Origin of the sequence: Bacillus bruguierae (assembly GCF_037104725.1) — a bacterium.
Taxonomy (GTDB): Bacteria; Bacillota; Bacilli; order Bacillales; family Bacillaceae_G; genus Bacillus_A; species Bacillus_A bruguierae.
On record NZ_JBAWSX010000026.1, the window covers coordinates 1 to 50,347 of the forward strand.

48 protein-coding genes, 1 rRNA gene and 1 pseudogene are annotated in these 50,347 nt (G+C 36.4%); 29 read left to right on the top strand and 21 right to left on the bottom strand.

What is annotated here, in order from left to right; genetic code table 11:
* Positions 1 to 517: 517 nt before the first annotated feature.
* Positions 518 to 673, top strand: a complete 156-nt coding sequence (locus WAZ07_RS24685; protein WP_090918426.1) for an FbpB family small basic protein — start codon at positions 518 to 520, stop codon at positions 671 to 673.
* A gap of 494 nt (positions 674 to 1,167) precedes the next feature.
* Here WAZ07_RS24685 and WAZ07_RS24690 read toward each other — a convergent pair whose 3' ends face one another.
* The 6 genes from WAZ07_RS24690 to WAZ07_RS24720 all read right to left on the bottom strand — a co-directional run bounded on the left by WAZ07_RS24690 (position 1,168) and on the right by WAZ07_RS24720 (position 6,833).
* Positions 1,168 to 1,980: a hypothetical protein gene (locus WAZ07_RS24690; protein ID WP_336474522.1), complete on the bottom strand. Its 813-nt coding sequence runs from the start codon at positions 1,978 to 1,980 to the stop codon at positions 1,168 to 1,170.
* Between the two features lie 243 nt (positions 1,981 to 2,223).
* Complete coding sequence (locus tag WAZ07_RS24695; protein ID WP_336474523.1) at positions 2,224 to 2,676, bottom strand: 2-thiouracil desulfurase family protein; 453 nt, start codon at positions 2,674 to 2,676, stop codon at positions 2,224 to 2,226.
* Between the two features lie 272 nt (positions 2,677 to 2,948).
* Positions 2,949 to 4,199: an MFS transporter gene (locus WAZ07_RS24705; RefSeq protein ID WP_336474524.1), complete on the bottom strand. Its 1,251-nt coding sequence runs from the start codon at positions 4,197 to 4,199 to the stop codon at positions 2,949 to 2,951.
* A 264-nt stretch (positions 4,200 to 4,463) separates the two neighbouring features.
* Entirely contained in the window at positions 4,464 to 4,781 is a 318-nt protein-coding gene (locus tag WAZ07_RS24710) for a DUF4870 domain-containing protein (RefSeq protein WP_336474525.1), read from the bottom strand.
* Between the two features lie 239 nt (positions 4,782 to 5,020).
* On the bottom strand, positions 5,021 to 5,497 hold the full coding sequence (locus WAZ07_RS24715) for a GyrI-like domain-containing protein (RefSeq protein ID WP_336474526.1): 477 nt from the start codon (positions 5,495 to 5,497) through the stop codon (positions 5,021 to 5,023).
* 346 nt (positions 5,498 to 5,843) lie between these two features.
* Positions 5,844 to 6,833 carry an NAD(P)/FAD-dependent oxidoreductase gene (locus tag WAZ07_RS24720; protein ID WP_336474527.1) on the bottom strand — a complete coding sequence of 330 codons (990 nt, stop codon included), beginning with the start codon at positions 6,831 to 6,833 and terminating at the stop codon, positions 5,844 to 5,846.
* A gap of 576 nt (positions 6,834 to 7,409) precedes the next feature.
* On the opposite strand from WAZ07_RS24720, the gene WAZ07_RS24725 reads away from it, so the two are divergent.
* The 12 genes from WAZ07_RS24725 (at position 7,410) to WAZ07_RS24780 (ending at position 22,771) form a co-directional block, all read left to right on the top strand.
* A complete protein-coding gene (locus WAZ07_RS24725) occupies positions 7,410 to 8,618 on the top strand; it encodes an NAD(P)/FAD-dependent oxidoreductase (protein ID WP_336474528.1) in 1,209 nt (402 codons plus the stop codon).
* Between the two features lie 196 nt (positions 8,619 to 8,814).
* Positions 8,815 to 9,312, top strand: a complete 498-nt coding sequence (locus tag WAZ07_RS24730; protein ID WP_090918441.1) for an NUDIX domain-containing protein — start codon at positions 8,815 to 8,817, stop codon at positions 9,310 to 9,312.
* A gap of 15 nt (positions 9,313 to 9,327) precedes the next feature.
* Complete coding sequence (locus tag WAZ07_RS24735) at positions 9,328 to 9,645, top strand: YuiB family protein (protein ID WP_090918443.1); 318 nt, start codon at positions 9,328 to 9,330, stop codon at positions 9,643 to 9,645.
* Between the two features lie 85 nt (positions 9,646 to 9,730).
* Entirely contained in the window at positions 9,731 to 10,357 is a 627-nt protein-coding gene (locus WAZ07_RS24740) for a 3D domain-containing protein (RefSeq protein WP_090918445.1), read from the top strand.
* 87 nt (positions 10,358 to 10,444) lie between these two features.
* Positions 10,445 to 10,825, top strand: coding sequence for a DUF309 domain-containing protein (locus tag WAZ07_RS24745; RefSeq protein WP_336474529.1), 381 nt, complete (start codon positions 10,445 to 10,447; stop codon positions 10,823 to 10,825).
* 61 nt (positions 10,826 to 10,886) lie between these two features.
* Entirely contained in the window at positions 10,887 to 12,374 is a 1,488-nt protein-coding gene (locus tag WAZ07_RS24750) for a leucyl aminopeptidase (protein WP_336474530.1), read from the top strand.
* Positions 12,375 to 12,534: 160 nt separating this feature from the next.
* Positions 12,535 to 14,262, top strand: coding sequence for a phospho-sugar mutase (locus WAZ07_RS24755; RefSeq protein ID WP_336474531.1), 1,728 nt, complete (start codon positions 12,535 to 12,537; stop codon positions 14,260 to 14,262).
* Between the two features lie 595 nt (positions 14,263 to 14,857).
* Positions 14,858 to 15,742: a UTP--glucose-1-phosphate uridylyltransferase GalU gene (galU, locus tag WAZ07_RS24760; protein ID WP_336474532.1), complete on the top strand. Its 885-nt coding sequence runs from the start codon at positions 14,858 to 14,860 to the stop codon at positions 15,740 to 15,742.
* 140 nt (positions 15,743 to 15,882) lie between these two features.
* Positions 15,883 to 16,887 carry a glycosyltransferase family 2 protein gene (locus WAZ07_RS24765; protein ID WP_336474533.1) on the top strand — a complete coding sequence of 335 codons (1,005 nt, stop codon included), beginning with the start codon at positions 15,883 to 15,885 and terminating at the stop codon, positions 16,885 to 16,887.
* 12 nt (positions 16,888 to 16,899) lie between these two features.
* Entirely contained in the window at positions 16,900 to 17,322 is a 423-nt protein-coding gene (locus WAZ07_RS24770) for a GtrA family protein (RefSeq protein WP_336474534.1), read from the top strand.
* 80 nt (positions 17,323 to 17,402) lie between these two features.
* Entirely contained in the window at positions 17,403 to 20,099 is a 2,697-nt protein-coding gene (locus tag WAZ07_RS24775; RefSeq protein ID WP_336474535.1) for a YfhO family protein, read from the top strand.
* A gap of 125 nt (positions 20,100 to 20,224) precedes the next feature.
* Complete coding sequence (locus WAZ07_RS24780; protein ID WP_336474536.1) at positions 20,225 to 22,771, top strand: YfhO family protein; 2,547 nt, start codon at positions 20,225 to 20,227, stop codon at positions 22,769 to 22,771.
* A 28-nt stretch (positions 22,772 to 22,799) separates the two neighbouring features.
* Here WAZ07_RS24780 and WAZ07_RS24785 read toward each other — a convergent pair whose 3' ends face one another.
* The 5 genes from WAZ07_RS24785 to WAZ07_RS24805 all read right to left on the bottom strand — a co-directional run bounded on the left by WAZ07_RS24785 (position 22,800) and on the right by WAZ07_RS24805 (position 28,606).
* Positions 22,800 to 24,176 carry an O-antigen ligase family protein gene (locus WAZ07_RS24785; RefSeq protein WP_336474537.1) on the bottom strand — a complete coding sequence of 459 codons (1,377 nt, stop codon included), beginning with the start codon at positions 24,174 to 24,176 and terminating at the stop codon, positions 22,800 to 22,802.
* Between the two features lie 12 nt (positions 24,177 to 24,188).
* On the bottom strand, positions 24,189 to 25,268 hold the full coding sequence (locus WAZ07_RS24790) for a glycosyltransferase (RefSeq protein ID WP_336474538.1): 1,080 nt from the start codon (positions 25,266 to 25,268) through the stop codon (positions 24,189 to 24,191).
* The gene (murJ, locus tag WAZ07_RS24795) at positions 25,261 to 26,817 is read right to left on the bottom strand and encodes a murein biosynthesis integral membrane protein MurJ (RefSeq protein ID WP_336474539.1); all 1,557 of its coding nucleotides are present in this window, start codon (positions 26,815 to 26,817) and stop codon (positions 25,261 to 25,263) included. Before murJ ends, WAZ07_RS24790 begins: the two co-directional genes overlap by 8 nt.
* A gap of 404 nt (positions 26,818 to 27,221) precedes the next feature.
* Entirely contained in the window at positions 27,222 to 27,812 is a 591-nt protein-coding gene (locus WAZ07_RS24800; protein WP_336474540.1) for a biotin transporter BioY, read from the bottom strand.
* 50 nt (positions 27,813 to 27,862) lie between these two features.
* Entirely contained in the window at positions 27,863 to 28,606 is a 744-nt protein-coding gene (locus WAZ07_RS24805; protein WP_336474541.1) for a DUF3298 and DUF4163 domain-containing protein, read from the bottom strand.
* A 94-nt stretch (positions 28,607 to 28,700) separates the two neighbouring features.
* On the opposite strand from WAZ07_RS24805, the gene WAZ07_RS24810 reads away from it, so the two are divergent.
* Positions 28,701 to 29,078 (top strand): hotdog fold thioesterase, encoded by a 378-nt coding sequence (locus WAZ07_RS24810; protein WP_090918988.1) that lies wholly within the window; start codon positions 28,701 to 28,703, stop codon positions 29,076 to 29,078.
* A 96-nt stretch (positions 29,079 to 29,174) separates the two neighbouring features.
* On the opposite strand, the gene WAZ07_RS24815 is transcribed toward WAZ07_RS24810, so the two are convergent.
* A complete protein-coding gene (locus WAZ07_RS24815) occupies positions 29,175 to 30,551 on the bottom strand; it encodes a glycine--tRNA ligase (protein WP_336474542.1) in 1,377 nt (458 codons plus the stop codon).
* 527 nt (positions 30,552 to 31,078) lie between these two features.
* Positions 31,079 to 31,762 carry a DNA alkylation repair protein gene (locus WAZ07_RS24820; protein WP_336474543.1) on the bottom strand — a complete coding sequence of 228 codons (684 nt, stop codon included), beginning with the start codon at positions 31,760 to 31,762 and terminating at the stop codon, positions 31,079 to 31,081.
* Positions 31,763 to 31,901: 139 nt separating this feature from the next.
* Between WAZ07_RS24820 and WAZ07_RS24825 the strand changes: the two genes are divergently transcribed.
* Complete coding sequence (locus tag WAZ07_RS24825; RefSeq protein ID WP_336474544.1) at positions 31,902 to 32,390, top strand: hypothetical protein; 489 nt, start codon at positions 31,902 to 31,904, stop codon at positions 32,388 to 32,390.
* A 235-nt stretch (positions 32,391 to 32,625) separates the two neighbouring features.
* Here WAZ07_RS24825 and WAZ07_RS24830 read toward each other — a convergent pair whose 3' ends face one another.
* On the bottom strand, positions 32,626 to 33,951 hold the full coding sequence (locus WAZ07_RS24830) for an ArsB/NhaD family transporter (RefSeq protein WP_336474545.1): 1,326 nt from the start codon (positions 33,949 to 33,951) through the stop codon (positions 32,626 to 32,628).
* Positions 33,952 to 34,545: 594 nt separating this feature from the next.
* Here WAZ07_RS24830 and kapD point away from each other — a divergent pair.
* Entirely contained in the window at positions 34,546 to 35,169 is a 624-nt protein-coding gene (kapD, locus tag WAZ07_RS24835) for a 3'-5' exonuclease KapD (protein WP_336474546.1), read from the top strand.
* Between the two features lie 45 nt (positions 35,170 to 35,214).
* Here kapD and kapB read toward each other — a convergent pair whose 3' ends face one another.
* Positions 35,215 to 35,598 carry a kinase-associated lipoprotein KapB gene (gene kapB / locus WAZ07_RS24840; protein ID WP_336474547.1) on the bottom strand — a complete coding sequence of 128 codons (384 nt, stop codon included), beginning with the start codon at positions 35,596 to 35,598 and terminating at the stop codon, positions 35,215 to 35,217.
* A 127-nt stretch (positions 35,599 to 35,725) separates the two neighbouring features.
* Here kapB and WAZ07_RS24845 point away from each other — a divergent pair, with 127 nt between their 5' ends.
* The 4 genes from WAZ07_RS24845 (at position 35,726) to WAZ07_RS24860 (ending at position 37,926) form a co-directional block, all read left to right on the top strand.
* A complete protein-coding gene (locus tag WAZ07_RS24845) occupies positions 35,726 to 35,896 on the top strand; it encodes a hypothetical protein (RefSeq protein WP_170857753.1) in 171 nt (56 codons plus the stop codon).
* A 133-nt stretch (positions 35,897 to 36,029) separates the two neighbouring features.
* Positions 36,030 to 36,584 carry a superoxide dismutase family protein gene (locus tag WAZ07_RS24850; protein ID WP_336474548.1) on the top strand — a complete coding sequence of 185 codons (555 nt, stop codon included), beginning with the start codon at positions 36,030 to 36,032 and terminating at the stop codon, positions 36,582 to 36,584.
* 254 nt (positions 36,585 to 36,838) lie between these two features.
* Positions 36,839 to 37,225: a hypothetical protein gene (locus tag WAZ07_RS24855; RefSeq protein WP_336474549.1), complete on the top strand. Its 387-nt coding sequence runs from the start codon at positions 36,839 to 36,841 to the stop codon at positions 37,223 to 37,225.
* A 206-nt stretch (positions 37,226 to 37,431) separates the two neighbouring features.
* On the top strand, positions 37,432 to 37,926 hold the full coding sequence (locus tag WAZ07_RS24860; protein ID WP_336474550.1) for a GyrI-like domain-containing protein: 495 nt from the start codon (positions 37,432 to 37,434) through the stop codon (positions 37,924 to 37,926).
* A 52-nt stretch (positions 37,927 to 37,978) separates the two neighbouring features.
* Here WAZ07_RS24860 and WAZ07_RS24865 read toward each other — a convergent pair whose 3' ends face one another.
* On the bottom strand, positions 37,979 to 39,157 hold the full coding sequence (locus WAZ07_RS24865) for a MalY/PatB family protein (RefSeq protein ID WP_336474551.1): 1,179 nt from the start codon (positions 39,155 to 39,157) through the stop codon (positions 37,979 to 37,981).
* Between the two features lie 116 nt (positions 39,158 to 39,273).
* Between WAZ07_RS24865 and WAZ07_RS24870 the strand changes: the two genes are divergently transcribed.
* Positions 39,274 to 39,525 (top strand): DUF1871 family protein, encoded by a 252-nt coding sequence (locus tag WAZ07_RS24870; protein ID WP_090919015.1) that lies wholly within the window; start codon positions 39,274 to 39,276, stop codon positions 39,523 to 39,525.
* An 87-nt stretch (positions 39,526 to 39,612) separates the two neighbouring features.
* Here the strand turns inward: WAZ07_RS24870 and WAZ07_RS24875 are convergent, their stop codons facing one another.
* Positions 39,613 to 40,452: an alpha/beta fold hydrolase gene (locus WAZ07_RS24875; protein WP_336474552.1), complete on the bottom strand. Its 840-nt coding sequence runs from the start codon at positions 40,450 to 40,452 to the stop codon at positions 39,613 to 39,615.
* A gap of 310 nt (positions 40,453 to 40,762) precedes the next feature.
* Between WAZ07_RS24875 and WAZ07_RS24880 the strand changes: the two are divergent.
* Positions 40,763 to 41,047: pseudogene (locus tag WAZ07_RS24880) on the top strand (helix-turn-helix transcriptional regulator); the annotation flags it as partial.
* 129 nt (positions 41,048 to 41,176) lie between these two features.
* Positions 41,177 to 41,668, top strand: coding sequence for an AraC family transcriptional regulator (locus WAZ07_RS24885; protein ID WP_336474561.1), 492 nt, complete (start codon positions 41,177 to 41,179; stop codon positions 41,666 to 41,668).
* A 300-nt stretch (positions 41,669 to 41,968) separates the two neighbouring features.
* Here WAZ07_RS24885 and WAZ07_RS24890 read toward each other — a convergent pair whose 3' ends face one another.
* Positions 41,969 to 42,937 carry a 2-hydroxyacid dehydrogenase gene (locus WAZ07_RS24890; RefSeq protein WP_336474553.1) on the bottom strand — a complete coding sequence of 323 codons (969 nt, stop codon included), beginning with the start codon at positions 42,935 to 42,937 and terminating at the stop codon, positions 41,969 to 41,971.
* Between the two features lie 113 nt (positions 42,938 to 43,050).
* Between WAZ07_RS24890 and WAZ07_RS24895 the strand changes: the two genes are divergently transcribed.
* The 3 genes from WAZ07_RS24895 (at position 43,051) to yugI (ending at position 45,236) form a co-directional block, all read left to right on the top strand.
* Entirely contained in the window at positions 43,051 to 43,548 is a 498-nt protein-coding gene (locus WAZ07_RS24895; protein WP_336474554.1) for an Lrp/AsnC family transcriptional regulator, read from the top strand.
* Complete coding sequence (locus WAZ07_RS24900; protein ID WP_336474555.1) at positions 43,545 to 44,735, top strand: aminotransferase; 1,191 nt, start codon at positions 43,545 to 43,547, stop codon at positions 44,733 to 44,735. Before WAZ07_RS24895 ends, WAZ07_RS24900 begins: the two co-directional genes overlap by 4 nt.
* A 156-nt stretch (positions 44,736 to 44,891) precedes the next feature.
* On the top strand, positions 44,892 to 45,236 hold the full coding sequence (gene yugI / locus WAZ07_RS24905) for a S1 domain-containing post-transcriptional regulator GSP13 (RefSeq protein ID WP_336474556.1): 345 nt from the start codon (positions 44,892 to 44,894) through the stop codon (positions 45,234 to 45,236).
* A gap of 187 nt (positions 45,237 to 45,423) precedes the next feature.
* On the opposite strand, the gene WAZ07_RS24910 is transcribed toward yugI, so the two are convergent.
* Complete coding sequence (locus WAZ07_RS24910; protein ID WP_035433268.1) at positions 45,424 to 45,657, bottom strand: DUF378 domain-containing protein; 234 nt, start codon at positions 45,655 to 45,657, stop codon at positions 45,424 to 45,426.
* A 276-nt stretch (positions 45,658 to 45,933) separates the two neighbouring features.
* Here WAZ07_RS24910 and WAZ07_RS24915 point away from each other — a divergent pair, with 276 nt between their 5' ends.
* Both WAZ07_RS24915 and WAZ07_RS24920 read left to right on the top strand, forming a co-directional pair.
* The gene (locus WAZ07_RS24915) at positions 45,934 to 47,286 is read left to right on the top strand and encodes a glucose-6-phosphate isomerase (protein ID WP_336474557.1); all 1,353 of its coding nucleotides are present in this window, start codon (positions 45,934 to 45,936) and stop codon (positions 47,284 to 47,286) included.
* 395 nt (positions 47,287 to 47,681) lie between these two features.
* A complete protein-coding gene (locus tag WAZ07_RS24920; RefSeq protein WP_336474558.1) occupies positions 47,682 to 48,092 on the top strand; it encodes a YugN-like family protein in 411 nt (136 codons plus the stop codon).
* Here WAZ07_RS24920 and WAZ07_RS24925 read toward each other — a convergent pair.
* Positions 48,082 to 49,077, bottom strand: a complete 996-nt coding sequence (locus WAZ07_RS24925) for an ion channel (RefSeq protein ID WP_336474559.1) — start codon at positions 49,075 to 49,077, stop codon at positions 48,082 to 48,084. The two genes, WAZ07_RS24920 and WAZ07_RS24925, sit on opposite strands and share 11 nt — an antisense overlap.
* Before the next feature lie 133 nt (positions 49,078 to 49,210).
* Complete coding sequence (locus WAZ07_RS24930) at positions 49,211 to 49,897, bottom strand: MgtC/SapB family protein (protein WP_336474560.1); 687 nt, start codon at positions 49,895 to 49,897, stop codon at positions 49,211 to 49,213.
* 326 nt (positions 49,898 to 50,223) lie between these two features.
* Between WAZ07_RS24930 and WAZ07_RS24935 the strand changes: the two genes are divergently transcribed.
* Positions 50,224 to 50,347: ribosomal RNA gene (locus WAZ07_RS24935) — 16S ribosomal RNA — on the top strand; the annotation flags it as partial.

The window sequence follows — 50,347 nt, forward strand, 5'->3', positions numbered from 1 at the left end:
CCATGTATCATCACGATTGGTATACCATCCCCTATATCTTCATAATAGATATTAGCTTGACGAACTTTGCAATATGCCATATTCACTCCTGCTTTCTTAATTAATTTAAATTAATTTTATTTTAACATATAGAGGCAATGACACATTGCCATCAACTTAAGAAATTAAATGTTCCCCAAAACGAAAAAAATGAACTAAATTCTCATGGACACCTATGAAAAGATGAAATTTTCGTTTTGGGGGCACTTCAAAATGTTAGCTTGATGGGCATGGGGTACCGCCAGCATTTCGGAAAACCCCCACGCTAACAGTATTATTATAGAAAATACAATCCCTATTACCATAGTTCGTTAACTTCACGAAATGTTCAAAAAATTACCTTTTGAAAAAGAAAAAGGTATAGTATTATTTAATTAAGTAGAATTTTTCGACAAATAAAGACAAATTTTTTACAAGAAGCGAAAAGTTTTATGTGTTTTTTCATTCTACATCTTGGTTTCATAGAAAATAAGGAGGAATGATTATTGTGAAAAAGCATTGTAAATTACTCAATAAATCCTTTAAAGAATTAGTACAGGAAAATAAACAAAAGATCCTAAATGATAAACGAGAGTTGGAAAGAATTGAACAACGCATTGAACAACGTTATGTAATTAACAAACCAGCCTCATAATAAGGCTATATACAAGTAAAAACCGACATAAAGTGAAACTTCCCGTCAGTGGGGGTTTCCCCCCACTGACGGGAAGTTGAACCAATCAGGCTTTTACGGGCAGTTATCCCCCACCTATCTTCTTTGTTTCTCTCTGAATCTTGAGGTGGGGGTCTTACTGCCCGTTAATGCGGGATAAAAACGGGGGGACGAGAGCATCTGACCGTGCATAGAAGCGGTCAGTTCCTTTTCCTGCCACAAGCGAGTACAGGTCATGTTGTATTCTGCATAGTAGTAACTTATATGTCAAAAAATTAAAATGGATTTATATGGTTTGCGTAAGGGATGAAAATCTTATTTATATATAGAAAAGAAAAAGAAGACAACCCTCTATATATAGTAAGTGGTTATCTTCTTTTTCTTTTTAAATGGACTTTTGTGGCATTAACTGTCACGGTAAATGAGTATATAGATGGATTATCAGATTTCGTCGCCATTTTCGAAGTTATCGGGTTCTAAAAACTCGAATTTGGTTCCATTGCTTTAAATTTCCCTGATTTATCTACGATGAACATGACATTACTATTTCTACTATCCATCCCTTGTTGTATAGACTCAGGACTAGAATATATGGTGTTAACTGCTACGTTATAAACACCTTCTGTTAACACGTGACTTTTTTCAAAATCATCCACAATGCTTTGGGCTTTAGGTACACTTCCGTTATTTTTATAGGTGTTGTAATAGTAAATAAAATTGATGACTCCTATATGATCGGCATTATCTCTAGGTTTACTAACTTTTAATGTTTTTATTATGTTGTCAGTGTTTAATTTTTGTTCTTTTTTGAAGTCTGTAATTAATTCTTTTTCTTGTTGTTCATCTATATTTATATGTAAATAGTAATAGAAATTTTGTTTCCCATTGTCATAGTCATTAGGAGATTCACTTAATAAGTTATATTTTTTTATAATCTTATCAGATTGTTTCAAAACATCACGATGTTGTTTAACATACGCTCCTTTGAATATTTCTAAGAAAACATCATCGCCGCTATTTTTATCTATTTCATGTGAATTTCTATCTACAATTAAATAAGCAAAAGTGTGGTAGGGTTTTTTTATTTCTACATAAGTTTGATGATCAATACCTTCAAACCAATTATTATCAGCAGAAAGAATTTTAAAATCTTCATCCTTTATTCCATAGCTTTCTGACAAATAATCTCCTATTGGTTTTTTAAGTTTTGTTTCTGTAAAACAACCACTTAATAGAAATAGTGGTATGCTACACACTAAAATGAAAACAGCCCATTTTATTCTCTTCACTCCCAGTTCACCTGCTTCTTAATAATATATTTTATATTAATGATAATGAATATGGCTTACCTTTGTATTTCTTGTTATATAGATATTTATTGTGTAAATGAATGGAAAACTACGGGAAAATAAAGTGAAACTCCCATCAGTGGAGGTTTTCGTCATCCACCACTGATGGTTAGTTGAACCAATCGGGCTCTTACTGCCCTAAAGTAGCGGGATAAATAAGGAGAGGAATAAAAGGACATCGCCTTATTTTTCGGTAAATGCTTCTTCTGAAATAACCGTAAAACCATGTCGTTTAAATAATGCAGTGGTAACGCCGTAACCATCTTGTTTTTGTCCATTAAATTCACCCGTGTAAATGACAGAACTTCCGCATGACGGACTGCGTTCTTTTAGGATAATATACTCAGGGTTTAAATCTTTGATTTGATCTAATGCTTTGTAAGCACCTGCAATAAAGATTTCTGTCACGTCATTTCCGCTGCGATCGATAACCTTCGCATTTCCATCTAGCACATCATCCCCGTTGCCTCCGATAATTTCAGCGGGCATACGAGGCGTCGGCAATCCGCCTAACACTTCCGGACAAATAAGAATTGTTTCTTCTTTTTCGAGTAGTTCTTGGATTTTTGTAACGAAATTATCGTTTCCATCATAGCGACAAGCAATTCCAGCTAAACATGCACTGATTACAATCATTTTTCCACCTCAGTTTGATGAATTTATTTTTATCATACAATAAAATCTTTCTCCACCTTTATGTTTTTTTTCTTATTTATAAATGGGAGTGATGAATATGAGTAAAATGTATTCATTAATGAAGCAACATAGTGAATTTCAAAATAAAGAAGAGTTTAATACATAGCAGCAGCAAATTTTGACGCAGTATCAAACTCAGATTAACAAAACGGATTTCCATTGGAAAGTGAAAAAAGAAAAGAGTCATGCTTATGAAGCATAACTCCTTTCTTTTAATCAAATTTTCGTACAGTTGGAACGCGAATCGCGATAAAGAGTACAAAGACAATGACAGCAATTGCACCGCTTTTCATAACTATAACAATAGGTATTCCAGCTGCTAAGGCAAGTGATGTAATTGCATAAGAAATAGGGATAAAGCCCATCGATGATAGCATAAGTAAGCTCATGACACGTCCCATCATTTCTTCTTTCACAGTCGATTGAATCATGGCCATTAACGGCACAATTGCCATTGCGATTGTAATGCCGTAAAAGCAGCCTGAAAGAAGTGCTTGCCAAAGTGTTGTACTGAAATTAATAGACAAGAAGAAAACACCTGACAACAGCATCATAATAATGCAAAATAACCCGCGGCGGCGAGTAATATTTCGCAGTCCAACGATAACAGCGCCAATGGCCATCCCACCGCCAACAGCTGCCTCTAAATAACTAAATTGTAGAGAATCACCGTGCAGTACATTTTTAACAAATAGCGGAAACCCAACTTGCATCGGTCCGATTAAAAATAAATTCAAAAAGGCGCTGCAAATAAGGAACGTGGATAAAAATGAAGATTCTTTCACATAAAGAATGCCTTCTTTAATAGAGGTGAACATGCCTTTATTTTCATGTTTATCTTCTTGACCTGTACTAGAGTGAACTTTTTGAATCAGTATGGCAGCGATAATTAATAATAAAATCGTTATTGTAAAGATTGTCTCATAATTACTGAATTTGATGAGTATCCCGCCAAGGACAGGGCCGAAAATAACTGATGCTTGGTTCGTCATTTGTGTAAGTGAATTTGCTTGTGTAAGACGATGCTTCGCTACGAGCTCAGGTAAGATAGAACCATCAGCTGACCAGAAAAAGGCATCGGCTAAGCCAAAGAAAAGTGCAAATAAAGCAAATGTGTATAGTGTGACGTGACCAATAATAAACCAAATAAGAATGATAGTGACAAGAAGCGCCCGAACAATATTAGAATAAAACATGATATTCTTTTTTGGGAATTTGTCTGCAACAGCTCCACCAATAATCATGAAGATGAGGCGCGGAACACTAAGAGCCACAAAGACAACACCGAGTGATGCTTCTAAATTTAATGTTTTTGCTATGTACCATGTTTGTGAAAACGTAAAAAATGCTAAGGCAAAGCTTGAAAATAGAGTGGCTGCCCAAAGAAATAGGAAGTTTGTATTTTTTAATAAAGGCATTTCCATTTCTTCTAGAGCAAGTTTACTTTTCTGTAATTCCTCCATATGAATCCCTTTCTGTCATATGTCTTTTTATCTTTGTTAACAGTTTCTAATCTTTCTATACAGATACTTTTTTATTGTATTCAAAAAAGTAGAATTTGCCCAGCAGATTTTTCATGTTGAAAAAGGAAAAACCACCAAACGTCTCTTATGTGAGATATTGAGTGGTTGCGTTTTTAACTTGGGGAATCCTTTTTTATCATATCTAGTGAGAAGACCGCCACCTCAAGCACGAAACGGTAGGTGTGGGTAGTTCAATGGAAGAAGTTATCCTTTAAGGACTGTAATTCCTTTTACCATATTCCAAATAAAGTAGTATAGGCTAACTAGGGCACAAATGCATACTACAATCACTGCACTAAGAGCAAGTGTCTCAGCTGGCTGATTAAAACCAGCATCCATAACTCCTAATACTGCAAGTCCTATAAAGATAGCGATGCTCGGAAGAATATGTGTCCATAGAGCGCGTTTAGCATGAGTTCTTGTTTCGTAATCGCCTACAATCCAAACGATTAGCGGGAACAAGATAGGTGCAAAGAGAACACTAAAGTACGAAAGAGCAGATAATATTTTATTTCCATTCATATGTATCACCTCATGAAATCTTTTCTTGTTGTTATACGCTTATTATGCAGGAGAACGTATGGACTTACTATCGCCGAATCTTACAGAAACATAACAGTTTTGTAAGATTCGGCGATATGTAATGTAAGGCTTTTTTTAAGTTTTATATTATATTCATATATTGATTAAAATATATATAAAGATATAACGAGAAGTGGATATAAAAAAAGACACAGCAGCTGCTTGCGTCTTTTTGTGTATTAAGCAAGTGCAATATAAATGTCAACTTGAGCATCATTTGGATCGAAAGCTCGTTCATCATACAGCTCGAAGTCCGTTGTGAACGTACGTTTATTTTCTTTTGACCAGTTCCAAATATCTTGCCATGCTTCTGCGATGATTTCGGATAGCGGCCCTTTGCGCGTTGTAAATACGGCGTATGTAGCAGCTGGGATCGTGAATGATGTCATGTTTTCTGGTGTATCAATGACAGTAGAAACAGGAACACCAATTGTATACGTATAGCGACCTGTTTCATCGGATTCATAGTTGGAATACAATGCGAGCGTTTCTGTTTGTGTAGTTTTGTTAGGAATTTGGTTGGTAATTTGCTCTTGGAAGTATTGATTCCATAGATGAGGGATTTTTCCGGCGCTAGACATTTCCAGTTCGTTGTTTGTAGTAATAGAAATCCCGATGGCTTGAAAAGCTTCTTTTTTTATAATTGTAGGTTGCATTATTGTGTCATCCTCTCTTTTTAATAAGAACAAACGTTCTTGTTAATTGTACCATAATTATACAGGTGGAGGATAGGGGGATTACGTGTCGAACATCGTCGAAGGGTCTTTATCCCGCATTAACGGGCAGTACAGGTTGTGGAAGCATGGAGAAGACGACTGGCCGTAAAAGCCCGATTGGGCGGGCTTTCCATCAGTGAAAAAGTCGTCACTGATGGAAGTTTCACTTTATATTGTGTCGAATCGCTGATATATCGTAAAAAACGCCGATATATATTGCTGGGCACGTAAAAAAGAGACTGATTCGCAAAGGCGCTTAAGTGCCTTTGGAATCAGTCTCTTTTTATTAAAACATACTAGAACTATGCATTGGTTGCAGCTTCGCATTTGGATCGAAGTATGCTTTTGCGTTGTTTACTGCTGTTGGGGCTTCGCCAAAGCCACATGCGATTAGTTTTACTTTTCCTTCATATGTACAAATATCACCAGCTGCGTAAATGCCAGGGATGTTTGTTTCCATTTTAGAATTTACAACGATGCTGTTCTTTTGGATATCTAGGCCCCAATCTTTAATTGGACCAAGGGAAGAGACGAATCCGTAGTTTACGATGACATCATCAACATCAATGACAACTGTCTCTTCTGTTTTCACATGTTGAAGTACAACTTGTTCAATTTTTTCTTCACCTATAAGTTCAACTGGAACGTATGGTGTTTTTACTAGTGCGCGCGAGTTCATTAACGTTTCGACGCTATGCTCATGTGCGCGGAATTTATCACGGCGGTGAACGATTGTTACTTCTTCTGCGATTGGCTCTAACATCATTGTCCAGTCTACAGCAGAATCTCCACCGCCAAAGACGACAACGCGTTTGCCAGCAAATTTATTCATATCATCAACGAAATAATGTAAGTTTGTTTTTTCGAATTTCTCTGTGCCTTCTAATTCTAAAGGACGCGGCTTAAACGCGCCGTTTCCAGCTGTAATGATGACGGACTTAGAATAGTGTGTTTCTTTATTTGTTACAAGTTTGAACACACCATCTTCTTGTTTTTCTATCGTTTGTACAGCTTCTTCTAGGCAAATGGTTGGTTCGAACTTGCTCATTTGTTCTTTTAAGTTGTTAATAAGTTCTTGTGCACGAATTTTTGGAAAACCTGCGATATCATATATGTACTTTTCAGGATATAATGCGGATAATTGACCGCCGAGTTGTGGCAAGCTTTCGATAATTTTTACGCTTGCTTGTCTCATACCGCCATAAAAAGCTGTGAATAATCCAGTTGGGCCTCCACCAATAATAGTGATGTCGTATACCTTTTGATTTTCTGTCACTGTTTACTCCCCCTATAATTAGGAAATTTTTCGTGCTTATCCTATATACACTCGTATGTATGTTATACGAAACTTCCATGAGCGGAGTGCAAGCGCACCCAAGACAAATAATATCATATTTTATAAAAAAAAGCCGTAGAAAGCGACTGAATTGTATATGCACTTTGTATAGATTTGTTATACAAAGAAGAAACTAGCCAGTAAGTAAAGGATGCAATGTTTGGTAATTATATGTATTTTTTCGTAATTTTAATATATATACGGCATAACAGAAAGCAAAAAAAATGGGTGAAAAGCTTTATACACTTAGTGAATAAGCAAATGTCGAAAAACTTAAAAAGACTACGTTATTTTAAAATATTGATAATTCTACAAGTGCTTGAAAAGTAAAAAGAAAACGACTAATATAGGAAGGTAAATGTATTAATTTTTTATGACAAATTTCGTAACATTTTTCAAACTTGTTTTTGGTTTTGTTAAGAATGTGAGAACTTTTACATTCTTAGCATTTCATTTGTTTTAGCACTATTTTTATTATTTTTAACTATCTATATAAAGAAGAGGGTTGTGATTAGGGTGAAGAAGCCAAAAATCGTAGTTCTAGGCGCAGGTTATGGCGGAATGATTACTACTGTTCGTCTGCAAAAAACATTATCTGTAAGTGAAGCTGAAATCACATTAGTAAATAACAACAGCTATCATTATCAAGCAACTTGGTTACATGAAAGTGCAGCTGGTACGTTGCATCACGACAAAGTTCGTTTAGACATTAAAGATGTAATCGACACAAACAAAGTAAACTTCGTACAAGACACAGTTGTAGAAATTAAAGCAGCTGAAAAGCGCGTTATCTTAAAGAATGGCGAGCTAGAGTATGATTACTTAGTAATCGGTCTTGGTTTCGAGTCTGAAACGTTTGGAATTAAAGGATTAAAAGAGCATGCATTCTCTATCGCTAACATTAATGCAACTCGTCAAATTCGTGATCATATGGAGTACATGTTCTCTCTATATGCTTCAGAAAAACGCGATGAGTTAGTTACAATCGTTGTCGGCGGTGCTGGATTTACAGGTATCGAGTATGTAGGTGAGCTTGCAAACCGTATTCCTGAGCTTTGCGAAGAGTATGATGTTCCTCGTGAAAAAGCGCGTATTATTTGTGTTGAAGCTGCTCCAACAGCACTTCCTGGTTTCGATCCAGAGCTAGTTGAGTACGCTGTAAAACAATTAGAGAAAAAAGGTGTAGAATTCCGCATCGGTACAGCTATTAAAGAAGCAACTGAAGAAGGTATTCTTGTTGCAAACGGCGACGATGTAGAATTATTGAAATCTGCAACTGTAGTTTGGGCTGCAGGTGTTCGCGGTAACGGTATTGTAGAAGAGTCTGGCTTTGAAGCAATGCGCGGTCGTGTAAAAGTGGACGAGTACATGCACGCTCCAGGTCATGAAGAAGTATTCATGGTTGGTGATGCAGCGTTAATCATTAACGAAGAAATTAACCGTCCATACCCACCAACAGCACAAATTGCGATTCAACAAGGTTACAGCATTGCACATAACTTAGCTGTTCTTGTTCGTGGTAAAGGCGAAATGCAGAAGTTTGTATTCGATAACAAAGGTTCTGTATGTTCATTAGGACATGACGATGCAATGGGCGTTGTAATGGGCAAAAAATTAACTGGCTGGAAAGCTTCATTCATGAAGAAAGTAATCGACAACCGTTACCTATTCATACTTGGCGGACCTTTATTAGTTCTTAAAAAAGGTAAGTTAAAATTATTTTAATTTGTAATTCAAAACAGAAACGGCTATCGGCTGTTTCTGTTTTTTGTTGTTTTAATTTTACTGAATATTACAAAATAAATAAAGTTCTTTTTACATAAAGAGCGCGTTTCACCTCGTTCTCCTTTTGAAATCTTTATAGTATAATGGAAGAAAAGAGTGAATATTCTGTTCGTTTGACTGGAAGGGGTTTCTAATAATGAGTAAACGTGGAAAGGTATGGTTAGCGGTAAGTGGTCTTGTCATAACGTCAGATGGAAGATGGCTTGTCGTTAAGAAAAAATATGGCGGATTAAAAGGAAAATGGTCATTGCCTGCTGGTTTTGTCAATGAAGGAGAAACAATCGATCAAGCAGTGCAGCGTGAAGTGTTAGAGGAGACAGGAATTGCTACGAGTGTGAAAGGAATAATGAGTGTTCGATCAGGTGTCATACAGGGTGAGATTAGTGACAATATGATTATTTTTCTTTTAGAACCAAAAGGAGAACATATTATCATTCAGGAGCGGGAATTGTCTGAAGGAGCATTCTTATTTCCAACAGATATTGCACATGATGAACATGCTTCCGTGTTAATACAGTATTTATTAGAAGCAATGCCGGCTCCGCTATTACAAATGGACGGGACGTTAAATCCAGGAGAACAATTTGGTTATACAGTATATAACATTTTTGTAGGAAATACAGAAAATAAATAAGAAGGGATGGAAATAATGAGCATACCCGTTTTATTAATTTCTATGATGTTATTCTTAGTTTTATTTTTTGGAATTGGTTTTTTATTAAATATGATTTTACGAGCAACATGGGTCATGGTTGTCGTATATCCGCTTATTTGTGTGTTTATTATTGATAAAGTTGATTTTTTAGATTACTTTGTACAGCCAAAAGAAGCGTTCACTTCATTAGGAACAAGCTTTCTTCACCTTGGACAAGCTGATATTATGATCTTATCAACTGGCTTAGTCGGTGCCGCTTTATCTGGCATTGTGATCAAATCATTACGACAACGTGGATATCAAATGTTTTGAAGCTCCTTTTTTTAGGAGCTTTTTTCATGAATATTTCCTTCATCAGTTGGGGCACAATAACGATGAAGGAGTGTGGAAAACGAAAATGATAAAACGATATAGCATTCGCATGATAATGATTTGCTTATTTATAGCTGCATTATGTGTAACTTGGCAAGCTATGTCAGGAATCTCTCTTTCTGAAATGATTCATATGTATAAGAAAAATGAAGTGAAAGTAGTGCACGCAGCTGAACAAAATAAGCAGGCGATTCCAAGTGCCGAAGTTATTCGTGCTTTAGAGAATGCAAAAGATTGGTCAAAGTATCACCAGATGGAAGTTACTGCCACAGGATATACAGCTGGTATGGAGTCAACAGGAAAAACAAAAGGACATCCTGAGTACGGGATTACATATTCCGGGGTGAAAGTAAAGCGGGATATATATTCAACAATCGCAGCTGATCTTCGCGTATTTCCGATTGGGACGATTCTGTTCGTTCCTGGATATGGCTACGGTGTTGTGGCGGATAAAGGCGGTGCAATTCAAGGGAATCGCCTTGATTTATATTATGAAACCGTGCGAGATGTATATAATCAATGGGGAAAGAAAAAAGTGAATGTTTACGTTGTGAAAATGGGAAATGGCAAACTTACAGAACAAGATTTAACGCTTTTAAATGAAGATGAAACAATGCAAGTGTTTCGCTCACAATATTTAAAACAGCAATAGTCTAGACGCTTGTGGCGCTAGACTTTTTTTTATTTGTTATCATAAAGTGAAATGGAGAAGAAAAAACGCAGTAAAGGGAGAGAAGTGATGGAAGATTATCCTTTAGCGTATTATGAGTTTTTTATAAAGTATAATGAAGGTGATTATTATACGTGCCATGACTTATTAGAAGAAATGTGGCTCGAAGATCGAGAGAATTTGTTTTTAAAAGGTTTATTGCAAATGACAGTCGCACAGTATCATTATAGCTACGGAAATATAAAGGGGGCACGGATAATGATGGGAGTAGCTGAAGCGTATTTAACTCCGTATTGCCCGATTTATTGGGATTTGAATGTTGAAAAAGTTGTACACTTCATTCAAACGTGTCGTGAAATGTTACCGAAAGAGATAAATCGAATTTCATATGAGGAAATTCAGAAATTGCCGCAGCTCCCGCAATTTATTTTATACATGGAAGAAGTTTGAATTGTCGCATTTTCCCGAAAATAAGGATATAATAGAAACACAAAAAACAGGGGGTGCTAGCATGTTTCAAGTGCAAAAAGAATTAGTAAGTCATGAAGCGGTAGTTGTTGCTTTATTTGAAGATGAGGTAATGAGCAGTTTTGTGAAAGAATTAAACCAAGCGTTTGATGGTCATTTACAAGTGTTACTAGATGAAAAGGAAATTTCTCCAAAGAAAAAAGTCATTTCTAAATTACATAGTTTAGGAAAAACAGATACAAAGCGTTATTATTTTGTTGGCCTTGGCAAAAAAGAAAGATATACGACAGAAACACTGCGAGGTACGCTCGGAAAGTTAGCGAAAACATTGCAAAGTGCTAAAGTGAAAAATGTTGCATTTATGTTAGATTCGTTTGTTACAGATAAAATGGACGCTATTGATGTTGCGCATATTGCGGCAGAAACATATTTCCTTGGCACATATGAGTTGTTAACATATAAAACAGATAAAAAAGAAGCGCATCAATTAGAAAGCTTTGTTGTAATTACAAAGGAAGACCCGCAAGAAATTGAAGCTGTATTAACAGTTGGCTATGTACACGGGCGTGCTACAAACTCTGCGCGTACGCTTGTGAATATGCCGCCAAATATGTTAACGGCAACAGCTTTAGCGGATTATGCGGTTGAACTAGCGGAAAAGTATGATATGGATTATAAGGTTCTTGAGAAAGAAGAAATGGAAGAGCTTGGAATGGGCGCCCTGCTTGCGGTAAATCAAGGTTCTACAGAGCCGCCAAAAATGATTGCTCTTTTATATAAAGGTAAAGAAGAATGGACAGATGTAATTGGTTTAGTTGGTAAAGGAATTACATACGATACAGGTGGTTATTCTCTAAAACCGCGCGAAAGCATGGTTGGTATGAAAGGCGATATGGGCGGTGCGGCAGCTGTTCTTGGTGCAATGGAAATTATCGGTGAACTTCGCCCAGAGCAAAACGTAGTGGCTGTTATTCCTTCTACAGATAATATGGTGAGCGGTACCGCATTTAAACCAGATGATGTGATTACATCGATGAGTGGTAAAACGATTGAAGTATTAAATACAGATGCAGAAGGTCGTTTAGCGTTAGCTGATGGTATTACGTATGCGAAGAAGCTTGGAGCAAATTATCTTGTTGATGTTGCGACATTAACAGGTGGTGTTATTGTTGCACTTGGAAATCATACAACAGGTGCTATGACAAATAACGAAGCATTTTATGAGCAAGTGCTAGAGGCATCGATGGAAACAGATGAGCCAATGTGGCAATTACCGATTTTCGAACGCGATAAAGAGCGTGTTCGAAATAGTAAGTTAGCAGATTTGAATAACTCGCCAGGGCGTGATGGCCATGCGATTATGGCAGGTGTATTCCTTGGAGAATTTGCAGAAAAAACACCTTGGGTGCATTTAGACATCGCAGGAACATCTGATACAAAGAGCGCACATGACTTAGGTCCAAGCGGAGGAACAGGAGCAATGGTGCGTACATTGGCAACACTTGTTGAAAGCTTTGGAAATGAAGAGTAAGTAAGGAGGGGATTGGCATTTGCCAATCCTTTTTTAGATGTGTGCCAGTGCTTTCACTCGATAAATAGGGAATTAAATGTTGTAAAAAAATAAAAAATATTGAGGGAAGCATAATTTTTTTCATATAATGAAACTATGCTGATTGAGAGGAGAAAACAACATGGAATGGAAAAAAGAGTATGAACGCTGGATTTCCTTTGCAGATTTAGATGCAGAGCTAAAGCAGCAATTAGAAGCAATGCAAAGTGATGAAAAGAAAATTGAAGATAGTTTTTATAAAAACTTAGAATTTGGTACAGGTGGTATGCGCGGAGAGTTAGGTGCCGGCACAAATCGTTTAAATGTGTACACTGTTCGTAAGGCGACGGAAGGTTTAGCTCGTTTTATTGAAAATCAAGGTGAAGAAGCAAAAGCACGCGGCGTTGTTGTTGCATATGATTCCCGTCATAAGTCTCCAGAGTTTGCAATGGAAGTAGCAGCAACATTAGGTGCTCACGGTATTAAAACATATGTATTTGAAAGTCTACGCCCAACACCAGAATTGTCATTTGCAGTACGTTATTTGCATACGTACAGTGGAATTGTTCTTACAGCAAGCCATAACCCGCCGGAATATAACGGTTATAAAGTGTACGGAGATGATGGTGGACAATTGCCTCCAAAAGAAGCAGATGAGTTAATTCAGTATGTAAATAATGTAAGTGATGAATTGACAGTAGCGGTTGCTGATGTAGAGCAATTGAAACAAAATGGTCTCTTACAGATCATCGGTCAAGAAGTTGACGATGCATATTTAGAACAATTAAAAACAGTTATTCTTAATAAAGAGCTTGTGAAGGAAGTTGGACAAGATTTAAAAATTGTCTTCTCACCTTTGCATGGAACATCTAATATTCCGGCTCGCCGCGGATTAGAGGCAGTTGGATTTAAAAATGTAACTGTTGTAAAAGAACAAGAACAGCCAGATCCAGACTTTTCAACAGTAAAATCACCAAATCCAGAAGAACATGCTGCGTTTGAATTGGCAATTCGATACGGTGAAGAAATTGATGCAGATGTATTAATTGCAACAGATCCAGATGCTGATCGTCTTGGTGTAGCAGTTCGCAATCATGATGGTGAGTATCAAGTATTAACAGGAAACCAAACAGGTGCGTTAATGCTGGATTACTTATTATCACAAAAGAAAGAACAAGGTATGTTACAGGCAAACGGTGTTGTATTAAAAACAATCGTTACATCTGAATTAGGACGTACAATCGCAAAATCTTATGGACTTGATACAATCGATACGTTAACTGGCTTTAAATTTATCGGTGAGAAGATTAAGCAATATGAAGCGAGCGGAGAATATGAGTTCCAGTTCGGTTATGAAGAAAGCTACGGTTATTTAATTCGCCCGTTCTGCCGTGATAAAGATGCAGTACAATCTGTATTATTTGCATGTGAAGTTGCCGCATATTATAAAGCGCAAGGCAAAACATTATATGATGGTTTACTTGAAGTATTTGAAAAGTACGGATATTTCCGTGAAGGACTTGTTTCCTTAACGTTAAAAGGAAAAGACGGAGCAGAGCAAATTCAAAATATGATGACATCGTTCCGTGAAAATAGACCGACAGAAGTGGCAGATTTAGAAGTAACGATTGCAGAAGATTATAAAGCAAGCGTTAGAACAAAAGTAAAAGAAAATGTGACAGAAGAAATTGAATTACCAAAATCAAATGTATTAAAGTATTATTTGGCAGATGGATCTTGGTTCTGCCTACGTCCATCTGGAACAGAGCCAAAGATTAAGTTTTACTTTGGTGTACAAGGAGATTCCTTGCAGCGTAGTGAAGAGAAGCTTGAAGCGATTAAAGAAGATATTATGAATCGAGTAAAATAAAAAAAGGGAGAAATCCCTTTTTTTATTTTGTAAAGGAGATGTATCAGGCAAATCTATTTTATGGACATTCATATAAGTAAAAACAACGTGAAACCCCTTTCTTTTTAGGGGGACATCTGGCCACGCATAGAAACGGTCAGGGCGTTTTCCTGTCACATGCAAGGTTTAAAACAAAAGGAGAAAGCAAGTAGAGGTCATGGTGTATTCTGCGTAGCAGCGACTTATATGTCGGAAAGTTAAAATGGATTTATACAGTAGAGCTTGATATGACATTTTATTCATAAAAGAGGAGTATTATTAAGTTATAAATTTATGACAAGTTTGAGGAAACCTTGACTAATGAAGAGACAATCATGTAAAATTTGTAGGGAATGTCACTTTGTCATAAAAAAAAGGGAATATTACAAAGGAAAAAAGTTGTAAGATTCCTAGAGAGAGAGACAATATGAGAATTAATATGATGAGGTTCTTCATATTATTTTCTCTATAACTAAGTGTGCTTTGTACAATAAATTTATCTTGTGTAGGATAAATTAACTGATAGGAAATAAAAAATGTTCGCCATGTAAAACCAATAAAGAAAGAGGTTGTAAACATGAAAAAAGTAAGAAAAGCTATTATTCCTGCTGCTGGTCTTGGAACACGTTTTTTACCAGCAACGAAGGCAATGCCAAAGGAAATGTTACCGATTGTTGATAAACCAACAATTCAATATATCGTTGAAGAAGCAGTTGCTGCAGGTATTGAAGATATTATTATCGTTACAGGCAAAACAAAACGTGCAATTGAAGATCATTTCGATAATGCTTTTGAATTAGAGCAAAATTTATTAGAAAAGAAAAAGTATGAGCTACTTGAAAAGGTACAAGCTTCTTCTAAAATGGTTGATATTCACTATATCCGTCAAAAAGAACCAAAAGGTTTAGGTCATGCAGTATGGTGTGCGCGTAAATTCATTGGTGATGAGCCGTTTGCTGTATTACTTGGAGACGATATTGTGCAAGCAGAAACACCTTGCTTAAAACAATTGATCGATGAGTATGAAAAAACATTATCATCTGTAATTGGTGTGCAAACAGTTCCTGAAGATGAAACACATCGCTACGGTATTATTGATCCATTAGAAAAAGACGACCGTCGTTATCAAGTAAAACAATTTGTTGAAAAACCAGCACAAGGTACAGCGCCTTCAAATTTAGCGATTATGGGTCGTTATGTCTTAACACCTGAAATCTTCCGTTTCTTAGAAGAACAACATATCGGTGCTGGCGGTGAGATTCAATTAACGGATGCAATTCAAAATCTAAACGAAATTCAACGCGTATTCGCTTACGATTTTGAAGGAACACGTTATGATGTTGGTGAGAAGCTTGGCTTTATTCAAACAACAATTGAAATGGCACTGCAACATGACGAATTAAAAGAAGATTTACTACAAATTATGCAAAAACTTGTACAAGAACAAGCGGTTAAAAATTAATTATTGATAGATGTGTAAGATTAGACATAGTGAATTGGAGAATGAGGTATTCTAAGGGAAACATCCAATTTACTATGTCTAATCTGTGCTTATAAATTGTTCTTTACTGAGAAAATTTGAAAAAGAAAGGGGTACCTTCTTTGAAGACCATTACAATTTTAGTACCGGCATATAATGAAGAAGAAGTGTTAGATCAGCTGTATAGCCGGTTGACGGACGTAATTGAGTCGGTGCCAAACTACAACTTTGAGATTTTATTTGTGAATGATGGAAGTAAAGATAATACATTAAATATGATCAAAGAGTTTCGAGTACGCGATAAACGCATTTCTTATGTAGACTTATCTCGTAACTTTGGAAAAGAGACAGCGATGATCGCAGGACTTGATCATGCGATGGGTGATGCAGTTATCATTATTGATGCTGATTTACAAGACCCGCCAGAATTAATCCCAGACATGATTCAATATTGGGAGCAAGGCTATGATGATGTTTATGCAAAAAGACGTTCTCGTGCAGGAGAATCTTGGGCGAAGAAATGGACAGCTGGAAAATTCTATAGCCTATTAAAGAAAACAACAAGAATCCCAATTCAAGAAAATACAGGAGATTTTCGTTTATTGGATAGACGCTGCGTGGAAGCATTAAAGCAAATTCGTGAAACACAGCGTTATACAAAAGGAATGTTCAGTTGGATTGGATACAATAAGAAAGAAATTTTATTCGACCGCGATCCACGCGCAGCTGGTGAAACGAAATGGAACTACTTTAAGCTAATGGATTTAGCAATTGAAGGAATCACATCCTTTACAACGTTTCCATTACGTCTTGCATCCTTCTTAGGATTCACCGTATCATTTGGTGCATTTTGCTACATGCTTTGGATTATTATTAAGACGCTTATTCATGGGGAATCTGTGAGCGGATATCCATCAATGATGACAGCGATTTTATTCCTTGGCGGTGTACAATTAATTGCAGTTGGAATTATCGGTGAATATTTAGGCCGTATTTTTAACGAAACGAAAAATCGTCCACTATACTTTGTAGATGAGTATAACGATGATAAAGTAACAAATTTGGATGAAAAGCCGACAGCAAAGTTATATCGCGTAGAAGACCATAAAGTAAAATCAAATCGTTAGGGGATTAAAAACGTGAATAACAGAGTGAAGGAAATCTTTAACTATTTGCTTTTTGGCGGTTTAACGACGTTAGTTAATATAGTTACGTATTATGTTTGTGCAACTTTAGTTGGAATGGATTACAAAGTTGCTACGACAATCGCATGGATTGTATCTGTGTTGTTTGCGTATGTTACAAATAAAAAGTATGTATTTAAAAGTCAACCAACAAGCTTTGCCCATGCGATGAAAGAATTTTTCTATTTTATGGGATTTCGCGTTTTATCGTACTTCATCGATATTTTCTCCATGATTGTATTAATCGAATGGTTAGGTATCAATGATTTAGTATCTAAAATTATCGCGAATGTTATTGTTGTAATTGTTAACTATTTTGCAAGTAAATATATAATTTTTAAAAAGAAGGTCGAAGTGAAACAAGGCCAAAATGCATAAAAAACAAATAGCTTGGCTTTATGCCGGCTATTGTTTTTTATACATATATTTTCGAACTAGGAATGATATGGAGGAGTATAATGCAACAACTGTTGGATTTATTTAAGAAAAAGAAATTTTTATATGCATTAGCTTTTTTCCTTCCGTTTTCTATTTATGGTGTAATGTTTATACTGATTGGTATTGCTCCATTTGGACAAAAATCAATTCTTATTACTGATTTGCACACACAGTATGTACAGTTTTACACATATTTATATGATGTTATGAAAAATGGAAAAAGCATTTTTTATAGTTGGGAAGGCGGAATGGGACTAAATTTTCTTGGTGTATTTGCCTACTATTTAGCAAGCCCGTTTTCTATTTTAATTTTCTTTTTTGATCGTGCTCATATTCCGGAAGCAATTATGGTTATGACATTATTGAAAGTTGGATTAGCTGGTGTGACAATGACGCATTATTTAAGTTATATGATGAAGCGTCGTGAGATTACAATCGCATTATTCTCAACTTTTTATGCATTAATGTCATTTGTAACAGTCTATTCCTTCTGCGTTATGTGGTTGGATGCAATTTATTTGCTTCCGCTCATTATGCTTGGAATTGAGAAGTTGTTGACAACTAAAAAATGCGGATTGTTTATTTTTAGTTTAGCTCTTACGTTTATTACAAACTTCTATATTTCTTATATGGTAGGGATCTTTACATTTATTTACTTTGTGGTGCGTTTCTGTGTCCTTTATGACGTTCGTAATGTAAAGCAATTTATGCAAAAGTTTGTATGGTTCTGCATTGGAACAGGTTTAGCAGCTGGAATGGCGGCATTTATTATACTGCCGACGTATATGGACTTAAAGAGTAACTTTGCAGAACGTACGAAACTTCCATTTTCTACAGCGTTTAATTTCGATCCATTTGATTTTTATAGTCGCTTCTTTAATGGAATTACCGATACAACGGTTAATGGGATGCCAAACGTGTATGCTGGTGTATTGACACTGTTACTTGTTCCATTGTTCTTTGTAACAAAGAAAATTGCATTAAAAGAAAAAATTGTATACGGGGCAGTGATGCTCTTTATCGTTCTTTCTTTTGAAATACCGTTTTTAAATATTGCTTGGCATGGCTTTGAGCCGCCAACAAATTTCCCATATCGTTATTCGTTTGTATTGTCATTCTCACTTATTTATGTGGCTGTTCGAACGTTTATGGTATTCGGAGAAGAATTATTACCTGCATTGAAAAAGGTCGTTTTCTTTAACCTATTTATGATTGTTTTACTTGGAAAAGTAGCACCTTCTTATATGCAATCGAATAAAATGATGGCAAACATCTTTTTCGTTGTTGTATATGCGCTGTTACTATACGCAAAAGTTCGAGTGAAAAAGAACAAAGCATTGGTATCTTTCGCATTAGTAGCTGTAGCTTTGCTAGATGTTGCACTTAACACAGTATATATGATTAAGTTAATGGGCTATGAGTATGGCTACATTAATCGTCAAGAATATGCATCTCCATATCCGGGATATGAAGAAACAATTCAAAAAGTAGCTGAAAAAGACAAAGGGCTATATCGCATGGAAACAACAATGGGAAGAACTTGGAATGATGCGATGCGCTTTGGATATAAAGGACTTACTCATTTCAACTCTGTTGCAAATGGGCATTTGAATTTATATATGCAAGATTTAGGTTACGGTTATTTGGACGCATTAATTTTGCAAAACGGCAAAGGAATTGTTTCAACTGATGCCTTATTTGGTATGAAGTATATGATTTCAGATCGTCCGTTAAATAAATATGGTTTTGAAAAAGTCGATAATATCGGCGATATTTCCGTATATGAGAATAAAAATGCCCTTCCGTTTGGATATATGGTCAATAAAGATGAGTTTGATACAAAAGGAAAAGAGAAATTAAAGGTTGAAAAAACCAACTATACAAACTCATTTGAAGAGCAAAATAAACTAATTGGCAAGTTAAATGGACAACCTGTAAGCTATTATAAACCGCTTGAACCAATTTCTGTTCAATATAATAACTTGGCAGTAGCAGATGAAGAAAAAAGTAAAAAGCAACTTGCTGCTGAGAAGAAAAAAGCGGCTCTTACAAATCAAAAACCAATCCAGTTAGTCAAAGAGCAAGATGATAAGACAGCAAGCATTAAATACGTGTTTGATGTTAAAGGAAAACAACAGTTATATACAAAATTACGTGTGGAACCAACTGGTGTAACAAAGGTTTACGTAAATGGAAAAACATTAGGTAAAACAATCGGTGAGGGACCAGACAGCGACGTGTCTGATTATCCATCTTATTATTGGAACAATGGTATTCTTGATTTAGGCTATTTTGAAAATGAAAAAGTAGAAGTAGAAGTGACGGTAAAACGTCATTCCGTTGAATTAGATCAGCAGTTGTTCTATGGACTTGACATAGATACATTTGAAAAACGTGTGAATGAATTAAAACAACAACCATTGAACGTCACAAACTATACGGGTCGTAGTGTTCAAGGGAAGATTGATGTAAAACAAGATAATCTCCTTTTCTTATCTATCCCATATGATAAAGGATGGAAAGTAAAAATTGATGGAAAAGATGGTAAAGTACTGAAATTAAATGATGCATTTCTTGGAGTAGAACTACCAAAAGGAACACATACAATTGAATTGAAGTATACATCCCCTGGATTTGTAGTAGGGGTCATCGTTTCTGTTATTAGCTTATTGGCAGCGATTGTTCTTTGTTTTATCGTGTCAAAGAAGAGGAAGTAATGTGAAAGAGAATCCTTTCTAAGCAGGGGTAACAGAACCTGTTTAGAAAGGTTTTTTTTTACAAATATTCATTAATATGAGAAAATAGCAAGTATGCAAAAAAAATAAAACAGGAGCATAAAATAATGAAACAATTAAGAGGGTTATATGGCGTACTGTTCTTTTTCATTCCGTTTGGGATATTGCTTTTAAGTTATGCTATATTTGGTATGTATCCGTTTGGGAATTATTCAGTATTAATTAGTGATTTAAGCACACAATATGTTCAATTTTATTCTTATTTACATAGCGTATTTACAGAAGGAAAGAGTTTACAATATACAATGGAGTTAGGCGGGGGACTTAACTTTATTGGAACATTTGCTTATTATTTATCAAGTCCGTTTTCTCTTCTTCTTTTCTTCTTTAATAAAGCAAACCTTCCAGAATTTATTTTTCTTATTACGCTTTTAAAAGTAGGGTTTGCAGGAGTAACATGCGGCTTGTTTTTACGTTATGTGATAGGAAAGCAGCATAAAGGGTTGTTATTATTTTCAACAGCTTATGCATTATCAGGCTTTGTTATGGCCTATTCGTTTCATGTAATGTGGCTAGATGGTATTGTATTTCTACCTGTCGTTTTAATGGGAGTTGAAAAACTTTTACGAGATAAAAAGATTATTTTCTTTACGTTTTCGTTAGCAATTATGTTTATCGCAAATTTCTACATTTCCTTTATGTTTGGGATTTTTACATTCCTTTATTTTATGATTCGACTTTTTACACAATATGAGTTTCGGGCCATAAAAACGTGGGGAAAATATTTTCTTCTTTTCTGCCTCGGAACGGGATTAGCTGCTGGCATAGGAGCGGTGATTATTCTTCCAACTCTTGAAGCGTTAAAGAGTAACCCATATAGTATCGGTTCAACGGAGTTCAAATTAGAATGGAAGCTAGATTTACTTCTTTTCTATTGGAAGTTATTATCTGGTGGGTATGATTCAAGTTTATTTGGTATTCCAAACGTATATGCATCTATATTAGTACTCGTATTATTACCTTTATACTTTGTTAATAAAGGAATTAATAAACGAGAAAAATTCTTATCTATAGCTGTATTTTTGTTCTTAATTTGTAGTTTTGCAATTCCATTTTTAAATTTAGCGTGGCATGGAAATAAGTGGCCGAATGCATATCCATATCGTTTTGCGTTTGTCTTTGTAATGTTAGCTGTTTTTATGGCAGCGAGAGTATTTCAACATATCAGTCGAAAAGATGTATTGCCGTTATGGATTGGTTATATTATCCATTTGATTTTATTGTATGCATTGTCAGTAAAACATTATGAAGTAGTTCATAGTAAGACACTGCTTATAAACGCTATCCTTATTACTTTTATCGTGGTCGTATTGCATATTCGCATGATGAAACCATCATTAACAAAAATAACGACAGGATTATTGCTTCTATGTTTAGTATGTGACATAGGGTTTAATACAAGAAAATATATTTATGGATTGCATAAAGAAATGGCTTATACAAAGCGTGATGAGTACGAATTGAACAAAGATGCGAAACAAGCTATTCAATATGTAAATGAAATCAATGCAGAGCATTATCGTGTAAGTACTAAATATTATCGAACGCTAAATGATTCATTACAATATGATTATCCTTCTTTCCAAACATTTAACTCGATGGCAAACGGATCATTTCATCGCTTTTTAAAGCTAACGGGCTATTCAACGTCTCCAGACTTTTTAGTAGCCAATAACCATGGTGACACGTTGCTCATGGATGCGATTTTAAAAATTGGATATAAAATTGAAGAAGGCATCGTACCGAAATATGGACATGAAAAAATAAATCAATTTGGCTCTGCTAATGTATTTAAGAATAACAATATGATTCCATTTGGTTATCCAATCGAACATATACCTTCTAAAAAAGAAGAAAATCCTTTTGTTTTCCAGGAAAAATTGATTAATATAAAAAAAGGAACGCTGTTTAAAAAGCTAGAAGATCCAAAAATTTTATTGGAAAATATGGCTGCTATTTCAGGACAAGAAGGAAAATATGAACGAGTTAATAAGGAAAAACCGGGATATATTACGATTCAAGTAAATATACCAAAAGAGGTTCAATTATACGGATTAGCTACAGGGATTGAAAATTGGAAAGAAATTATGGTGAATGAAAAGTATCCATCTTATTTACCGCCAGATATTGAAAAAACTTTAATTGATTTTGGGTATTTCCCAACAAATGGGATTACAACGATGAAGATCAAGGTTGAAAATGAAGATATCTTTTCGTTAAAAGGATTACAGTTCTATGGATTAGACATAGACAAATTTAATGAGACAATAAAAGCATTACAAAAAAGCAGTATGAAGGTTACTGAAAACCAAGGAAAAATGGTTAAAGGAAAAATTGCATTAAAGAATGATGCTACATTTGTATTCCCGATTCCTTATGATGCCGGTTGGTCAGTTACAATCGACGGGAAAGAGCAGCCTACAACAGCGGTCATGGATGGGTTGTTAGGAGTGAAGGCGGAAGCTGGTAATCATGAAGTTATGCTTACTTACCATTCTCCAGGATTAAAACTTGGTATGATGATTTCTGGTGTAAGCATCATCCTTACTATATTATTTACTTTTGTACAGGTAAGAAGGTTACGACAAAAATAGAATAAGAAAGAAAAAAGCTACTGAATTCTCAGTAGCTTTTTTTCGTGGCATGCTGTATATACCCGGCTGTTAAAAAGAAATACATCATAAATGAAGCATTTTCTAATATGTTATAAAATGCACTGCCAATAATCGCTCCAACTATTAAATATAGAGTAAGAGGAGCAAATGGTGCTTTTCGTCTATATTTCCAAAGAAGAGAAAGGAATCCAAAGGTAAATCCCGCACATAAGAGCACGCCAATGATACCTGTTTCAGCGAGTATTTGAATGTATTGATTGTCAGAATAAAAATTCCATGTAATCCCATATTGCTTATAAATAGGTGATGAAAAAGTTTGCGTAGCAGCATCCCCGAATGTCCCTAATCCATAGCCAGTAATCGGTTTATCTTGAAAGATTTCAACTGCTTTTTTTACATAGTAAATGCGCCCGTCTTGTTTACTAAGTTCAACTGTGTCTTCTGACAATGCTTCTGTAAATCGTTTTACGCCTACTTGATCTCCTTCTAAGTAGTTTGTCATTTTTGAGATGCATGTTGCACATAGGAATGACAAAAGGGAGATGACTAGCAATGCTCTCCAGATTGGCATCTTTCGGTGGATACATAGATAGACAAGTCCAAAGACGATAACTGTTAGAAAGGCACCTCGTGAATACGTGAGCCATAGTGTCGTGGCAATAAGCATGAGCCCTGTATATGTGACATATTTCATTTTCCCTGATACGTGTTGAAGAACGTATAGTGAAATGAGAAAAGCTAACGTCAAATATAATGCCAATTCATTTGGACCGCCGGCCATTCCGTATATCCGAATTTTATTTGTCGGAGCAAGCACAAGATCTTTCCAAGCTTCTGGCAATAACATGGTGCGCAATGATAGTTTTTCAATTAAACCTTGTACAGACATAATGACAGAAGCAATAAAGGTAATCTTCGCAAAAAATACGATATCATCATGCTGAACAGTGATACGAGAAACAATATAGTATACAAAATAAAATAGAAGCAGCGTGTGTAATTGCATAGCAATTGCAATAAATGAAACGCCGTTTAATAGACCAATTCCAGCGCCAAACAAGCAGAAAAGAAAATATAATATTTCAAAGTAACGGAATGAAAAAAGCTTTGGAATATTATTTCGATATTGCAATAATAGACGCACTAAGAGTGCAATGATGATAAATAGACCGATAAACTTTAGCCCAGGATTAAAAGCAACGAGAAAAGGGCGCATCGGAATAAATAGTAATAAATAAGCAATACCGAGCTTTTCATCCCGAAAAGCAGCATATGCTAGTCCGAAAGAAATGAAAAGCCCGGTATAAATTGATGGAAACAGTAATCCCAATAGAATGAAGAAGATACTTGCCCATATATAGTAGAATCGAGTTGAATGTGTCATATATATTCTCCTTTAACATGATGATGGTATGCGATAAAGTGTTGTAACTTCGTTCACCATTTTTGAGAAAGTAAAGTGTTGTAGGTAATGTTCGCGTCCGCATTCTGCTAAGGAATGATATAACTTTTCATCTTGTAATAATTGTGCTAAGGAAGCAGCTAAAGCTTCTTCCGATCCGTACGGTATTAATAGCCCTGACTGATTATGAACAATTACTTCTGGCAAGCCGCCGACATTTGTTGCAATCACAGGTTTTTTCATAGCAATTGCTTCAATAGCGACATAGGATAATCCTTCATTTTCTGATGGGATCACAATAATATCATGTTCTGTATACTCTTTTATAACATCATCTTGAAATCCTTTTAATGATACATGCTCACCTAGTGATAATTCTTGAATCATAGTTATTAACTCTGTTTTTAATGGCCCTTCACCGATAATATCGCAATGCCACCCTAAAGATGGGTGCAGAGCTTTCAGTTTTTGCAAGCTAGTTAATAAGAACGGTTGTCCTTTTTCTTTGCTTAGCCTCCCGATAACAGCAATTTTTTTCGGCCCACGCTGAGAAAGAGGGACATCTGTATATGGATATGGATATGGATCTGCAACGCCGTTATAAATAACATGTATTTTTTTTTCTGGTACACCCTTTTGACATAGTTGCTGCTTCATAAATTGAGAGATGCAAATGATTGCATCATTATAGCGAGTAAAAAAGGAATTGCTACACTTTAGGTGAAATGGCATCAGCACATTTACGTGATATGTCCAAATGACCCGAACAGGAGCACCTAATAGTTTGGCTAAAATCGCAATATAGTTTTCACGTAAAAATTGTGCATGGACAATATCGATTTTTTCCTTTTTTATAATCTTCTTTAATTGTATGGCAGCTTGTATATCAAAAGGATGACGCATGTTAATGCGGTACATCGGTACGTTTAGTTGTTCAAACTTTTTTAAGAAAGGACCAGGGATAGAGTATACAAGGATACAGTGCTCTGGACCAATAGATTCCATTAAATCTAGAACGTATTTTTCTGATCCTCCATCCCCGATATAATTTAAAAGGTACATAATTTTATTCATTTATATCCTTCCTTTTACCTAAAAATAGCGATAGCAATTGTTGTAGCTCCTTTATCTTTAATGTGTAAGTGACGAGTAAGTAAACGATGGCACCAATTGCTATTGCTAATAAGATAAGCAACTTTGTATCATGTAAGAAATGAAGCAGCAGTTTGGAAGTATACAAACTTACAAAAGATGCAACAATACATTTGAATAAAAAGCCACCGTAGCGCAAGTTCACCTGTTCTTTCTCTTTCATGAATTTTTGTAGCATCCATAATAGCATAAGTACAGTGCTCGCTGATGCTATTGAAGTGGAAAGAGCTGCACCAGCTAAACCAATCTGGTTAACAAGTATAATACATAATATAACATTTATAATCATGGAAATAATCGATGCATACATAATGTATCGATTCAGCTTCAAAGAAAAAAGCAAGCGATCAAGTAAGTCTTTTAATGGCTGCATGAGGGCAGCTAACGCATAAAATTGCAACGCGGTTGCTGTCATCATAATAGAATCTTTCCCAAATGCACCATAGTTATAAATAACTTTGACAATTTCCTCTGTAAAAAAGGTGAAATAAATAAAGACAGGAATAAATAAATATAACAGCACCTTTATATTTGTTTCCATTAATTTTGCAAAGTCTTTCCAGTTTGACTGATTTACGTATTCAACAAATTTAGGATACATAACTGTTAAGACAGGAGCAGCAATTAACCCAAGCGGAATAAAGTATAGCTTTTGGGAATAATTAAGAGCCGCAATAGATCCTTCCTTTAATTCAGAGACTAATGTACGATCTACAAGTAGATTAATTTGAACAGATGTACTTGTAATAAAAGCAGGAATGCTCAAAGAAATCATTGTTTTTAAAGAAGGATCTTTCCAATCGATTATAAATTGATAGCGATATCCTTCCCTCTTAGAAGCGAAATAGACGAGTGTATTTTGTACGATGTTTCCGACAATAACACCGAGTGCAAGTGCATAAATTCCAATCCATTTTACAAGCAAGACGAAAATAATAAGTGTAATCCCGTTTAATATAACCCATTGCATACTCGTAATACGAAATTTATGTAAACTGTTCAAATAAGCATTAAAAATATCAATCATGAATGTACAAAATACAGTCGGAAAAATAATTTGTAATAGGTAAGCCGATAATAAAGCTGTTTGCTCAGGAAGCCCGTGCGCAAATATTGAAATGAAGAAGCGGGGCTGCAATTCAATGAGCAAAAGCGGAATGAAAAAAATAAGTAGAACAATGTTTAAAAAATTATTCATAAATCGATATGCTTTAACCGGATCTTTTCCCTTTAATTCCATAAAGATAGGAATAAAAGAAAAGGCGAAAGCTCCTGTAATACCAGTGAAAACAATAGTAGGTATATTTAAAGCGACAACGTATGCATCAACAGCATAGTTTGTACCGAAATAAGCTCCAAGTGTTACTTCTTTTGCAAATCCAAGTAGTTTTCCTAAAGCTGTCCCAAGGGTGAAAAATAGTGTTACAATGAGAAATCTTTTTGTCTTGTCTTGAGAGGCTTCTCTACTCATTTCTAATCAAATCCTTACTTTAATTTAATTCTTTTTCAAGCATAATTTATTTGTATGTAAAAATCAAATATATATAGAAAATGTTTCCCATGAAAAAGAGGATATCATCCAATAGGAGAATATCCTCTTTAGCTCGTAATAAAGTGAAACTTTAATCAGTGGGGGTTTTCTTCATCCCCCACTGATTATTAGCCCTCACCAATCGGGCTTTTACGGGCAGTTTACATCCCGCCTAACTTCTTTGTTTTCGCTGAATTTTAAGGTGGGAGTATTACTGCCCGTTAATGCGGGATAAAAGACAATAACGATTCCCGTCTTTTATAGAAAAACAATAGTATAAAATAATGTGTTCAATTTATCACGCTATTCGTGGGCAATAAGCATCTGCTGATGGATATTTCACTTTATGATGCCAAGCGGTTATTTTGATACGCAGAACGGCGAACAGCATAGTATATACGAGGTGCAATGATTGCGCCAATCACTGTAAAGATAATATCTTTTACTGCAAACCACATCATAACTTTCCAAGCAGCTACATAGCTAATATGACCGTTCATCCAGCTATTGATAGCTAAGTACATATAAGTTGTTCCAATGACATAGATAAGAATGATTCCGACAGTAGAAGCTGCAATGAATGTACCGAATTTTGGTTTTTTCACTTGCTCAACGATTTTACCTGTTATATAAGCAACAAGAATGAAAGCAATAATAAATCCACCAGTTGGACTTAATAGTTGACTAAATCCAGTTTTAAAGCCGGCGAATACAGGTGCTCCAGCAATTCCAACTAATGTATAAACAATCATAGATAAGGCCCCAAGGCGGCTTCCAAGAAGAAGACCAGCTAAAATAGCAAAGAATGGCTGCATAGAAAGCGGAACACCTGCAATTTGTAGAAATGGTGCCCAAGATGTAATATTGGCACCGATCGCCATAAGTGCGACAAACATCGCGGCTAAAGCTAAGTCTAATACACGAAGTTTATTCATAATGTCAACCCCTTGTCGTTATTTGGTTAACATTATAGTACTGAATCTGTTTAGGCATTGTCAATTAAAATATTTTGATACTTCGGCTCTAACACTTCACGAAGTAGCGTATAAGGAATACGGAATTGTGGAATGCCACTGACGTATGGTGCAATTTCGTATAACGGGAAATAAATCACCAAATTTTCTTGTTCTAAAACGTATTTGAGTTTTTTTTCATTCATTACTTTCTCGGCAGCATCTGGAAAGAAATTCTCCTTATTTTGCTCGATTTGTCTAACGATTTCGGTCTTAATGATGTTTTCATATTGACTATTTTTTTGAAATAAATCTGCTAAGCGAAGCGGTTTGTTCTGCTGAACATCAAACGTATTTGCTTTCCATTCATAAATGCCGTGAGCACCGCCTGTATATTGATAATAGTTTACATATAGACTGAGTAATGGAAATGCATTGAATGGAAATTTGTAGTCAACATTCGCAACATATGGATGAAACGGAGCATCGGTTTCTTTTGATTGTTCATAATATGTTTTTGCATCTTTTTCTAATTTCTTTTTGAACCTATTTACGCTTTTCTCATAATACGTATTTAATTTCTTTTGAAATTGTCCATCTGAAATGTTATGAAATTGTGGATAATTGAGTTGATATTCCAAATAAGGTTTTTTACCTTTTTGTGTTGCAGTATGAACTTCAATTGTAATGTTAGATGCTTGGGCTGCTATTGTTTCTTTTGGTACAATAGCAGTAGAGAGGAAAAAAAGTAACATGATATATAATAGTTTCTTCATATAATATACCTCCATGTATTATAGATTTACTAATAGTTTGAAAAGAAATAGATTTTATTATGCATTTTTTGGTAATTTGAAAGGGGACAACCAGATGTCTAAAACATTAATGGAAGCATTAGGTATTGAATTATTAGAAATGACAGAGGAAAAGGTTGTGGCGACGATGCCAGTGCATGGAAGTACGCATCAACCATTTGGTTTTTTACACGGAGGAGCATCTGTTGCTTTAGCAGAAACAGTTGCTAGTGTCGGTACATATAATTTAATTGATCAAGATAAATATATTTGTTTTGGTCTTGAAATTAATGCAAATCACTTGCAGTCTAAACGAGACGGCATAGTCACTGCGATTGGAACACCGCTTCATAAAGGGAAGACGACTATGGTTTGGGACATTCGAATTATTGATGAAGAAAATAATTTAATTTGTATTTCAAGATGTACAGTTGCGGTAAAAGAAAAAAGATAAAAACGATTCATATTGAGAAGAGATGGACTATTTCTACTTCCGCTGATATATCGATGAGCACGTAAAAAAGGACTGCTTTAAGCAGTCCTTTTTTCATTAGAATTGAATTTTCTTCTCTAAGAAGCCTTTTAGTTCGGTAATTGGCATACGTACTTGTTCCATTGTGTCACGGTCACGTACTGTAACTGCTTTGTCTTCAACAGAGTCGAAGTCATAAGTGATACAGAACGGTGTACCGATTTCGTCTTGGCGGCGGTAACGTTTACCGATAGAGCCTGTTTCGTCGAAGTCTACCATAAAGTCTTTCGCAAGCTCTGCGAACACTTCCGCGGCACCTTCAGATAGCTTTTTAGAAAGCGGCAGGATAGCTGCTTTAAATGGTGCTAATGCTGGGTGGAAACGAAGAACTGTACGAGAATCGTTTTCTAATTGTTCTTCTTCATATGCATCGCATAAAAATGCTAATGTTACGCGATCTGCGCCAAGAGATGGCTCGATGCAGTATGGTACGTAACGCTCATTCGTTTGTGGATCTACATAATTAAAGTCTTCAGTAGAATGTTCCATATGACGGTTTAAGTCAAAGTCTGTACGAGACGCGATGCCCCATAGTTCGCCCCAGCCAAATGGGAATTTAAATTCGATATCAGTTGTTGCGTTACTATAGTGAGACAATTCTTCCTCACCATGGTCACGAAGACGCATACTTTCTTCGTTCATACCAAGTGAAAGAAGAAAGTTTTTACAAGTATTGCGCCAGAACGTGAACCACTCTAAATCGTCGCCAGGTTTGCAGAAGAATTCAAGTTCCATTTGTTCGAACTCACGCGTACGGAATGTAAAGTTACCAGGCGTAATTTCGTTACGGAAGCTTTTACCGATTTGACCGATACCAAATGGAAGCTTTTTACGCATAGAGCGCTGTACGTTTTTGAAGTTTACGAAAATACCTTGTGCTGTTTCTGGGCGAAGGAAAATTTCGTTTGTGCTAGATTCTGTAACGCCTTGGAATGTTTTGAACATTAAGTTGAACTGGCGAATTTCAGTGAAGTCTTCGCTGCCGCAATCTGGGCATTTTACTTCATGTTCTTTCATTAATCCAGCCATTTGATCAAAAGTAAGACCATCTACGATCATTTCGATGCCTTTTGCCTCTAAAGCATCTTCAATTAATTTATCAGCACGGTGGCGTGCTTTACATTTTTTACAGTCGATCATTGGATCATTGAAGTTTCCAACGTGTCCAGATGCTATCCAAGTTTTTGGATTCATTAAAATTGCTGCATCTAAACCTACGTTATACGGAGATTCTTGAATGAATTTTTTCCACCAAGCTTTTTTCACGTTGTTTTTTAATTCGATACCAAGTGGACCGTAGTCCCAAGTATTTGCAAGACCGCCGTAAATTTCAGAACCAGGGAAAACAAAACCACGATGCTTTGCTAAGTTTACGATTTGCTCCATTGAAGCCATTTCCAATTCCTCCTTAAAAGATAACGTATTGGCGATGAAAGGTGGTGTAGTACTTGGAGAAGCGATTAGATGAGCGAGCCGCTTTCGCTTTTCAATAGATCCAGCTCCAGCGGCTAGAATATTCGGTGGCTTCGCGTCTTCCGCCGAGGCAAAGAACGCCTCTATGTCAGAAGCTCCATCCCCCTCATATTCTGAGCGAGCCGCTTTCGCTTTTCAAATAAAAAAACGCTCATCCCAAGGCTTATTTGCCTAGGGACGAGCGTTTGCCCGCGGTTCCACCCTAGTTGACACACAACTGTGTATGTCCACTTTATACTGTATTGCTCGGGACTGCCTGTTTCCTTGCAGTTTCAGGCTTGCACCATCCCTGAATCGCTTCTTTTTTGCAAGTACTTATTTATCCTTCATCGCTACCATATTTAAAAAATAGATGACCATATTCTATCATGTTCTTTTCTAATTCACAATAGAGATACGTGTGTTTTGCTTAGTCCATGCAGTGTCTGTTATGTAGTATAGCCCAAAACTTATTGCACAAATACAGCTTTAATATGTTTAATTGCTTCACGCTTACTAAGCGGTGCGAGGTCATGCGTTTGTACGAATTCCCAAACAGCTTGAGGATTTGTTTTTGCGTATTCACGAAGTACCCAGCCGATTGCTTTCTGGATGAAAAATTCTTTAGAGTAACTGAGCTGTTCGATTAACGAGAAGAGAAGTTTCGTATCTGTTTTTTCTTTATACTTGAGTTGAAATAAAAGGCATGTTCTTTGCAGCCACATATTGTGAGATGCCATCCATTTTTGCACATACACTTCGACTAAGTGTGGATGCGCTGCTAAGATAAGGCCGATAAAATGGCTTGCGAGCATATCTACAGAATCCCACCATGATTTTGTTGTAATGAGCTCTTCTAAAAGTGGGATATGCGTTTCATCTAAGTGCTTTCGATATTTATCTAGTAGAGTTAAAGCGAGCATTTGAAATTCTCGTTCTGGCAGTGCCCAAAGTTCGCGGATAATAACGGGAAGGTCTGCTACTTTCGGTGCTTCAGCGCTTTGCAGTACTTCACGAAACAATTGCTTTCGCTCTGGTGTTTGAATGCCGAGAAAGGGAAATTGTTTTTTCATATAACGTTCCATTGGTTCTGCTTTTTCACGGTTTCGATGTGCTTCAAAGTGTTTTTGTAAGCTTTCAGTGAAAGGGTGCATATTTTCACTCCTTATTCGTGTTTTTTATTTAAGTGTACCGCTTTTTGGTAAAGATAAAAATTTTTTTATCCACTTCTTAATACTTTTCGTGACGAATATATAAAAAAAGAATGGAACTAAGACAGAAGGGGGTATTAAGATGGGGGATCAAGTTGTAATAAGTGGGACGGCGGATGATGGGATTATAGCCGGCTTTTTGGCGTTAGGACTTATTTTTATTATTATTGCGTTAATATGGTTTGTAGTCGCTTATTTGTTGACAGCATTTGCTTTGTATAACATGGCAAAAGCGGATGAGCGGGAAGATGCTTTCTTTGCATTTATTCCACTTTTAAATTGTAAAACATGGGGAGATTTAATTGGAAATAAATTTCCACAATTTATGCAGCCACAATCAGGTTGGAAGTTAGTTGGTATATATGTTGCTTGCTTTATTATCGGATGGATTCCGTTTTTAAATGTTGTATCGTCAATTTTGTTATTTGTATTAGGAATTTATGTTATCTATTTATTATTTGAAAGATACACAACAAATGCAGTACTATATACGGTTCTACATGTTATTACATGTTCTATTTTTCTTCCGATTCACTTATTCGTAATCCGAAATAATGAACCGAGATATTGAGAGAAAGAAAAAACGGAAGGGCTCTCCTTCCGTTTTTTCTTATTTATAAATCCATTTTGATTTTTCGGCAGATAAGTCGCTGCCATGCAAAACAAAAAGTGCTCTTCACTCATTTTCTCTCTTTGTTTTAACGACGCATGGGGCAGGATGAGGATCTGACCGCTTCTATGCATGGCCAGAAGCTCTTGTCCACCTAAAAAGAAAGGGTTTATGTCGGTTTTTAATTTGCATTTATTTACATTAAGTAACGTAAATAAATATAAATGTTCGAAATGATTAATGAAACAATTGTAATTGGGAAGCCGACTTTTAAGAATTCCATATAGCTAAAGCCATGCCCTTCGCGGTTTGCGATACCTGCAACAATTACGTTTGCAGATGCCCCGATTAATGTTCCGTTTCCTCCTAAACAAGCACCAAGTGCTAATGCCCACCAAAGTACATCAACTTGTGCATCAGCTGGTGTTAAGCCAAGTCCGACTGTCATATCGTTAATAAGTGGAATCATTGTTGCAACGAATGGGATGTTGTCAATCGTTGCGGAAGCGATACCTGATACCCATAAAATAAGTACAGAAGCGAAGGAAATGTCACCGCCAGTTACATTTAATACTTGCTGTGCTAACGATTTAATTAAACCGATATCAATCAGGCCGCCAACAAGGACGAATAAACCAGCAAAGAAGAAAATAGTAACCCATTCTACATGCGCAAATACATCTTCAATTTCATGTTCTTTCACCCCGATTAACATTAATACAGTTGCTCCTGTTAAGGCGATAACTGCTGCATCAATGTGAAAAATAGAGTGTGTCATAAAGCCGACGATTGTAAGGCCAAGTACCGTTAATGATTTTTTCATGAGCACTGGATCTTTAATATATTGCTTTTCATTTAAACTCATTAGTTTTTTAATTTGAATCGGGTCAGCCACCAATTGTTTCCTGTATATGAAGTACAACATAACCGCTGTTACAGCGATAATAATGATTACAATTGGAGCTAAGTTCACTAAAAAGGCATTAAAATCTAAATGCTTATTTGATGAGCCAATCATAATGTTTGGCGGGTCACCGATAAGTGTAGCTGTTCCACCGATATTTGAAAAAATAATTTCTGATAGTAAATACGGAACAGGATTAACTTGTAAAATACGTGTGATAGATAGTGTAACTGGTACAACGAGAAGAACAGTTGTCACGTTGTCTAAAAAAGCAGAACCAACTGCAGTTAGTAAGGAAAGAACAATTAAAATGCGAATTGGATTTCCTTTTGCTTTTTTAGCGGATTTAATCGCAACGTACTGAAAGACTCCCGACTTACTTGTAATGTTAACTAAAATCATCATACCAATAAGTAAGGTAATCGTTCCCCATTCAATATGCTTTGTAAAAGCGTTATGTAAATCAACAACGCCTACAATGACCATTAAGGCTGCACCGAGCAGCGCGATGACAGCACGATTAATTTTTTCAGAAATGATAATGGCATATGTAACCAAAAAGACAACAATTGCAAAATAGTATTGCCAGTTTGCAATTTCTTGTGTTGTTTCGTGCAAAAATCTCATCTCCTCTCAGTAGTTTTTTCTTATTATTTGATACAATTGCGAAATAAACACAATTAAAGTCATTATAAAGTAGAAAAATGTATGCTGTAAATGAAAGCCCCAGTTTTGTCATATTTTCTGCAAAAATGAATTAAGCTATTTTCTTGTTTTTGCAAATATTTGCTGCTATTTGACATATATATAAGATACATCTCATGGAATGTATGAAGAGAAATTTTCATTTGGGTTACGTCGTTACATTAAAATTCGTAAGTTGAAAAGTGTTCGTAGTTATTTGTTGTAGTATGCTGGATGAATATGGAAGAGTTTATCCGGCTACTTGCGGGCAGTAAGACCCCCACCTCAAGATTTGGAGAGAAAAGTTGTCCAGCTCTAGCGGCTAGAATCTCCGGTCGTTTCGCCCCCCTTGGACGAGGCAAAAAGCGCTTCTTTGTCAGGGGCGTGGGCGTCCTGCGATTCTGAACGAGCCGCTTCCGCTTTTTTAAAGAAGATAGGTGGGGGATAAGTGCCCGTTAATACTAACCATCAGTGGGGGATGAAGGAGATCCCACTGATGGAAGTTTCACTTTATAAGGAAGGGATCGTATGGATGAACAACAACTTTTATTTTTAGATTTTGAGTTCACGATGCCTCAAAATCGGAAAAAACCAAAAGGGTTTTTTCCGGAAATTATTGAAGTCGGAATTGTTTCGGTTGTGAATCATGTTGTAGTTGATACGTATTCTTCTTATGTAAAACCAGCAACTTTTTCGGTATTAACAGAACGGTGCAAAACATTTTTAGGAATTCAGCAAGAAGCGGTGGACAGTGGGATTTCATTTGCAATGCTTGTTGAACGACTAGCAAGCTATGAAAAACGTTGCAATACAACAGTTGTGACGTGGGGAAATATGGATATGAAAGTGCTGAAGAATAATTGCGAAGTAGCTAATATTCCTTATCCATTTGCAGGAAAATGTCGTGACTTATCATTAGAGTATAAGCGTTTTTTTGGAGAGCGCAACCAAACTGGATTATGGAAAGCAATTGAGGCATACGGAAAGGTCGGGACAGGTAAGCATCACTGTGCGTTAGACGATGCGATGACGACATATAATATTTTTAAACTTGTTGAGAAAGATAAGCAATACTTAGTAAAACCAGCTCCCCCGACACTTGGTGAGCTTGTAGACTTTTCAAAAGTATTAAAAAGAGTGAGTGCACAATAACGACCAAATTACAATTTTAATTGTAATTTGGTCGTTTTGTTGTTTTTACAATTGATAATCATGCTTTAACTGCTCTAGTATTTGTAAGCTGCGCTGCGCGAATGGCGTGTCGTCTTCTTGTAATTGCCTTATTTGCTCTGTTAATGCTTTTTGCAGTGATTCCTTATAATCTGGCACATCGCCTTCATAGCGTTTCACCATTGGTTGCGGGATATTCGTTTGTTCACGAAATGCTAAGGCGCGGCGTTCATGGAAAAAAGGCACATCAGCTTGTTTTACATTATGCAGGTCGCCTTGCATAGGATGTTTCACAACAGCGAGTACTTTTACAAGATAATGCTGCGGACGAACGTTTGTGACTTCCCCAATGTATTTACCTGTTTTATAAATACCTGTTACAACATCGCCAATTTGGAATGTTTCATTCATATTTTTCACCCCTTTTTCATAGTAAGCAATGGAAGAGAATGAGTCAAAGAAGAAAGGAAGTTTTATTTAGACTGAAATTTCTGTATAATCAATTGTAGCAAGGAAATGAACAAAGGAGTGAACAGTTATGATGCCTTTATACTTTCCGGAAGATAAGACAGAATATATTATACCTGCCATTGTATGTGTACTATTTATAATCGGAGCAATTGCTACGTGGCGTATGTTTATTAAATCATCAGAAAGAGAAGCGGAAAATTTGAAAGAGATGGAAAAACGGATTATGGAAAAACGGTAAAGGTTAGCTAGACAAACTTGGCGATTAGAGACGTCTTTTCTTCGAGAATTGTCGCCTTTCGTGCAGGAGTTTTTGTATGTTTCCTTCTAGGCTCGGACAATATAAAAACAGAATGAGTTTGGAGGGAACATGGATGAAAAAGCAACTCGTATTGGGATGTTTTGCAGCTATCCTCTTTGCTGGATGTGCGAAAGAGAACCCGAAAGAAATAGAAGTGAAGCTGTATAATGCTTCTGGAGATCAAGTAGGAACGGCGAAGGTTGCCCAGCAATCAAGCGGAGTAAAGATTTCGATTAAAGCAGAGGGGCTTACACCTGGTGTACACGGAGTACATATTCATGAAGTAGGGCAATGTCAAGCACCGGACTTTATTTCTGCTGGGGATCATTTTAATCCAAATAAAAAGAAGCATGGGTTATTACATCCAAAAGGATTTGAAAATGGTGATTTGCCGAATGTGATTGCGGATGGCGAAGGGAAAATTAAGGCAGATATTATGGCACCGCAAGTGGCTTTAAAAGAAGGGAAAACAACGATGAATAGAAAAGACGGTGCATCGCTTATTATTACGGAAAATGCAGACGATGGGATGACACAACCAGCTGGAAATTCTGGAAAACGAATTGTATGCGGTGTAATTGTGAAAAAAGCTTCGGATCTAAAAAAAGAGAAGGAAAAAGGAAAATAAAGAAAACCGCGCATTTTAAAGGCTGCCAGGAAAGTCTCGGTGGCCTTTATATATTTTGATGGTATAAGTAGAAAAGGCAATATGTAATAAGTGTACATAGTCTTTCAGTTTGTCTTTGTTTAATTTATACTAAAATATATTTTCTAAAGGATGCCTGTTTTTTTCAATTGATATATGATTAGGATTATCGTTGGGGAAATTACCTAGAAAAACCTTTATAATAGAATATGCACATACATAAAAGGGGGGATTCTATGAAATTACTACGTTCACTGCTTATTCTTACGCTTGTTGTATTGTTAAGCGCATGTAATGGCAATATAGCAACAAAAATCACAAAGGTTCAAAACAACGGAGAAACTACTTTAAAAATTGGCTCTCTGCAAGGTTCTCACGAAGTGCAAACGATTAAAGTTGAAAATGGAAATGTGGAGATTCCTTATGAAGCATCCGTTGAAGAAGGTACAATTTTATTGCAAGTCATAAAAGGCGATCAGGTTATTCATGAAGAAGAAATCACTTCCGAAAAAGAGGGTCTGCTTTCTTTTGAAGCACCGAAACCTGGCTCATATGAATTGAGTGTAAGTGTGAAGGGTGAAAAAGAGAAAGCAAAAGGAATTAGGATACATACGAAGCTATGAAAAAATGGCAAGCGAATGGTACTCGCTTGCTCTCTTTGTTTTAAACCTCGCATGTGGCAGGGAAAGAGGTTTTTATGTCGTTTTTTTAACTCGGGTATATAGAGAACACGTACATATATAAGAAGGATAAATTTTAATCAAACTCCTAATATAGCTAGACTACTACATATTTATGTTAAATAGTAATAATGAGAGGAAAGAAAAGAATGGAGCCTAAAATAATAAGTATCCCAGCAAAAAACATTGTTGGAATTAGGAAAGAAACAACTTTTGTAAAAGATTCTGAAGTCACAATGGGAATATGGAAAACATTTATGCCATTAAGAAATCGTATCCCTTACAGAAGTAACTCTTGTTTTCTTTCTGTAAAGGTATTAAGCACCCCTTTAAATTTGAATGATATGAACTATACTTATGAAAAATGGGCTGCTGTTGAGGTGGAACATTTCGAAAATGATACTTCTTCAGAACTATCAACGCATACGTTAGCAGGAGGCTTATATGCTGTTTTTATCCATCAAGGAACAGCGTCTGATTTGAGCACATTTCAGTATATTTTTCAAGAGTGGTTACCGAATTCAAATTATAGCTTAGATGTAAGGGAGCATTTTGAAATTATGGATGATAATTATCATCCAGATGATTTAAACGCAAAAGAAGAAGTGTGGATACCAATAAAAGCTAACATAGCGGATAAATAAAAGAGCTGGAGAGAAAATTTCCAGCTCTTTTATTATAATAACCAGGTTCAAATCACATAGGTAGCTGTTCTTTAGAAGTACACGCAAATGTATATTGTAAGCGGCGGAGCGCATCTTCTAATACAGGGCGTGGACAGCCGATATTTAAACGAATGTGATGCTCACCGCCGGCACCAAATTTTTCTCCAGGCTCTACAATGATTTTTCCTTTTGTCTCTAATAATTCCATTCGTTTACTTTGTGTGAGTCCAAGTTTGGAACAGTCAATCCAAAGTAAGAACGTACCATCAGGCTGAATGACGGATAGTTTCGGAATATGCTGTTTAATAAAGTCACATGCAAATCGTGCATTCTCTTCTATATAAGCTAACAAATCTGCTAGCCATTCATTGCATTCTGTGTACGCACTTTGCATTGCTGCGTAAGCAAATGTGTTTAAACCATGAAAGCCTTGGCGATGCTGCACAGCGGTAAAGGCATCTCTCAGCTTTGCATTTGGAATAATAATAACCGATGCTTGCAGCCCAGCAATATTAAATGTTTTACTTGGAGCGATACATGTAACAGTTCGCTTCGCTAAGTTTGGTGATAAAGAGGCAAGTGGAATATGTTTACGTCCATTAAAGATAATGTCAGCATGAATTTCGTCTGCAATGACGGTTACATCATACAATTCGCAGAGCGCACCGAGTTTTGTTAACTCTTCCGCTGTCCATACACGTCCAATTGGATTGTGAGGACTACACAGAAACATCAGTTTTATATCTTGCTGAAATTGTTTCTCTAACTGTTCAAAATCCATTTTGTAAACACCGTTTTCTAAGCGCAGCGGATTAGTCAGCACTTGGCGCTCATTCGTTGCTACCATTTCGAAAAATGGGGGATATACAGGCGGTTGTACAAGCACTGAATCTTGCTTTTCAGTAAAAGCTTGTACAGAAACACTAAGTGCAGGAACGATGCCGGCGCTAAAGACAAGCCATTCTTTTTCAATAACCCAATTGTATTGTGTTTTTACCCAATGACAAATTGCTTCTTTTATTTGTTCACTTGAAGTGTTATAACCGAAAATAGGGTGTTGTAAACGTTTTGTTAAAGCATCTTGAATTGGTGAGGGAACAGGGAAGTCCATGTCTGCAATCCAGGCATGAAGAAGTTCCTCGTTTTTATGTGTATCCCATTTAACGGAGTTTGTTCCGCGGCGATTTATCATTTCGTTAAAGTTCCCCATATTTATTGCTCCTTTCGATTCTGGGATGAATATACTGAAAGTTCTATCATTTCTTCTAGCATAGCTGATATGATACGATAAAGGGAAGTGGAATTTAAGAAAAAGGCGGGAAGTGTATGGGGACATATGAAAAGATGATAGACTTTGTGAAGAAGTGGGATCCGTTTCAAATGGGGCCGGAATTTTATGAAACGGAAGCAAGCGACATCGTCTACATTGTAAGTACATTTGATGATGCAAAATATATCGCAAAGAAAATACAGCATATTTATTTAATATCATTTGATAGAACATTGCCGATTGAAAAATGTCAATGGTTAGCAGAACAATTGTTATTATTAAAAGACGGCGGAAGTTGTAGTCTATAAGTTCTTATTGAATAGCCAGGGTATAAGAAGCGGGTATCGAAAAGTTTACGGGAGGTGGGCTTTTCGATATCCGCTTCTTGTTTTAGGTTAATTAGCTAAGAAAGTTATAATTTCTTCGCATACGTGCTCTGGTTTTTCTTCAGGCAATAAATGTCCTGTGTTTTCATAGGAGATAAAGTGTGAATGCGGCAGGTCATTGTGCAGGCGGTGGCCAACTTCAATAGGAACAACACGATCTTTTTCTCCCCAAATGAGCAAGGTAGGTGTTGTGATTGTTTGTAGCTCTTTTGACGTTAAATCTCCTTCGCGATCTCGAATCATGCGGGTTAGTGCCGGAAAGATGCGATTATCATAAAAAGGCGCTGCATAGCCTTGCATCATTTCGTCATCGATTAAAGAATGATCGTGAACAACATTCATCAAATTATGGATGATACCTCGCCTTACAATCCAATTCTTTACGTATAAATGAAAGAACGGTAAATAGGAAGTATAAATAAGCGGCAGTTTCGCCCGTGATAAATAACTGGAGCTGCATAAAAGAACCGTCTTTTGAATGAAGTTAGGCCGCAATTTGTTTACATATAACGCAATTTGTCCTCCCATCGAATGTCCAACTAAAATAACGTTTTTTGTTTGTAAATGTTCCATAAGCTCAATGACAATCGTTGCGAGGTTCTCATAAGAGTATGTGAAATGATAGGATTTATCGCTTTTTCCAAATGGCGGTAGGTCCAGGGCAATCACGTTCCCTTGCTGAGCTAATAGCGGAATGAGACGCCGATAGCTAAAGGTTGAAGAGAGAAACCCGTGAATTAAAACAAATGTTGGTTTTTCTTCGGCACTGAAAGACTGATAGAGCTCATAATGAATCGTCATCCCTCTTGTAGAAAAGGTGAAGTGAGGGAGTTGAACTTCGTTTTCCATCTTCATCACTCCGTTGTTTTTTTGTTCATATCATCTCCTTTTTGAGTGGGAATTATCCTATATGAAAAGAGAAGGGAAAGTAGTAGTAAGTCTGGAATTTTTTAAGGGGAATGAAAAGTTTTTGGTTCATCAGCGTAACATGGGGTTGATTTGTTGAAAAAGAATCACTTTTAATACATGGAACGGAAAGCGTCCACTTGGAGTGGAGTGTACAGCTTATATGTCACTCCCCTGTCTTTTGGTGATGAACCAATTTTTTAGTAAATGAAGGAATAGGAGAGTTTATATGAACAGCGATTATCAAACACGAATGGAAACTGTTATAAGATATATTGAAGAGAACTACGCTGAGAAAATTGATCTCGATTCATTAGCTCAAGTATCACACTTTTCTAAGTATCATTTTAGTAGGATTTTTAAAGCGATAATTGGTGAAACTCCGATGTCTTTTGTGAATAAAAAACGTCTTCAAAAATCGATATACTACTTAACAGAAACGAACAAATCAATATTAGAGATAAGCAGTCTCTGTGGTTTTGAATCAGCTTCAACATTTCATGCATTGTTTAAAAAACACTTTCATGTCGTTCCCACTGATGTTAGAAAAAATCATTTTCATAATAGCAATTTTTCGTTATATATAAGCAAGAATCAAGAAGAGATGTCTACCTCCGTTTGCTACGCTAATGATAGCAATAATAACCTGTTAAGGAGGATATGGATAATGAACATTACGATTAAGGAATTACCTGATTATGAAGTAGCGTATGTGAGACACGTTGGGAGCTATTTAGAAACGTTTCGGGCATGGAGTAAATTGGGAGAATGGGCACATAAACATGGGATTGACCAAACACAATATTCGATTGGAATTTCATTGGATGATCCGAATTTTGTTGATGAATATGCTTGTCGCTATGATGCATGTGTAACAATCCCGAAAGGTTTTAATAAAGAAAATAATGATGACATACAATATAAAACTTTGAAAGGCGGTACTTACGCTTTGTATCAGTTTCATGATACTCTCGATAAATTTGCCCTTGCTTATCAAAGCATATTTGGACAATGGTTACCTAATAGTGGGTACGATGCAGATGATAAACCGTGCCTTGAATTTTGTATGAATAACCCAGCAACTGATCCAGAAGGGAAGGCAAAGGTTGACTTATACATTCCTATTAAAAAAGGGGATAACTACTCAGTTACTTTATGAAAAACCGACAGAAAAGCATCTTTTTAAATGGGCGAGAGGGACTGGCGATGCATAGGAGCGGTCAGGGCCTTTTCCTGCCACGTGCAAGGTTTGAAAACAAAAATAGACAATAGTGCAGGCTCCTGCCCTGTTTGCATGACAACAGTTTATATGTCAAAAAATGAATTTATAAGTAATAGAGAGACACACTTTCACTAAAATCATCCCCTTTTCTAAATTTCTAAAAGGTATAGCTGAGTAGTTACAAAAAGGGTATGAATAATGAAAACGCGCCTGCTTGTCAAAACAGGCGCGTTTTCATTATTTTAGTTCATTCACAACGTTCGGCGGTGTATGTCCTTGCAATCCAGCTACTAAATTTTTTGCTGCTGTCATTGCCATAGTTCGGCGTGTTTTTAACGTCGCAGAACCAATGTGAGGAAGCGTCACGACATTTTGCAGAGATAACAACGGGTTATCTTTTCCGATTGGTTCTTGCGTAAATGTATCAATGCCTGCTGCAAAAATTTTCTTTTGTTGCAGCGCTTCAATTAATGCTCTTTCATTTACTGTTTTCCCGCGGGATGCATTAATAAAAATGGCTGTTTCTTTCATTATATTAAATTCTTTTTCCCCGATTAAATGATACGTTTCTTCTGTTAATGGTGTTAGAAGGACAATAAAATCTGCTTTTTGCAGTAACGTTTCTAATTCGCAATATGTTGCGCCGAGCTCGCGTTCTGTTTTTTCTTTACGGCTTCGATTGTAGTATAAAACGTCCATATCGAAGCCGAATTTTGCGCGTTTTGCAACAACTTCACCGATGCGTCCCATGCCGATGATTCCGATTGTTTGATGATGAACATCTAAGCCGAAATGCTCTTTTCCAATTTCCGCATTCCATTGTCCTGACTTTACGTAACGATCGAGTTCACAAACGCGGCGCGATGCAGATAACATTAACGCAAAGACAAGATCAGCGACAGTATCATCTAACACGTATGGTGTGTTCGTTCCAATTATGTTTCTTTGCTTCATGGCTGTGATATCGAAGTTATCATAGCCGACTGAAATATTACTCACTACCTTCAATTGCGGAGCTGCTTCGAGTAGTTCATCATCAATAATAGCCCCGAAATTTAATAGTCCGTGTTTATCTTTTACTTTCTCTAATAGTACATGGCGCGGGATTTTTTCATTACTATCCCACTTTTCGTATTCATAATGCTCGGCAATATATTTTTCAACAAATGCAGGCACTTTTTCTGCAATGTAGATTTTTTGTTTCACAGTGTCAGCCCCTTTCTATTTTATTGTCACATAATTCCTTAAAAAAATCTTCTTTTCAAATAGGAAAAGCAGTCTGTATAATTTAGAAAATATCCAAAAAGGAAAGGGAGATTGTGATGACAGAAAAAGAGTTAGAATTGTTAGCTTGTCTTGAGAAAAGTAGCCGATTATCTGAAGAAACATTAGCCAAAATGTTAAACATAGATATAGAAGAAGTAATAGCAATTCTTGAGAAATTAGAAAAAGAAAGAGTGGTTGTCGATTATGTAACACTGATTGATTGGACAAAGGTAAAAGAACATACAGGTTTAACAGCAATGATTGATGTGAAAGTTACACCGAAGCATGGCGTTGGATTTGATGCGGTAGCAGAACAAATTTACCGATATCCAGAAGTAAAGTCGGTGTATTTAATGTCAGGGACATATGACCTTTCCATTACGATAGAAGGAAAAGGGATGGCTGAAGTTGCAACATTTGTAGCAGAGAAGTTAGCGACAATTGAATCTGTCGTATCAACGACAACGCATTTTATTTTGAAAAAGTACAAACATGAGGGAATTATATATGAAAATAAAGATGATGATAAACGAATTGTGGTGGCACCATGAGTAAATTTGAATTATCAAAAGTAGCACAATCTTTACAACCATCCGGTATTCGCAAGTTCTTTGATTTGGCTGCCGGTATGAAAGGGGTTATTTCATTAGGAGTTGGAGAGCCTGATTTTGTGACGCCTTGGAATGTAAGACAAGCATGTATTCGTTCGTTAGAAGAAGGGTATACAGCCTATACTGCGAATGCTGGATTGTTAGAGCTGCGTGAAGAAATATCAAAATATTTACACAAACAATTTTCAGTCGATTATGATCCGAAAGAAGAGATCATTGTAACAGTTGGGGCGAGCCAAGCGTTAGATGTGGCAATGCGTACCATTGTTAATCCTGGTGACGAAGTAATTATTGTTGAACCAAGCTTTGTATCATATGCGCCGCTTGTTACGTTAGCTGGCGGTGTACCAGTACCTGTGTCTACATCTCCAGAGAATGAATTTAAAGTGCAGCCGCATCAAATTGAATCGGTCATTACATCGAATACGAAAGCGATTTTACTATGTTCTCCAAACAATCCGACAGGAACGCTCTTAAATAAAGAAGAATTGGAGAAGCTTGCTGTTATTGTGGAGAAATACAGTTTAATTGTATTATCTGATGAGATTTATGCCGAGCTTGTTTACGATGAAACATATACAAGTTTTGCAAGTGTGAAACATATGCGTGATCATACGATTTTAATCTCTGGCTTTTCAAAAGGCTTTGCGATGACAGGCTGGCGCCTTGGATTAATTGCAGCTCCTAAACATTTTACAGAACTAATGTTAAAAATTCATCAATATTCGATGATGTGCGCGCCGACGATGTCTCAATTTGCGGCGTTAGAAGCGCTGCGTTCAGGAGAACAAGAGGTTATTCGTATGCGTGAGAGCTATAAACAACGCCGAAACTTTATGACAACTTCGTTTAATGAAATGGGATTAGACTGTCATATGCCTGGCGGAGCATTTTACGTATTTCCCTCGATTCGTTCGACTGGATTATCTTCGGCGGAATTTGCTGAACGTTTATTGTTAGCGGAAAAAGTTGCTGTTGTACCTGGAAGTGTATTTGGCGAGAGTGGAGAAGGGTTTATTCGCTGTTCGTATGCCACGTCACTTGAACAGCTTATGGAAGCAATGAAACGTATGGGACGATTTGTAGAGAATGAAAAAAGGACAAAACGTAATACGTTTTGTCCATAAAAGGGGGGGAATACTAGAAAGCCATGTGTTAGTATTTTATCCCCATATTTGAAGATTTATACATGTTAAAGGAATTTTTTTTATGAATTTTGAATCAAATCCAACTAGGTGGTATAATTTACTAATACAAAAGGTAAACATATGGGAGTGTTTCTTATGTTAAATAAATATCCAACTGGAGTGGTTGTAAAGGGGAAAGTAACAGGGATTCAAGATTATGGGGCATTCGTTGCATTAGATGAAGAAACACAAGGGCTTGTACACATATCTGAAATTACAAATGGATATGTGAAAGATATTCATGATTTTTTAAAAGTCGGAGATGAAGTGGAAGTAAAGGTACTTTCAGTTGATAAGAAGAACGGAAAAATGGGTTTGTCATTGAAGGCTGCCAAACGGAAACAAGGGAAAGTACGTATTCCAAATCCATCTGCAAATGGATTTAACACATTACGAGAAAAGTTAACAGAGTGGATTGAAGAATCACAAATTACAAAATAAAAGCAGGGAGTTATGCTCCCTGCTTTTATTCGTGTTACATTATGATATAAAATAATCAAACGTTTCTTTTGCTGCACTTGTAATCAGTATAAAGAAACGCCCGTATGTCGGAAGGTAGAGAAGCGTCATAATCTCCACTTGTTTATAAAACAAGCGGAGATATGTGTTTTATAAAATCATAAAAGAGTTATCTAACTTGGCGTGCTTCTGGGTGTGTTCCAAGCTCTTCAGAAGGTTTAAATAATAAACCAAGGTTAATTAAACCTGAAATACCTACAATGCCGTAGATAATTCGAGCAAGCGCTGTATCTTGTCCGCCGAATATAGCTGCTACTAAATCGAATTGAAAGAAGCCAATGAGTCCCCAGTTTACTGCGCCAATAATCGTAAATACTAAAGCGATGCGTTGTAATGTACTCATTTTAAGCAGTCCCTCCTTAAATGATGAAGCGCAAACGAGCTACGTTTACTCGCTTATCGAGCTTCTTTTATAGAATGGATACCTTTTGCCCTTCTTATACAAAAAAATTTAAAATTCTCGTTGTATACTTATCTATACAAAGGACAGAAGTTATGACGATTTTGTAAAAAAAATAAATTGGGTACGCTTACAATTTGTAGTTCGCTTGATTTACAACGGTTGTTTCGCTAAAGTGAAGACAGAAATACATATAGACATTGTATTGGAGGCAAAAAAATGAGCACACATGTAACGTTTGATTATTCAAAAGCATTATCGTTCATTAGTGAACACGAGCTAACATACTTACGTGATGCAGTAAAAGTATCACACCATGCAATCCATGAAAAAACAGGAGCAGGAAACGATTTCTTAGGCTGGGTAGAACTTCCTCTTGCATACGATAAAGAAGAATTTTCTCGCATTCAAAAGTGTGCAGAGAAAATTAAAAATGACTCTGACATTTTACTTGTTGTTGGTATTGGTGGTTCTTACTTAGGAGCACGAGCAGCGATTGAAATGTTAAATCATTCTTTCTACAATATACTGTCTAAAGAAAAGCGTAAAACGCCACAAGTGCTATTTGTTGGACAAAACATTAGCTCCACTTACATGAAAGATTTAATGGATGTATTAGAAGGTAAAGACTTCTCAATTAATGTTATTTCTAAATCAGGTACAACAACAGAACCTGCAATTGCATTCCGCATTTTCCGTAAATTATTAGAAGAGAAATATGGAAAAGAAGAGGCGCGTAAACGTATTTATGCAACAACAGATAAAGCGCGCGGTGCTTTAAAAACATTAGCTGACGAAGAAGGATACGAAACATTCGTGATTCCAGATGATGTTGGTGGACGTTTCTCTGTATTAACACCAGTTGGTTTATTGCCGATTGCTGTAAGTGATTTAAATATCGAAGAAATGATGCAAGGGGCAGCTGCAGGTCATGATGATTTTGCAAAATCAGAGCTTGAAGAAAATCCAGCTTACCAATATGCAGTTGTACGTAATGCTTTATACAATAAAGGAAAAACAATTGAAATGCTTGTCAACTATGAACCAGCACTTCAATATTTCGCTGAATGGTGGAAACAATTGTTTGGTGAGAGTGAAGGAAAAGATCAAAAAGGTATTTTCCCATCTTCCGCAAACTTCTCAACTGACCTTCATTCTTTAGGTCAATACATTCAAGAAGGACGCCGTGACCTATTTGAAACAGTTCTAAAAGTAGGCAAATCTACACATGAACTGAAAATTGAATTAGATGAGAACGATTTAGATGGATTAAACTACCTTGTTGGCGAAACAGTAGACTTCGTTAACACAAAAGCATACGAGGGAACATTACTTGCACATAGCGATGGTGGTGTACCAAACTTAATCGTAAACATTCCTGAACTAAATGAGTATACATTCGGTTATCTCGTATACTTCTTCGAAAAAGCATGTGCGATGAGCGGCTACCTACTAGGCGTAAATCCATTTGACCAACCAGGCGTAGAAGCATACAAGAAAAACATGTTTGCCTTGCTTGGAAAGCCAGGATTCGAAGAACTAAAAGCAGAATTAGAAGAACGTTTAAAGTAAGAAAAGCGGAGCCGGCTCGTATAGAATGAGAGGTGGATGGAGCTCCTGACGTAGAGGCGTTTTCTGCCTCGCAGGAAGGCGCGAAGCCACCGAGCATTCTAGCCGGTGTAGCTAGACAATAAGAAAAGCGGAGCCGACTGTTTAGGCTCGTCGGCTAAGGTTCTTTCGCACAGAAAGTGTTTTTTACTTTCTCGTGCGGAAGGTTCTTAGACGGGAGGGCCTAGTCGCTAGAGCTAGACAGTAAGAAAAGCGGAGCTGTTGGGATCATCCCAACAGCTTTTTTTTATAGTAAATACTCGTCGGATAATATCGAGGAATCCTTATACTGTGTCGAATCGCCGATATATGGAGTTCGAATTGGGCATGCTAAAAAAAATCTAGAAAGGATGATCCATTTGATTCAGATTCATTCGAAGCTACAAGGAAAAACGTTTGCCCTTTTCAAATTAGAAGAAATATTAAAGCCGCTGGGCTATACAATTGGCGGGAATTGGGATTATGAGAAGGGGTGTTTTGACTATAAAATGGATGAAGAGGAAGGATATCAATTTTTACGATTACCGTTTACGGCAGTTGAAGGAGAACTCGATGTAAATGGAGTTATCGTTCGCCTTGATACACCGTACCTTCTGTCACATGTGTATCAAGACGAATTAGATGATGAAGTGAATACATTTACAGCAGGGATAACGTCTTTCGATCAGTTTACAGAGCCGAAAGATCCAGATGGAGATATTCAAGCGAAATATATTGATATTGGAAAAGCTCTAGTTCGGGAATTAGAAGTGTATCTTCTTAATGTTTAATTACAATTAGTAAATCATTTTTTTTCAGAGTAAATGAATGAATAGGATTTATATGATAGTGCCCGTCACGTTGTAGGCCGAGTAAGAGTATGTTTTGTTTTAATAAATCGCAGTTACAATATTCGAATGTTTCTCCATCATATTTCTCAGAAATATACAGGAGTTGTAATTTATTCGCAGTAATTTCATTGTAAATTGTAAACAGCACTTCTGAAATCGAAGGAAATAATAAAGAAGCAGCAAACACATAACTTGTTAATTTATTTCCTTCAATAATTTCTGTTGCACCTGCTCGTTTAGCGTTATGAATTTGATCGGAAGTTAACATTTCAACGATACAATGTATATTTGGGTTTAATCCTTTCGCTGTTAAGATGGTTAAAATAGACTGTGTATCAGCAGAGCTCTCGCTTTTTTCTTTGTCAGCTGTAATCAAAATAGTATGTGCAGTACAAATGTTTGCTTTGAGTAAAATATGATCATGATGAGGGCAACCTTTAATAAATTGTAGATGATGAAATGACTTTGGCAGCAAAGGAAGTGTTTCGTCTATAAGGACAATATCAAGGTTTGGTTGTAATACGCGCATTTGACTTACTACATGCTTTACACGTTCGTTCCAACCGACGACGATCATATGTTGATGACAAGAGGCGGCCTCTTCACCTTTTATTTTCATGTATTGTTTACTAATCATTTCTGTAGCAAATGAAACCATATAATAAGAGCCGAATCCGGTTCCTAACAAAATGAGAATAATTGCGAGGATTTTTCCTTGTATACTATGAGGAACGTAATCGCCGTATCCAACAGTGAACGTTGTGACAAGTGCCCACCATATACCGTCAAACCATGTTCGAAAGTGAACGGGTTCTAATTTATGTATAAGAAATCCAAAGAAGAGAATGAATAAGCTAATTAAGGTGACTAGACGTAAAATAATAGAATTGCGAAATGTATCTAAGATACTACTTCTTGCATTCAATGTTTGTAGCTCCTCCCGCATCAATATAGTTATCCCGCTATTTGTGGACAGTAAGACCCCCACTGATGGAAGTTTCACTTTATATTGTTGCCATTATGAAAAAAGAAAAACCCCCTCATAAGTGAGGGAGTTGTCAGATACTTTCCACTTCGGTTTGTTGAACGCTATTAAGCTGTTGGATTGCATAGTATACATCAGCTGTACGTATTTTTTGGTCAACAGATAGTTTCATTTGTATGAAATGGGCTCCAGTTTCTAATGTTTTAAGTTTCATGTTTTTAACTTTTATATCCATCTTTTTTATGTCATCGATGACGGTAGGGATATTTTCCATACTATTTATGACAAGGTTTACAGCGATTTCACGCTGCCTGAGGGACTTTGGTCCTAAAATATTCATTACAAAAGGGATAAGTTCTACGCTGATCATAAGAAAACACATACCAGAAATAGCTTCTAGATAAAAACCGGCTCCCACTGCAATGCCAATTCCTGATGCTCCCCAAATCATAGCGGCGGTAGTCAGGCCTGCAATACTATCGTTACCTCTACGTAAAATAACCCCTGCTCCTAAAAAACCAATTCCTGATACAACTTGAGCTGCTAAGCGGAGAGGATCCATGCCAATTCGGTTTGAAAGTGAGCTAGGTAAATTATAAGCTGCTTCAATCGAAACGATGGTAAGCAAGCAACTGATAATAGAAATAACTAAGCAAGTTTTTAAACCTAGTGGTTTTCGCTTTAATTCACGCTCTAAACCAATTGCAAATCCTAAAATGGCAGAGAGGCCTAACTTAAGTAATAAATCGAAGTGTTCCATTTGTATTCCTCCCCGTAATTTAGTGTAATAGATGAACTGATATTTTTAGTATATGGTACAAGAAAGGAAATTTGGCCAGTTTTTATAAAAAATATTGAAAAAGGGTGTTGCATTTCGAAATTCACCATGATATATTAATAAACGTCGCTGATGCACGAAAGCAGAAAGCAGACAGAAAAAAGAAATGAAAAACAATGTTGACATCGAAAAACAAAGGTGTTAACATAAGGAAGTCGCAATTGAGCGGCGGATAAGTTCTTTGAAAACTGAACGAAACAAACAACGTGAAACGTCAATTTTTATTTATGATGCTAGACAAACTAACTTTATTGGAGAGTTTGATCCTGGCTCAGGATGAACGCTGGCGGCGTGCCTAATACATGCAAGTCGAGCGAACCGATTAAGAGCTTGCTCTTAAGAAGTTAGCGGCGGACGGGTGAGTAACACGTA

What these genes read in the sequence shown, in the direction of transcription:
- WAZ07_RS24685 (WP_090918426.1), top strand. Translation starts at nt 518, where the DNA reads ATGATTATTGTGAAAAAGCATTGTAAATTACTCAATAAATCCTTTAAA.
- WAZ07_RS24695 (WP_336474523.1), bottom strand. Translation starts at nt 2,676, where the DNA reads ATGATTGTAATCAGTGCATGTTTAGCTGGAATTGCTTGTCGCTATGAT.
- WAZ07_RS24705 (WP_336474524.1), bottom strand. Translation starts at nt 4,199, where the DNA reads ATGGAGGAATTACAGAAAAGTAAACTTGCTCTAGAAGAAATGGAAATG.
- WAZ07_RS24710 (WP_336474525.1), bottom strand. Translation starts at nt 4,781, where the DNA reads ATGAATGGAAATAAAATATTATCTGCTCTTTCGTACTTTAGTGTTCTC.
- WAZ07_RS24715 (WP_336474526.1), bottom strand. Translation starts at nt 5,497, where the DNA reads ATGCAACCTACAATTATAAAAAAAGAAGCTTTTCAAGCCATCGGGATT.
- WAZ07_RS24730 (WP_090918441.1), top strand. Translation starts at nt 8,815, where the DNA reads ATGAGTAAACGTGGAAAGGTATGGTTAGCGGTAAGTGGTCTTGTCATA.
- WAZ07_RS24735 (WP_090918443.1), top strand. Translation starts at nt 9,328, where the DNA reads ATGAGCATACCCGTTTTATTAATTTCTATGATGTTATTCTTAGTTTTA.
- WAZ07_RS24740 (WP_090918445.1), top strand. Translation starts at nt 9,731, where the DNA reads ATGATAAAACGATATAGCATTCGCATGATAATGATTTGCTTATTTATA.
- WAZ07_RS24745 (WP_336474529.1), top strand. Translation starts at nt 10,445, where the DNA reads ATGGAAGATTATCCTTTAGCGTATTATGAGTTTTTTATAAAGTATAAT.
- WAZ07_RS24750 (WP_336474530.1), top strand. Translation starts at nt 10,887, where the DNA reads ATGTTTCAAGTGCAAAAAGAATTAGTAAGTCATGAAGCGGTAGTTGTT.
- WAZ07_RS24755 (WP_336474531.1), top strand. Translation starts at nt 12,535, where the DNA reads ATGGAATGGAAAAAAGAGTATGAACGCTGGATTTCCTTTGCAGATTTA.
- galU (WP_336474532.1), top strand. Translation starts at nt 14,858, where the DNA reads ATGAAAAAAGTAAGAAAAGCTATTATTCCTGCTGCTGGTCTTGGAACA.
- WAZ07_RS24775 (WP_336474535.1), top strand. Translation starts at nt 17,403, where the DNA reads ATGCAACAACTGTTGGATTTATTTAAGAAAAAGAAATTTTTATATGCA.
- WAZ07_RS24780 (WP_336474536.1), top strand. Translation starts at nt 20,225, where the DNA reads ATGAAACAATTAAGAGGGTTATATGGCGTACTGTTCTTTTTCATTCCG.
- WAZ07_RS24785 (WP_336474537.1), bottom strand. Translation starts at nt 24,176, where the DNA reads ATGACACATTCAACTCGATTCTACTATATATGGGCAAGTATCTTCTTC.
- WAZ07_RS24790 (WP_336474538.1), bottom strand. Translation starts at nt 25,268, where the DNA reads ATGAATAAAATTATGTACCTTTTAAATTATATCGGGGATGGAGGATCA.
- murJ (WP_336474539.1), bottom strand. Translation starts at nt 26,817, where the DNA reads ATGAGTAGAGAAGCCTCTCAAGACAAGACAAAAAGATTTCTCATTGTA.
- WAZ07_RS24800 (WP_336474540.1), bottom strand. Translation starts at nt 27,812, where the DNA reads ATGAATAAACTTCGTGTATTAGACTTAGCTTTAGCCGCGATGTTTGTC.
- WAZ07_RS24805 (WP_336474541.1), bottom strand. Translation starts at nt 28,606, where the DNA reads ATGAAGAAACTATTATATATCATGTTACTTTTTTTCCTCTCTACTGCT.
- WAZ07_RS24810 (WP_090918988.1), top strand. Translation starts at nt 28,701, where the DNA reads ATGTCTAAAACATTAATGGAAGCATTAGGTATTGAATTATTAGAAATG.
- WAZ07_RS24815 (WP_336474542.1), bottom strand. Translation starts at nt 30,551, where the DNA reads ATGGCTTCAATGGAGCAAATCGTAAACTTAGCAAAGCATCGTGGTTTT.
- WAZ07_RS24820 (WP_336474543.1), bottom strand. Translation starts at nt 31,762, where the DNA reads ATGCACCCTTTCACTGAAAGCTTACAAAAACACTTTGAAGCACATCGA.
- WAZ07_RS24825 (WP_336474544.1), top strand. Translation starts at nt 31,902, where the DNA reads ATGGGGGATCAAGTTGTAATAAGTGGGACGGCGGATGATGGGATTATA.
- kapD (WP_336474546.1), top strand. Translation starts at nt 34,546, where the DNA reads ATGGATGAACAACAACTTTTATTTTTAGATTTTGAGTTCACGATGCCT.
- kapB (WP_336474547.1), bottom strand. Translation starts at nt 35,598, where the DNA reads ATGAATGAAACATTCCAAATTGGCGATGTTGTAACAGGTATTTATAAA.
- WAZ07_RS24845 (WP_170857753.1), top strand. Translation starts at nt 35,726, where the DNA reads ATGATGCCTTTATACTTTCCGGAAGATAAGACAGAATATATTATACCT.
- WAZ07_RS24850 (WP_336474548.1), top strand. Translation starts at nt 36,030, where the DNA reads ATGAAAAAGCAACTCGTATTGGGATGTTTTGCAGCTATCCTCTTTGCT.
- WAZ07_RS24855 (WP_336474549.1), top strand. Translation starts at nt 36,839, where the DNA reads ATGAAATTACTACGTTCACTGCTTATTCTTACGCTTGTTGTATTGTTA.
- WAZ07_RS24860 (WP_336474550.1), top strand. Translation starts at nt 37,432, where the DNA reads ATGGAGCCTAAAATAATAAGTATCCCAGCAAAAAACATTGTTGGAATT.
- WAZ07_RS24865 (WP_336474551.1), bottom strand. Translation starts at nt 39,157, where the DNA reads ATGGGGAACTTTAACGAAATGATAAATCGCCGCGGAACAAACTCCGTT.
- WAZ07_RS24870 (WP_090919015.1), top strand. Translation starts at nt 39,274, where the DNA reads ATGGGGACATATGAAAAGATGATAGACTTTGTGAAGAAGTGGGATCCG.
- WAZ07_RS24875 (WP_336474552.1), bottom strand. Translation starts at nt 40,452, where the DNA reads ATGGAAAACGAAGTTCAACTCCCTCACTTCACCTTTTCTACAAGAGGG.
- WAZ07_RS24885 (WP_336474561.1), top strand. Translation starts at nt 41,177, where the DNA reads ATGAACATTACGATTAAGGAATTACCTGATTATGAAGTAGCGTATGTG.
- WAZ07_RS24900 (WP_336474555.1), top strand. Translation starts at nt 43,545, where the DNA reads ATGAGTAAATTTGAATTATCAAAAGTAGCACAATCTTTACAACCATCC.
- yugI (WP_336474556.1), top strand. Translation starts at nt 44,892, where the DNA reads ATGTTAAATAAATATCCAACTGGAGTGGTTGTAAAGGGGAAAGTAACA.
- WAZ07_RS24910 (WP_035433268.1), bottom strand. Translation starts at nt 45,657, where the DNA reads ATGAGTACATTACAACGCATCGCTTTAGTATTTACGATTATTGGCGCA.
- WAZ07_RS24915 (WP_336474557.1), top strand. Translation starts at nt 45,934, where the DNA reads ATGAGCACACATGTAACGTTTGATTATTCAAAAGCATTATCGTTCATT.
- WAZ07_RS24930 (WP_336474560.1), bottom strand. Translation starts at nt 49,897, where the DNA reads ATGGAACACTTCGATTTATTACTTAAGTTAGGCCTCTCTGCCATTTTA.